This window comes from Streptomyces sp. NBC_01549 (genome assembly GCF_026339955.1).
Classification (GTDB): Bacteria; Actinomycetota; Actinomycetes; order Streptomycetales; family Streptomycetaceae; genus Streptomyces.
The window spans coordinates 398,776-454,216 of record NZ_JAPEPW010000004.1 but is presented as its reverse complement, the minus strand read 5'-3'; the positions used below and the strand labels follow the sequence as shown (position 1 = coordinate 454,216).

The 55,441-nt window shown below is 68.6% G+C and carries 58 protein-coding genes and 6 pseudogenes (1 of these 64 cut by a window edge); 31 read left to right on the top strand and 33 right to left on the bottom strand.

Features of this window, described 5'->3' with window-relative positions:
- Positions 1-205: 205 nt before the first annotated feature.
- From OG819_RS52745 to OG819_RS52730, 4 genes are all read right to left on the bottom strand, one after another.
- Entirely contained in the window at positions 206-802 is a 597-nt protein-coding gene (locus OG819_RS52745) for a TetR/AcrR family transcriptional regulator (protein ID WP_266636091.1), read from the bottom strand.
- Between the two features lie 50 nt (positions 803-852).
- Positions 853-2,208 carry an MFS transporter gene (locus OG819_RS52740; RefSeq protein WP_266657010.1) on the bottom strand — a complete coding sequence of 452 codons (1,356 nt, stop codon included), beginning with the start codon at positions 2,206-2,208 and terminating at the stop codon, positions 853-855.
- A gap of 332 nt (positions 2,209-2,540) precedes the next feature.
- The gene (locus OG819_RS52735) at positions 2,541-3,113 is read right to left on the bottom strand and encodes an FMN reductase (protein WP_266657008.1); all 573 of its coding nucleotides are present in this window, start codon (positions 3,111-3,113) and stop codon (positions 2,541-2,543) included.
- An 86-nt stretch (positions 3,114-3,199) separates the two neighbouring features.
- The gene (locus tag OG819_RS52730; RefSeq protein ID WP_266636095.1) at positions 3,200-3,667 is read right to left on the bottom strand and encodes a MarR family winged helix-turn-helix transcriptional regulator; all 468 of its coding nucleotides are present in this window, start codon (positions 3,665-3,667) and stop codon (positions 3,200-3,202) included.
- 251 nt (positions 3,668-3,918) lie between these two features.
- Between OG819_RS52730 and OG819_RS52725 the strand changes: the two genes are divergently transcribed.
- The 4 genes from OG819_RS52725 (at position 3,919) to OG819_RS52710 (ending at position 6,840) form a co-directional block, all read left to right on the top strand.
- On the top strand, positions 3,919-4,479 hold the full coding sequence (locus tag OG819_RS52725; RefSeq protein ID WP_266434755.1) for an NADPH-dependent FMN reductase: 561 nt from the start codon (positions 3,919-3,921) through the stop codon (positions 4,477-4,479).
- A 318-nt stretch (positions 4,480-4,797) separates the two neighbouring features.
- On the top strand, positions 4,798-5,166 hold the full coding sequence (locus OG819_RS52720) for a DoxX family protein (protein ID WP_266657006.1): 369 nt from the start codon (positions 4,798-4,800) through the stop codon (positions 5,164-5,166).
- A gap of 518 nt (positions 5,167-5,684) precedes the next feature.
- Positions 5,685-5,888: a hypothetical protein gene (locus tag OG819_RS52715; RefSeq protein ID WP_266657004.1), complete on the top strand. Its 204-nt coding sequence runs from the start codon at positions 5,685-5,687 to the stop codon at positions 5,886-5,888.
- 313 nt (positions 5,889-6,201) lie between these two features.
- Complete coding sequence (locus tag OG819_RS52710; RefSeq protein ID WP_266657449.1) at positions 6,202-6,840, top strand: isochorismatase family cysteine hydrolase; 639 nt, start codon at positions 6,202-6,204, stop codon at positions 6,838-6,840.
- A 157-nt stretch (positions 6,841-6,997) separates the two neighbouring features.
- Here the strand turns inward: OG819_RS52710 and OG819_RS52705 are convergent, their stop codons facing one another.
- Entirely contained in the window at positions 6,998-7,171 is a 174-nt protein-coding gene (locus tag OG819_RS52705; RefSeq protein ID WP_266657002.1) for a hypothetical protein, read from the bottom strand.
- A gap of 8 nt (positions 7,172-7,179) precedes the next feature.
- Here OG819_RS52705 and OG819_RS52700 point away from each other — a divergent pair, with 8 nt between their 5' ends.
- Positions 7,180-7,998, top strand: a complete 819-nt coding sequence (locus OG819_RS52700) for an ATP-binding SpoIIE family protein phosphatase (RefSeq protein WP_266657000.1) — start codon at positions 7,180-7,182, stop codon at positions 7,996-7,998.
- On the opposite strand, the gene OG819_RS52695 is transcribed toward OG819_RS52700, so the two are convergent.
- The 4 genes and pseudogenes from OG819_RS52695 to OG819_RS52680 form a co-directional block, all read right to left on the bottom strand.
- On the bottom strand, positions 7,986-8,420 hold the full coding sequence (locus OG819_RS52695) for a hypothetical protein (protein ID WP_266656998.1): 435 nt from the start codon (positions 8,418-8,420) through the stop codon (positions 7,986-7,988). The genes OG819_RS52700 and OG819_RS52695 overlap by 13 nt on opposite strands.
- Before the next feature lie 284 nt (positions 8,421-8,704).
- Complete coding sequence (locus OG819_RS52690; protein ID WP_266656996.1) at positions 8,705-10,447, bottom strand: phospholipid carrier-dependent glycosyltransferase; 1,743 nt, start codon at positions 10,445-10,447, stop codon at positions 8,705-8,707.
- Positions 10,419-11,240, bottom strand: coding sequence for a hypothetical protein (locus tag OG819_RS52685; protein ID WP_266656994.1), 822 nt, complete (start codon positions 11,238-11,240; stop codon positions 10,419-10,421). Before OG819_RS52685 ends, OG819_RS52690 begins: the two co-directional genes overlap by 29 nt.
- 32 nt (positions 11,241-11,272) lie before the next feature.
- A pseudogene (locus OG819_RS52680) lies at positions 11,273-11,533 on the bottom strand (MFS transporter); the annotation flags it as partial.
- A gap of 300 nt (positions 11,534-11,833) precedes the next feature.
- Between OG819_RS52680 and OG819_RS52675 the strand changes: the two are divergent.
- The gene (locus OG819_RS52675; protein WP_266656992.1) at positions 11,834-12,160 is read left to right on the top strand and encodes a hypothetical protein; all 327 of its coding nucleotides are present in this window, start codon (positions 11,834-11,836) and stop codon (positions 12,158-12,160) included.
- A gap of 167 nt (positions 12,161-12,327) precedes the next feature.
- On the opposite strand, the gene OG819_RS52670 is transcribed toward OG819_RS52675, so the two are convergent.
- On the bottom strand, positions 12,328-12,957 hold the full coding sequence (locus tag OG819_RS52670) for an HAD-IA family hydrolase (protein ID WP_266656990.1): 630 nt from the start codon (positions 12,955-12,957) through the stop codon (positions 12,328-12,330).
- 335 nt (positions 12,958-13,292) lie between these two features.
- Positions 13,293-13,679 carry a TetR/AcrR family transcriptional regulator gene (locus OG819_RS52665; protein ID WP_266656988.1) on the bottom strand — a complete coding sequence of 129 codons (387 nt, stop codon included), beginning with the start codon at positions 13,677-13,679 and terminating at the stop codon, positions 13,293-13,295.
- Between the two features lie 167 nt (positions 13,680-13,846).
- Between OG819_RS52665 and OG819_RS52660 the strand changes: the two genes are divergently transcribed.
- The 6 genes from OG819_RS52660 (at position 13,847) to OG819_RS52635 (ending at position 19,814) form a co-directional block, all read left to right on the top strand.
- Complete coding sequence (locus OG819_RS52660; RefSeq protein WP_266636113.1) at positions 13,847-14,476, top strand: cysteine hydrolase; 630 nt, start codon at positions 13,847-13,849, stop codon at positions 14,474-14,476.
- Positions 14,473-16,071, top strand: coding sequence for an aldehyde dehydrogenase (NADP(+)) (locus OG819_RS52655; protein ID WP_266656986.1), 1,599 nt, complete (start codon positions 14,473-14,475; stop codon positions 16,069-16,071). Before OG819_RS52660 ends, OG819_RS52655 begins: the two co-directional genes overlap by 4 nt.
- Positions 16,072-16,168: 97 nt before the next feature.
- The gene (locus OG819_RS52650) at positions 16,169-16,654 is read left to right on the top strand and encodes a lipocalin-like domain-containing protein (RefSeq protein WP_266656984.1); all 486 of its coding nucleotides are present in this window, start codon (positions 16,169-16,171) and stop codon (positions 16,652-16,654) included.
- Between the two features lie 204 nt (positions 16,655-16,858).
- A complete protein-coding gene (locus OG819_RS52645) occupies positions 16,859-18,142 on the top strand; it encodes an MFS transporter (protein WP_266656982.1) in 1,284 nt (427 codons plus the stop codon).
- A 29-nt stretch (positions 18,143-18,171) separates the two neighbouring features.
- The gene (locus OG819_RS52640) at positions 18,172-18,510 is read left to right on the top strand and encodes a transposase family protein (protein WP_323139485.1); all 339 of its coding nucleotides are present in this window, start codon (positions 18,172-18,174) and stop codon (positions 18,508-18,510) included.
- 767 nt (positions 18,511-19,277) lie between these two features.
- Positions 19,278-19,814, top strand: a complete 537-nt coding sequence (locus tag OG819_RS52635; protein WP_266656980.1) for a hypothetical protein — start codon at positions 19,278-19,280, stop codon at positions 19,812-19,814.
- Here OG819_RS52635 and OG819_RS52630 read toward each other — a convergent pair.
- On the bottom strand, positions 19,771-20,688 hold the full coding sequence (locus OG819_RS52630) for an IS5 family transposase (RefSeq protein ID WP_266656978.1): 918 nt from the start codon (positions 20,686-20,688) through the stop codon (positions 19,771-19,773). The genes OG819_RS52635 and OG819_RS52630 overlap by 44 nt on opposite strands.
- Positions 20,689-21,191: 503 nt before the next feature.
- Here OG819_RS52630 and OG819_RS52625 point away from each other — a divergent pair.
- Positions 21,192-21,352: pseudogene (locus tag OG819_RS52625) on the top strand (MFS transporter); the annotation flags it as partial.
- On the opposite strand, the gene OG819_RS58940 reads toward OG819_RS52625, so the two are convergent.
- The 5 genes from OG819_RS58940 to OG819_RS52600 all read right to left on the bottom strand — a co-directional run bounded on the left by OG819_RS58940 (position 21,337) and on the right by OG819_RS52600 (position 24,437).
- The gene (locus tag OG819_RS58940; RefSeq protein WP_323139489.1) at positions 21,337-21,609 is read right to left on the bottom strand and encodes a hypothetical protein; all 273 of its coding nucleotides are present in this window, start codon (positions 21,607-21,609) and stop codon (positions 21,337-21,339) included. The pseudogene OG819_RS52625 and the gene OG819_RS58940 overlap by 16 nt on opposite strands.
- A 65-nt stretch (positions 21,610-21,674) precedes the next feature.
- The gene (locus OG819_RS52615; protein ID WP_266656976.1) at positions 21,675-21,968 is read right to left on the bottom strand and encodes a muconolactone Delta-isomerase family protein; all 294 of its coding nucleotides are present in this window, start codon (positions 21,966-21,968) and stop codon (positions 21,675-21,677) included.
- A 347-nt stretch (positions 21,969-22,315) separates the two neighbouring features.
- A complete protein-coding gene (locus OG819_RS52610; protein WP_266656974.1) occupies positions 22,316-22,927 on the bottom strand; it encodes an NAD(P)H-dependent oxidoreductase in 612 nt (203 codons plus the stop codon).
- A gap of 265 nt (positions 22,928-23,192) precedes the next feature.
- A complete protein-coding gene (locus OG819_RS52605) occupies positions 23,193-23,648 on the bottom strand; it encodes a MarR family winged helix-turn-helix transcriptional regulator (protein WP_266636133.1) in 456 nt (151 codons plus the stop codon).
- A 237-nt stretch (positions 23,649-23,885) separates the two neighbouring features.
- Positions 23,886-24,437, bottom strand: a complete 552-nt coding sequence (locus tag OG819_RS52600; protein WP_266656972.1) for a hypothetical protein — start codon at positions 24,435-24,437, stop codon at positions 23,886-23,888.
- A gap of 369 nt (positions 24,438-24,806) precedes the next feature.
- Here OG819_RS52600 and OG819_RS52595 point away from each other — a divergent pair, with 369 nt between their 5' ends.
- The gene (locus tag OG819_RS52595; RefSeq protein WP_266636137.1) at positions 24,807-25,091 is read left to right on the top strand and encodes a hypothetical protein; all 285 of its coding nucleotides are present in this window, start codon (positions 24,807-24,809) and stop codon (positions 25,089-25,091) included.
- Positions 25,092-25,167: 76 nt separating this feature from the next.
- On the opposite strand, the gene OG819_RS52590 is transcribed toward OG819_RS52595, so the two are convergent.
- Together OG819_RS52590 and OG819_RS52585 are read right to left on the bottom strand one after the other, a co-directional pair.
- The gene (locus OG819_RS52590; protein WP_266636139.1) at positions 25,168-26,184 is read right to left on the bottom strand and encodes an alcohol dehydrogenase; all 1,017 of its coding nucleotides are present in this window, start codon (positions 26,182-26,184) and stop codon (positions 25,168-25,170) included.
- 164 nt (positions 26,185-26,348) lie between these two features.
- A pseudogene (locus OG819_RS52585) lies at positions 26,349-26,720 on the bottom strand (NAD(P)-dependent oxidoreductase); the annotation flags it as partial.
- A 198-nt stretch (positions 26,721-26,918) separates the two neighbouring features.
- Between OG819_RS52585 and OG819_RS52580 the strand changes: the two are divergent.
- Positions 26,919-27,497: a TetR/AcrR family transcriptional regulator gene (locus OG819_RS52580; protein WP_266656970.1), complete on the top strand. Its 579-nt coding sequence runs from the start codon at positions 26,919-26,921 to the stop codon at positions 27,495-27,497.
- 466 nt (positions 27,498-27,963) lie between these two features.
- Here OG819_RS52580 and OG819_RS52575 read toward each other — a convergent pair whose 3' ends face one another.
- Positions 27,964-28,782, bottom strand: a complete 819-nt coding sequence (locus OG819_RS52575) for a Bax inhibitor-1/YccA family protein (RefSeq protein ID WP_266636143.1) — start codon at positions 28,780-28,782, stop codon at positions 27,964-27,966.
- Between the two features lie 209 nt (positions 28,783-28,991).
- Between OG819_RS52575 and OG819_RS52570 the strand changes: the two genes are divergently transcribed.
- The gene (locus tag OG819_RS52570; RefSeq protein ID WP_266636145.1) at positions 28,992-29,309 is read left to right on the top strand and encodes a helix-turn-helix domain-containing protein; all 318 of its coding nucleotides are present in this window, start codon (positions 28,992-28,994) and stop codon (positions 29,307-29,309) included.
- Positions 29,310-29,475: 166 nt separating this feature from the next.
- Here OG819_RS52570 and OG819_RS52565 read toward each other — a convergent pair whose 3' ends face one another.
- Positions 29,476-29,664 (bottom strand): hypothetical protein, encoded by a 189-nt coding sequence (locus tag OG819_RS52565; RefSeq protein WP_266636148.1) that lies wholly within the window; start codon positions 29,662-29,664, stop codon positions 29,476-29,478.
- Positions 29,665-29,877: 213 nt separating this feature from the next.
- Between OG819_RS52565 and OG819_RS52560 the strand changes: the two genes are divergently transcribed.
- Positions 29,878-30,309, top strand: coding sequence for a winged helix-turn-helix domain-containing protein (locus OG819_RS52560; RefSeq protein ID WP_266636150.1), 432 nt, complete (start codon positions 29,878-29,880; stop codon positions 30,307-30,309).
- 20 nt (positions 30,310-30,329) lie between these two features.
- Complete coding sequence (locus OG819_RS52555; RefSeq protein ID WP_266636152.1) at positions 30,330-30,695, top strand: transposase; 366 nt, start codon at positions 30,330-30,332, stop codon at positions 30,693-30,695.
- 88 nt (positions 30,696-30,783) lie between these two features.
- Here OG819_RS52555 and OG819_RS52550 read toward each other — a convergent pair whose 3' ends face one another.
- Complete coding sequence (locus OG819_RS52550) at positions 30,784-32,106, bottom strand: epoxide hydrolase family protein (RefSeq protein ID WP_266636154.1); 1,323 nt, start codon at positions 32,104-32,106, stop codon at positions 30,784-30,786.
- 396 nt (positions 32,107-32,502) lie between these two features.
- Between OG819_RS52550 and OG819_RS52545 the strand changes: the two genes are divergently transcribed.
- Positions 32,503-32,679, top strand: coding sequence for a hypothetical protein (locus tag OG819_RS52545; protein WP_266636156.1), 177 nt, complete (start codon positions 32,503-32,505; stop codon positions 32,677-32,679).
- A 136-nt stretch (positions 32,680-32,815) separates the two neighbouring features.
- Here the strand turns inward: OG819_RS52545 and OG819_RS52540 are convergent, their stop codons facing one another.
- Entirely contained in the window at positions 32,816-33,550 is a 735-nt protein-coding gene (locus tag OG819_RS52540) for a lysophospholipid acyltransferase family protein (RefSeq protein ID WP_266656968.1), read from the bottom strand.
- A 314-nt stretch (positions 33,551-33,864) separates the two neighbouring features.
- Here OG819_RS52540 and OG819_RS52535 point away from each other — a divergent pair, with 314 nt between their 5' ends.
- Positions 33,865-34,845 carry a D-cysteine desulfhydrase family protein gene (locus OG819_RS52535; RefSeq protein ID WP_266656966.1) on the top strand — a complete coding sequence of 327 codons (981 nt, stop codon included), beginning with the start codon at positions 33,865-33,867 and terminating at the stop codon, positions 34,843-34,845.
- Positions 34,846-35,232: 387 nt separating this feature from the next.
- On the opposite strand, the gene OG819_RS52530 is transcribed toward OG819_RS52535, so the two are convergent.
- Both OG819_RS52530 and OG819_RS52525 read right to left on the bottom strand, forming a co-directional pair.
- Positions 35,233-36,486: an SGNH/GDSL hydrolase family protein gene (locus OG819_RS52530; protein WP_266636162.1), complete on the bottom strand. Its 1,254-nt coding sequence runs from the start codon at positions 36,484-36,486 to the stop codon at positions 35,233-35,235.
- 154 nt (positions 36,487-36,640) lie between these two features.
- A complete protein-coding gene (locus tag OG819_RS52525) occupies positions 36,641-39,256 on the bottom strand; it encodes a hypothetical protein (RefSeq protein WP_266656964.1) in 2,616 nt (871 codons plus the stop codon).
- Between the two features lie 1,180 nt (positions 39,257-40,436).
- Here OG819_RS52525 and OG819_RS52520 point away from each other — a divergent pair.
- Positions 40,437-40,724, top strand: coding sequence for a hypothetical protein (locus tag OG819_RS52520; protein WP_266636166.1), 288 nt, complete (start codon positions 40,437-40,439; stop codon positions 40,722-40,724).
- Between the two features lie 149 nt (positions 40,725-40,873).
- Here OG819_RS52520 and OG819_RS52515 read toward each other — a convergent pair whose 3' ends face one another.
- Positions 40,874-41,893 (bottom strand): aldo/keto reductase, encoded by a 1,020-nt coding sequence (locus OG819_RS52515; protein WP_266636167.1) that lies wholly within the window; start codon positions 41,891-41,893, stop codon positions 40,874-40,876.
- 36 nt (positions 41,894-41,929) lie between these two features.
- The gene (locus tag OG819_RS52510; RefSeq protein WP_266656962.1) at positions 41,930-42,859 is read right to left on the bottom strand and encodes a helix-turn-helix transcriptional regulator; all 930 of its coding nucleotides are present in this window, start codon (positions 42,857-42,859) and stop codon (positions 41,930-41,932) included.
- A 227-nt stretch (positions 42,860-43,086) separates the two neighbouring features.
- Between OG819_RS52510 and OG819_RS52505 the strand changes: the two genes are divergently transcribed.
- The 5 genes and pseudogenes from OG819_RS52505 to OG819_RS52485 form a co-directional block, all read left to right on the top strand.
- Entirely contained in the window at positions 43,087-44,583 is a 1,497-nt protein-coding gene (locus OG819_RS52505) for an MFS transporter (protein ID WP_266656960.1), read from the top strand.
- Positions 44,583-45,464, top strand: coding sequence for an aldo/keto reductase (locus OG819_RS52500; RefSeq protein WP_266656958.1), 882 nt, complete (start codon positions 44,583-44,585; stop codon positions 45,462-45,464). Before OG819_RS52505 ends, OG819_RS52500 begins: the two co-directional genes overlap by 1 nt.
- Positions 45,465-45,518: 54 nt before the next feature.
- A complete protein-coding gene (locus tag OG819_RS52495; protein ID WP_266656956.1) occupies positions 45,519-46,589 on the top strand; it encodes an NAD(P)-dependent alcohol dehydrogenase in 1,071 nt (356 codons plus the stop codon).
- 67 nt (positions 46,590-46,656) lie between these two features.
- Positions 46,657-47,445: an SDR family oxidoreductase gene (locus OG819_RS52490; protein ID WP_266656954.1), complete on the top strand. Its 789-nt coding sequence runs from the start codon at positions 46,657-46,659 to the stop codon at positions 47,443-47,445.
- A 191-nt stretch (positions 47,446-47,636) separates the two neighbouring features.
- Positions 47,637-48,131: pseudogene (locus tag OG819_RS52485) on the top strand (hypothetical protein); the annotation flags it as partial.
- Between the two features lie 55 nt (positions 48,132-48,186).
- Here the strand turns inward: OG819_RS52485 and OG819_RS52480 are convergent.
- From OG819_RS52480 to OG819_RS52470, 3 genes and pseudogenes are all read right to left on the bottom strand, one after another.
- Positions 48,187-48,522: a hypothetical protein gene (locus OG819_RS52480; RefSeq protein ID WP_266656952.1), complete on the bottom strand. Its 336-nt coding sequence runs from the start codon at positions 48,520-48,522 to the stop codon at positions 48,187-48,189.
- Positions 48,480-48,965 (bottom strand): annotated as a pseudogene (locus tag OG819_RS52475) (transposase); the annotation flags it as partial. The gene OG819_RS52480 and the pseudogene OG819_RS52475, both read right to left, overlap by 43 nt.
- A gap of 197 nt (positions 48,966-49,162) precedes the next feature.
- Entirely contained in the window at positions 49,163-49,996 is an 834-nt protein-coding gene (locus tag OG819_RS52470) for a hypothetical protein (RefSeq protein WP_266636181.1), read from the bottom strand.
- Positions 49,997-50,151: 155 nt separating this feature from the next.
- On the opposite strand from OG819_RS52470, the gene OG819_RS52465 reads away from it, so the two are divergent.
- Positions 50,152-50,295 (top strand): hypothetical protein, encoded by a 144-nt coding sequence (locus OG819_RS52465; RefSeq protein ID WP_266636182.1) that lies wholly within the window; start codon positions 50,152-50,154, stop codon positions 50,293-50,295.
- Here OG819_RS52465 and OG819_RS52460 read toward each other — a convergent pair.
- Together OG819_RS52460 and OG819_RS52455 are read right to left on the bottom strand one after the other, a co-directional pair.
- Positions 50,269-50,577 (bottom strand): hypothetical protein, encoded by a 309-nt coding sequence (locus OG819_RS52460; protein WP_266636183.1) that lies wholly within the window; start codon positions 50,575-50,577, stop codon positions 50,269-50,271. The two genes, OG819_RS52465 and OG819_RS52460, sit on opposite strands and share 27 nt — an antisense overlap.
- 241 nt (positions 50,578-50,818) lie before the next feature.
- Positions 50,819-51,069: pseudogene (locus OG819_RS52455) on the bottom strand (site-specific integrase); the annotation flags it as partial.
- Between the two features lie 339 nt (positions 51,070-51,408).
- On the opposite strand from OG819_RS52455, the gene OG819_RS52450 reads away from it, so the two are divergent.
- From OG819_RS52450 to OG819_RS52435, 4 genes are all read left to right on the top strand, one after another.
- On the top strand, positions 51,409-52,101 hold the full coding sequence (locus OG819_RS52450) for a DUF4232 domain-containing protein (protein ID WP_266656950.1): 693 nt from the start codon (positions 51,409-51,411) through the stop codon (positions 52,099-52,101).
- 214 nt (positions 52,102-52,315) lie between these two features.
- Positions 52,316-52,708 carry a hypothetical protein gene (locus OG819_RS52445; protein ID WP_266656948.1) on the top strand — a complete coding sequence of 131 codons (393 nt, stop codon included), beginning with the start codon at positions 52,316-52,318 and terminating at the stop codon, positions 52,706-52,708.
- 140 nt (positions 52,709-52,848) lie between these two features.
- Positions 52,849-53,145 (top strand): hypothetical protein, encoded by a 297-nt coding sequence (locus tag OG819_RS52440; protein WP_266636191.1) that lies wholly within the window; start codon positions 52,849-52,851, stop codon positions 53,143-53,145.
- Positions 53,146-53,707: 562 nt separating this feature from the next.
- Positions 53,708-54,049, top strand: a complete 342-nt coding sequence (locus tag OG819_RS52435) for an FAD-binding oxidoreductase (RefSeq protein ID WP_266636193.1) — start codon at positions 53,708-53,710, stop codon at positions 54,047-54,049.
- 729 nt (positions 54,050-54,778) lie between these two features.
- On the opposite strand, the gene OG819_RS52430 is transcribed toward OG819_RS52435, so the two are convergent.
- A protein-coding gene (locus OG819_RS52430) for a TetR/AcrR family transcriptional regulator (protein WP_266656946.1) crosses the window boundary here: on the bottom strand, positions 54,779-55,441 show its 3' portion. 33 nt of this gene lie beyond the right edge of the window; the window shows 663 of its 696 coding nt (coding positions 34-696); its start codon lies off the right edge, out of view; its stop codon occupies positions 54,779-54,781.

Here is a 55,441-nt window from a genome sequence, read left to right as displayed (position 1 = left end):
CTCATCCGCCGCAGCCGCCGAGTTCGAGCTCGCGGTCCTCGACCTCGGTGAGGGCACGTACGTGCACGGTCGGCGCGCAGCTGAAGTCGGCGATGCGCAAGTACGCAGTGAGCTCCCGGACAGCGCCGGCCGTGATCGTCAGTCAGGCGGACGGCGACTGAGGCGCCCTTGCCCCCCGGCGTGTTTTCGGCCGGGGGAGGAGCTCTTATGGAGTGCTCGTGCCTGCCGTCAGGGGTGCCGCGTCGAGCAGGACGGCCGCGGCGGCCCGGGCGGTCGTGGCGGCAGAAGGGTCACGGTCCATCCGCGCCGACTGCCCCGCACCGTCGTACAGCAGGTGGAGCTGTCGGGCCAGCGCCTCGGGGGCGGCGTAGCCGGACGCCGTGGCCAGTTCTGTGAACAGGCCGCGGAGCCAGAGACGGTAGGTGTCGGCGACCTGGCGGATTGAGCTGTCCTCGGCCGTCTCGGCGGTGGCCCGCACGAAGGCACAGCCGTTGTACCTGGGGTCGGTGATCGCCTCGCCCAGGGCGTCGAAGACGCCGAGCAACTGCTCGCGCGGGGTGCGGAAGCGGGTCAGGGCCGTGGTGATCCGGTCCCTCATCCGCACGTAGCGCAGCTCCAGGTAGGCGCAGACGAGGCCTTCCTTGCTTCCGAAGGTGTTGTACAGGGACGCCTTGGCCACTCCCGCGTGCTCGATCACACGGTCGATGCCGACGGTCTGCACGCCTTCACCGTAGAAGAGCTCGTTGGCCGCTTCGAGCAGCCGTTCGCGTGCGGACGGCTTGGTCGCGGTTCTGGTCGCCATGGCCACATCCTTTCAGACAGACCTGTTCATTCTAATGCCGGAGAGCTCCGTCACGCCTCTGAGACCTGAGCCACAGGGGCTGCCTCGGAGGGGACATTCTCCGCGCGCACCACCGACATCCGCCGCACGGGTTCGACCCGGCGGCCGCGGAGCAGCAGCCCGGTCAGGGCCGCGAGAGCCAGCACGATGACGGCGATGCCGTACTCCCTGGACGTCTGGATCAGTCCGCCGCCGTGCACGACCAGGACGCCGGCGATCACGGCCGGCACGCCCAGGCCCATGTAGCACACGACATACAGCAGGGAGAGGACTCCGGCCCGCTCCTGCGGCTCCACCTGCGGAATGACCAGCCGAATGCCGCCCTGGAACCCGCTTCCGAAACCGACGCCGGAGATCGCGCCGCCCACGAAGAAGCCGATCACGGAGAGCGTGCCGCCGGTGCCCGAGCCGATGGACACCAGGGTGATCGTCACGCCGACGACCAGTGTGCCGACGCTGATGAGCATCATGGTCCGGGTCCCGGCGCTGCGCAGGACCACGACGGCGAGACCGGCGCAGCCCGCGATGACGAACAGGGGCAGCCCACCCCACACCACGGAGGTGGAGTGCACCAGGGTCCGGGTGATGGCCGGGCCGAGTGCGCCGTACAGGCCGGCCAGCGACCACACCGCGAAGATCACAGGGGCGGCGATGGCCACCGACGCACGGGCCGACCTGGGCAGCTTGAACTCGGGAACCATGCTGGCCAGCGCGCCCGGCTTGCGGGTCACCGTTTCGTTCAGGGCGAGCACGCCCAGCGCCTGCACCACGAAGACACCGAGGAGCACGGCATAGACGAGATGCGTGGGGGCCGGCAGGTACTGCACGATCAGTCCGGAGGCGAAGGCGCCGCTCGCGGTTCCCAGCGTGGGGGCGAAGGAGTTCAGGAAGCTGCCCTTGCGCGCGTCGATGTCGAGCATTCCGGCGCCGAGAGCACCGACCGCCGCGCCGGTGCTCAGCCCTTGCAGGACGCGGCCGACCAGCAACGTGCCCACGTCACCGGCGGTGATGAACACGACCATCGCCAGTACCTGCACGAGCAGGGCCATCAGGAGCACGGGGCGTCGGCCCACCTGGTCGGAGATCCTGCCGAAGACCAGGAGTGCGGCCAGTACGGCCACCGCGTAGGTGCCGAAGACGATGGTGATGGTGATGGGGGAGAAGCCCCAGTGCTGCTGGTAGATCGCGTAAAGGGGGGTCGGAGCGCTGGACGACGCCAGCAGCGATATGAGGATCGATGCCAGCAGGCCTATGGAGGCCTTGGGCCCCAGGCTCAGGGCCCGGCGCCGCGGCGCCGCGTGCGCGGGAGACGACTTGACCGGGGCACCCGGTGAGGCGGGCTGACGCGAGGTGGATGCGCGGCTCATGGGTCACTTTCCGAATAGGGCGAAGCGGGACCCTCATACTAGACAGACCTGTCTGACTAGTATGAGATCGGAGAGCGTGAGGTGTGTCGCATCAGCCCCATGTGTGCGGACTGTCGCTGTGTGTGCCGCGGGAGCGGAGCAGGGTTCGGCCGAGCCGTCACGGCGGGGCCCGCCGCGGGCACGGCACTCGGCACAGTCGGCGCACCGCTCACGCCGCGCACCGCTCACGCCGGATCCACGCCTGCGGGCCCCTCCGGCCGGTAGTCCGCGTCCGCCGGCCCGATCGCCGGTCTCGCGACGGTCGGGCCGGCCGCGTCCGGCGCCGAACCGGCTCACTTGCCGCCCAACAGTTGCTCGAACGGCACATGGTCGCGGTAGGGATCCGCAGGCCCGGACGGCTCACTGCGGGATGTCGCGACGGCGAGTTCCCGGGCCGCTCGCGCCACGCGCTTCAGGAGCGCTCCCTGGGAGTCGCTTCCACTGCCCCAGTCCTCCGTCGCGGCGTAGACCGCGGTGGGCACGGTCATCGCGTGCAGGTAGGTGAACATCGGCCGCAGCGCGTGTTCCAGTACGAGCGAATGCCGCCCGGTACCGTCGGTGGCCGCGATCAGCACGGGCTTGTCCGCCAGGGCGGTGTCGTCGAGGCAGTCGAAGAACAGCTTGAACAGACCGCTGTAGGACGCGTTGAAGGTCGGAGTCACGGCGATCAGGCCGTCGGCCTTCGCGACGGAGTCGAGCACACCTTGCAGTTCCGGTGACGGGTAGCCCGCCATCAGATGGTTCACCAGATCGTGAGCATGGTCTCGCGCCTCTACGACGACGATCTCGACCTGCGAGCCGAGTCGCTCGAACTCGAAGCGGGCGGCGTCCGTGAGCCGGTCGGCGATCGGATTCGGGAGCGGCACACGTATTAAGGCCCTGTACTGTGGCTCACACCTCGGAAGGGGAAGCGGATACGGGTCGGCATGACTCCGGCGGCCGTGTGCGGCGGTCAGGTGGCGACGTTGCGCAGGGCCGCCGCGAGCTTCTTGAGGTCCAGTTCCTTGAGGTGGTCGAGGAAGTGCCGTCGGATCGCGTCCAGATTGGTGGGCCAGGCCTCTTCCAGGCGGGCCAGGCCGGCGTCGGTCAGTGAGGCGTGCCAGCTGCGGCCGTCCGTCTCGCACCGCAGCCGCTCGATGAAGCCCTCGTTTTCCAGTCGTTGCACGATGCGGGTCGTACCGCTGAGCGACATCTCGATGGCGCCGGCGAGCTCGTGCATGCGCAGCTGCCGGTCGGGTGCCTCCGACAGGTACATCAGGGTCAGGTACTCCGTGTTGGACAACTGCTGCTCTCGCTGCATCTGGGCGTCGATGGCGCGCGGCAGGGCGTAGAGGAGGGAGGGGAGGGCGCGTACAACGGCCTCTTCTTCGGCGGTAAGCGGTTGTAGCGCGTCCGCGGGCGGGGTGGACTTCGGTGTCATGGGGGCATACCTCACGTGTGTGCGGTGGAAAGCACCTCTGCCGACCGAGTGCTCCGGCTCCCTGGACTGCTGCAGTTCTCGTTCGAGCCCTGTGCTTTCCTCACCTGCGGACCGGCCGTCGGCCGAGTGTTTATTTGACGAAACAACCTCTTGTGCTATGTTGCTTGTCGAGTCAAGTATATCGCGAACCGGTTGCCAGGGCCACATCTACGCCCGGAACGGACGCGGCTCATTTCCACGAAGGGTTCAACGTGACCAAGATCGGAATCATCCTCGGCAGCACCCGTCCGGGACGCAATGGGGAGGCTGTCGCCCGTTGGGTGTTCGACATCGCCTCGAAGCGGACCGACGCGGAGTTCGAGCTGGTCGACCTCCTCGACTACAAGCTTCCGCACCTCGACGAGGCGCTGCCGCCGTCGCTCGGCCAGTACTCCCAGCCGCACACGCAGGAGTGGGCGAGCAAGATCGCCTCGTTCGACGGCTTCGTCATGGTGACGCCCGAGTACAACCACTCGACGTCCGGCGCGCTGAAGAACGCCATCGACTACCTGTACGCGGAGTGGAACAACAAGGCAGTCGCCTTCGTCGGCTACGGCGGCTTGGGCGGCGCCCGCGCGGTGGAGCACCTGCGCCTGATCGCGGGTGAACTGCAGATGGCGGACGTGCGTTCGCAGGTCTCGCTGTCGCTCTTCCACGACTTCGAGAACTTCAGCGTGTTCAAGCCCGGCGACTTCCAGCTGGAGGCGCTGAACACCACGCTGGACCAGGTGCTCGCCTGGAGCAAGGCGCTCGCCCCGCTGCGTGCCGCGTAACGGACACATCTGCTCGTAAGGAAACGGCGGCGGCCCGGCGGAGAGGTCTGGCCGCCGCCGTTCTCACGTGACGAAACCGACTATCACGGCGAGTTCCGTGGCCGGTGAGTCGCGTCATCTGGCGGGGCTGGACCTTGGCAGACTCGCGGCAGCCCTGCGTGGCATCGGCACCTGACCAAGCGGTCCAGGATCCCGACGGCTGATCCGGCCTCCGGTCCCGGCCCATGCGCCACACGTGCCGACGCACTCTCGTCCGAACGGGCGGAGCGTGCGGTGCGCCCCTTCACCTTCATCCCACTTCCTCATCCAAGGACCTTCGTGTACATCGCCGCTGTCATCCTCACTGTTCTCCTCGCCCTGGTCACCCTTGCCGCGGGCGCGCCGAAAGCGCGGTTCAAGGGTGACGTCGTGGACGGGCTCGTCGCGAAAGGGCTCAGCTCCGCGCTGGTCCGCTTCATCGGCCTCGTCGAGGTGGCCGCGGCGGCGGGGCTGGTGGCCGGCATCTGGTGGCAGCCGCTGGGCATCGCGGCCGCCGTCGGGATGGCCGTCCTGCTCCTCGTGGCGATCGGCTACCACGTGAAGTGGGGCGACTACCGGGACAGCGCCGCTCGTGGCGCTGCCACGGTTCCGGTTCTCCTTCTCCTCGTGGCGGTCGCGGCGGCCATCACGCTGGCCGCGTCGCAGTGACCGTCATCATCTCCTCGGCGTGCCGTTCGCCCAAGCAAGATCCACAAATACGTTGATCGTGAACGGCCGTACGTTCGTGCGGCCGGGTCGTCGTATCAAGAGGGATCCGCAGGTGAGGCATGAACGTATCAACATCTCCGGTCAGGACATCACCTACACGGCATCGGAGGGCACCGGCCGCACCGTTGTCCTGATCCATGGGAACTCCTCGTCCGCAAGGGTGTGGCGCCCGCTGATGGAGAGCTCCTTCGGGGAACGGGTTTCGCTGCCTGGCACTCGATCTGCCCGGTCACGGCTTTTCGGCGCCGGGCCGAAACCCGGACGTCTACTCGCTTCCCGGGTACGCCTCCCTTCTCGCCGGCTTCGTCAGGGAGTCGGACGCCGCGAGTTTCCTGGCGCCCGGATCGGCCCTGCCCACGGAGGATCTCGTCGCCGACATACTCGCCACCGACGGCGCGGCACGCACCGGCATCCTGGCGAGCATCGAAGCGGGTACGTTCGCCGACGAGATCCGCGTGGTGGCCGAGCTGACGCGGCCCGTCGCGGTACTGCACGGCGAGGGCGAGCAGCTGATCAGCCTCGACTATGTGGAGGGACTCACCATGCCGACGCTCTGGCGCGGCGCCGTGCAGATCCTGCCGGGGGTGGGGCACGCACCGCACCTGGAGGCGCCGAAGGCCTTCGCGGAGATGCACACCCGGTTCGTCGCCGACCTGGGCTGACGCACCCGTACCGCTGTCTGGGGACGGTACTGCCCCGGGGAGAACGAGATCACGACCGAGATGCAATCGCATCGGGAGCGTGAGAGCTTGGTGGTGACAACTGTGGAACCCGTCCCCATCCTCCGGCGGCCGGGCTGTGGGCCGGGCGACGAGGGCGGTGTCGGCCGCCGACACCGAGTGATGCGGAGACGGTGGAGCGGCGCTTCCCTGAAGCGAGCACGCCTCGCGGGCGGTGATCGCCGAGAGGCGGCGGGGTGTTCCGGTGAGGGCATGCCGATACGCCGGGAGTTCGCAAGTGAAGAACCGAGGTGCGATGAACGCCCAGGATGTGACATATTCGCCCGAAAGTACCGCCCTGCTGATCATCGATCCGTACAACGACTTCCTGTCGGAGGGCGGAAAGATATGGCCGCAGGTCAAAGAGGTCGCAGAGGAGATCGAACTTCTCGACCACATGCGGGCGGTGCTCGCAGCCGCCCGCGAACAGGGTTTCCACGTGTTCATCGTGCCTCACCACCAGACGGCGCCGGGAGACTACGAGACGTGGGATCACCTGTCCCCGACCCAGCAGCACGTCGTCGAGCGACAGACCTTCGCGGTCGGCAGCTGGGGCGCCGAGTGGCATCCGGACTTCATGCCGCGGGAGAACGAGCTGGTCATGCGCCAGCACTGGGCGTCGAGTGGCTTCGCCAACACGGACCTGGACATGATGCTGAAGCAGCACGGTGTCCAGAAGGTCGTGATCATCGGCATGAAGGCCAACACGTGCGTCGACACCACCGCCCGTTTCGGGCAGGAGCTGGGGTACCACGTGACGCTCATCCGCGATGCCATCGGCGCCTTCTCGTGGGACGAGATGAGGGCGACGTTCGACATCAACGGCCCCGCGTACGCCCACGCGATCTTCACCACGGATGAGTTTCTGAAAGCCCTTCAGAAGACTGCCGCATAGGCCGACGGAGCCGGACGACAAGGCGCTGACCGCCGCGGCGACCACGGCGCTCGCCGCGACGGGCCGCTGGTCCCGGCGAGCGAGGGCTCCCGCCGGTGGCGGGAGCCCTCGGTGATTCGTCGGTGTGGTCCGGCCCTCATGCCGCCGGCGTCCGCACCTACTTCGTCAGATAGGCGTTGACGATCGTCTCGCTGACCGTGTTGCCCTGCCGGTCGGCGGCCGCCGTCTTGAAGGAGACACTGCCGCCTGCCCTGGGATTGGTGACCTGCACCCGTCCGTCGCGCACCCTCACCGTCTCCCAGTGGCCGCCCTCGTCGTAGGAGACCCACACCTGCAGGAATGGAGCAGCTGGTGACCTGCTGCGTCATCGCGTTGGACACGGCCGACGGCATGGCGGAGGTGGCCCTGGCCGGGCATCCCGCGCCGCTGGTGCAGCGGCCCGACGGGACCATCGGCACGCTCGAGGCGCCCGCCAACCTGCCTCTGGGTGTCACGCTCAGCCATGCGTACGAGGGACGTGAGCATGTTGTCGAGCCCGGGAGTGTGCTGATGCTGTACTCCGACGGCCTGATCGGCTGCGACGGAACCGACCCCGAGGTGTGCGCGAGAGCCCTGTTCGGTTCCAGCAGTCGGGAGACCGGGGGCGATCTCGAGCAGTTGGCCGACGGCCTCATCGCCGACGTACTCGGCCCCCACCAGCGCCGCGACGACGCGGTGCTGCTGCTGGCCTGCTACGAGGACGCCGGTGGCGAGGGTTCGCAGCGGGTGGGAAGCCTGCACATCCAGCAGCGTGACCTGCACGGGGTCAAGGCCGCGCGTGCCTTTGTGGACGACCGGTTGAACTCCTGGGGGCTGGCGGAGATCTCGGACACCCTCCGTCTCATCGTCTCCGAGATCGTGACCAACGCGCTCATCCACGCGGGCAGCGACGTCGATGTGCGCCTGCGGGCCTTCGCGGACCATGTTCGGCTGGAGGTACGGGACTCCGACAGCAACCCGCCCGTCCCCTCTCCCCTGGCGCTCTCCGAAGAGGAGAACGCACGGGCGGAGCACGGCCGCGGTCTCCTCATCGTGGAGGCCCTGTCCGGGCAGTGGAACACCTCCCCGAACGGCCGCGGCAAAACGGTATGGCTGGATGTGGCTGTTCAGGATGCCTGAGCCACTCGGTGCTCAGCCTCCCCGGGACCTGACGCCGGTACTGTGACGACGCCTGTTACCAGTTCTCGATGGTCAAGTCGCCCGAGGCGCGAAAGACGCACTTCCCGTGGTGGTTGGGCCATGGGCGGGTCGACGAGCTTCCCGAGAAGCTGTTCGCCGGCTGGGTCCGCGCGATCATCGACTGGGATGTCGACATCGTTGAGCCAGTGGGGGTCGACATCCGTGGTGGACAGTTCCGTACCGGTGTCGGCCGGCAGGAAGCGGGCCGTGGGGTACAGGTCGGTGTCGGCGGCCGCGGACAGGGTCAGCCGCCAGGTCAGGGTCTGTCCTTCGGTGACGTGGTCCGCCACCGGTGTCACGCTGACCATCGGCCTCGGGTCGTCGTCGTGCACGGTCAGGCCGCCGGCAGAGGCGCCGACCACCGCATCGCCTTGGCAGACACGCCGTACGACGCCGTACCGTCACCACACGGGAGGTGCTCTTCCCGGTGGCGGTGTCGGTGGTGAAGAGCCGGATCTGACCGCTGCCATGGCCGGAGACCCGTACCGGCACCACCCGATAGGTCTTGCCCCCGGAGTCGCCCACTTGCTGCGGGGGGGTCAGTTCCAGGCTCTTCACCTGCTTCAGGCCAGCGGGAGTTCGAGCCAGTTGCCGCTGATCTTCCCGTTCGGGCAGGTGACGGTGCGGCGGTCGAAGTCGATGGCGGCTAAACCCAAGTGTCCAGCCACATACGCGACCGCCAGTCGTCGATCGGGATCGTCGTGCCGGTGTAGAGGGGCCAGAAGTAGATGAAGTTCCAGGCGATGAGCAGCACAAGCACGCCCGCCGCCACCGCGCCCCGTGTGCGGCGTTTGCCGTCCGCCTCCGGCGGCCCCAGCAGCGCGCCCAGCATCATCGCCACGGCCAGGCACAGGTACGGCACGAAGGCGACCGCGTAGAAGGAGAAGATCGTGCGGTCCTGGTACAGGAACCAGGGCAGATAACCGGCAGCTACCGCGCACAGGACGGCGCCGGCGCGCCAGTCGCGGCGCAGTGCCCACCGGTAGAGCAGATAGACAAGTGCGCAGCATGCCGTCCACCACAGGAGCGGTGTGCCCAGTGCGAGGATCGCCTGCGAGCAGTCGGCCGTCGCGTGGCACCCGTCCTGCCCGGGTTTCGGCGACTGGTAGTGGAACAGCACAGGGCGGCCGAGGACCAGCCAGCTCCACGGGTTGGACTCGTAGCGGTGCCAAGTGTGGAGCCCCACATTGAACTGGTACACCCCGTACTCGTAGTGCCACAGGCTGCGGAGCGGAGCCGGGATCCACGACCAGGTGCCACCGCGGCCGTCTGCCCAGTGCCGTCCGTAGCCGTTGTCGGACAGGAACCAGCCTGTCCACGTCGTCAGATAGGTCGCCACGGCGACCGGGACGACGGACAGCAGCGACCAGCCGAGGTCCTTGCGCAGCACTGCCCGGTACGGGCGGCGGGCCCCCGCCACGCGGCGAGAGCCGACGTCCCACAGCAGGGTGAGGACCAGGTAGAAGACGAGGAAGTACAGGCCGTTCCACTTGGTCGAGGCCGCCAGTCCGAGGAAGAGGCCGGCTGCGAGCCGCCATGGACGCAATCCCATCCCGGCGCGGTCGCCTGTGACTTGATCCGGGCGCGTGTGGCCGTCCTCGCGCACCGGGAGGGCTGCCGCTAGCCGGGCCCGTGCGTTGTCCCGGTCGAGCAGCAGGCATCCGAACGCCGCCAGTACGAAGAACATGACGATGATGTCCAGGAGAGCGGAGCGGCTCATCGCCATGTGCAGACCGTCCACCGCCATCAGCGCGCCGGCCAGGCAGCCCAGTGCCGTCGACCGGAACAGGCGGCGGCCTATTCGGCACAGCATCAGCACCGACAGCGTGCCCAGGACCGCAGTCATGAAGCGCCAGCCGAACGGGTTGAGGCCGAACATCCCCTCGCCGAGGGCGATCACCCACTTGCCCGTCGGCGGGTGGGCGAGGAAGGACCCGGTGTCGGAGAGCGGGATCACCTGAGGGTGCGCCAGGACCTGTGGGTCGGCGATCTTGCGGTCCGGCCAGGTGCCCTCGTAGCCGAGCTGCAGCAGCGACCAGGCGTCCTTGGCGTAGTAGGTCTCGTCGAAGACGAGGTCCCGCGGTTGCCCGAGGTGCCAGAAGCGGATCGCTCCGGCTAAGACGGCGATGAGTACCGGCCCCAGCCAGTCCATCGCCCTCGCGACGCGGTACGCCAGTGCCGGATTGATGCGTGTGAGCTCCCAGAGGCGGGTTGACGGCTCGGGAAAGGACGGAACCAGGCGCTCGAGGATGTCGGGACGGGGGCGTCCGACGTATCCGAACAGGCGTAGCCGGTCCTGCCAGTTACCGGGCGCCGCAGTCGGACGACTGCTGTCGAGGACATGGGAACGCTGCGCGCTGCTACTCGTCACCGGGTGATCTTTGCGCATGGCGGCCGAGTTCTGGCAGCGGGGGGCGGCGCAGGACAGTCCTGTACTGCCGGGCGTCGCGCTGTGTGACCCCCGCCCGGACGGTCCGCTCGCGTTGAGCGTCGTTGCCGCGGTAAGCGAACCTGGGTAGCAAGAACTGGGTGATGGCGCCGACGGTGAGTGCGTACAGCACGGTGCCGATACCCACGCTTCCTCCCAGTAGCCAGCCCGCCGCGAGCACGATGATCTCGATCAGCGTGCGGATGAGCCGTATGGAGCGCGTGGTTATGCCGGACACTCCGGTCATCAGTCCGTCGCGGGGGCCGGGTCCGAAGCGCGCGCCGACGTACACAGCGATGGAAAATCCATTGAGGAGGACACCCCCGACCAACAGGCCGGCCCGGGCCGGGAGTCCGAGGTGCTCGGGGATGAGCGAGAGGCCGAGATCCGATGAGTATGCCAGGACGATGATGTTGGCGACGGTGCCGAGTTTCGGTCTCTGTTTGAGGGGGATCCACAGCAGGAGCACGAGAACTCCGACGACGGCGCTGATAGTGCCGAAGCTGAGGGACGTGTGCTTCTGCAGCCCCTCGTAGAGAACGCTCCAGGGGTTGACGCCCAGCGAGGCCCGGACCATGACCGAGAGGCTGAATCCGTACAGGGCGAGGCCGATGAGCAGTTGGGGAAGGCGTCTCAGCGGCTGCTCACGGAGGGGGACGTAGGCGAGGAGTGGCGCAGGAAGGCGCGGTGCCGGAGCAGCTTCGGTGGGATGTTCCAGAGCGCGGTCATGGGGGAGCGGAGCGTCAGCGCTCACGGACGGACCTCCAGCGCGGCGCCGACGGCCTGCAGGGCGAACAGCGCCAGTCCGCCCGTCGTGCCCGACACCGTCCAACTGTTCGCGCTCGTCACCCCGAAGTCACGGGAGACGAGCGGTAGCAGGGCCTGCGTGGAGTAGAGGAGCGCGAAGGTGGCGACTCCGGCGAGGAAGAAGGCGGGGCTCATCCGGCGGTCGCCGGCGCCGCCCGGGGGCAGACGGGAATCGGCGGCGAGAAGCGCGGTGGCATTGGCGCCCGTGGTGGTGGACGCCCCGGTATCGACAGCTGGCATGCCTCGAACGTATGGACCCCTAAACCCATCCGTCCAATGAACAAAGACTCCCTGATCGTTCCTGTGGTGCATCAGCAGAGCTCAGAGGGGCTCGGTCACCTTTCGATGACACGAGTGATGCGGCGGACATCGACACGCTGCTCGGGCCCCGTCATCTGGACGACGGGGCGCCGGCCTACTGAGGTCTTCGGATTGTTATCGGCCGATGGGTGGGGTGAGTCCGGTGCTAGTGAGGCATCCGTCGATGAGGTCGGGACGGAGCCGGATGTGACGCAGGTCCCGGCGGAAGGTACGTTCGGGATGTTCGTCGTCGATGAAGGCGACGTTGGCCAGCGGGCCAAGTCGTCACAACGACCAGATGCCGTCCTCCGGATTCAAGTCCAATGCATACGACGGCAGTTGCACTCTGGTGATCCGGTTGTGTTCGGCGGCGTACTTGCGCGTCCCGGCGGGCGGCACACTGCCATGACCAGCCGTGCCGGTCCATCAGCCGCCACCTTGGATCGCCTGACGGGCGCCGAGGTAGTCGATGTGGCTGAACGCCGCGATCTTGAGCCGGCGGTTCTCGTCACGATGGTGGGCGCGGTCGCGGGTGCGGTGCCCGAGTGGGATCTCTGCCCAAGGTAGCTTCCTGACCTGGGCATACAGAAGCCACCCAGCACACCAGTGACCTTCGGATTGCGCTGACCGTCAGAGGCGCTCTAACGTGGTCGGGAACCAGTCGGGCAAGTGGGCCCATGACGAGGGAACCGGATCCGCGACCACGCCGCTACCCGTAATGCGATGGTTGCCGTCTAGACCTCTTCGGTCAGGGACACCCCGAGCAGGTCCTCAAGCTGGGAAATCGTCTGCCGGGGTGCCTTCGCGTGGAGCGTCGCGAAGCCCAGATCGGCAGCTGCCGGGAGGTAATCAGCGGTGTCGTCGACGAAGACACACTGCTCGGCGGGCAGTTCCAGAAGCTTCAGCGCGGCCTGGAAAATCTGCGGGTCAGGCTTGCGCATTCCATGGTGCTCGGAGATCACCACGGCGTCATACAGCGCGTCGAGGTCGTATCCGTCGTAGAGGTTCCAGGGCGCGAGTCCGACGGAGTTGGACAGGATGCCGACCTTGATCCCTGCTCGTCGTGCCGCGGCAGCCGCGTTGATCATCAGCGGTTCGGGGCGCAGGTCGGCGAAGATCCTGCCCATCAGGTTGTCCGGAGCGACCCCGAGTCGCGCCGCCGCGGCCTCGTTCCACTGGTTTTGGGTGATCGCGCCGCGCTCCAGCCCCTGGGTGCGCCGGGTCCCTTCCTCGTCCAGGTACAGCGCTGTGATGCATGCGCCCTCGGCCAGTCCCTCGCGCTGTTCGAAATTGAGCACGGCGGGCAGCAGTGGTGTGGTGAGCACCCCGCCGAAGTCGAGGACGAGGCCTGCGCGCTGGGACATGCGGAAACTCCAACAGTGATGAGGCTGATGTGTCGATCTGGGAGAGCAGGCCGAGCCGCGGCACGAACCGTGCCCGGTGTCGGCGAGGCGAAAGCACGGATACGGCCAGCGGCGTCGAGCGGTTTCCCCAAGGGGAAATCCACGGCCTGTGACCGTCATCCGTGCCGTTCGTCGTGCGGTCTCCGACGCCGGGCGTGGGCGGCTATGCCTGGGCGGGTTCTCCGCCTCCGAGGAGGCCGGCCTCGGTGAACGTCTTCACGAGGTGGTGGTGGTCGGCGACCCGGGTGAGCTGAAGCAGTTCGGTCTCGGCGGTCATGTAGGGCCGGCGGCCGGGCTTAATGGACGCCCGCGCCGAGGCCGCCGGGGTCGCGCCGACGTCCTGCGGAGGCGCCGAGGGAGACGACCCCGCAGCCGGTGGCCGGCGCGTCCCGGTGCCGTTTGGTGAGGTAGGCGTCGATGAGACCGGCGCGCGCGTCCTGCTCGTTCTTGTTCGCGGCGCGTTCCATCTTTGCTGTGCCCTCGGCCAGTGCGACGGCTGCGGCCTGGGCGATCAGGTCGTCGCGTGAGGCGAAGTGCTTGTAGAAGCCGCCGTGGGTGAGTCCGGCCTCGTTCATCAGCTCCGCGACACCGGGGCGGGTGACGCCTTCGGCGCGCACCTTGCGGGCCGCCATCCGCAGCACCCTCTCGCGGGATGCCTCCTTTTCGGCCTGCGAGTGCCCCACGATGACCTCCCTCTGAGGGGCGGCGTCGGCCGCCGATAAATGGATGATATGCATCATACACAAGGACTGCAAAAGGTGATGTGACGTGCATCTGTTTGACTTTCAGGATGATGGTCGTAATCCTCATTTCTAGATGTCATCCATCATCCAGTTCTGAGGGAGAACCCGTGGCCGAGAACTACGACCCACGCCGCACGGCGATTCTGCTGGTCGACCCCTACAACGACTTCCTGTCCGAGGGCGGCAAGATCTGGCCGCGTCTGGAGCCCATGGCGGAGGAGGTCGGTCTGCTGGACAACCTGCGTTCCGTGGTCGCCGCGGCGCGCCGGGCCGACGCTCGCGTGATCTTCGTCCCGCATCGGCGCTGGGAGCAGGGCGACTATGAGAGCTGGGATCATCCCAATCCGACCCAGCGGGCCATCATGGAGCGGCACAGTTTCGCCCGTGGCACCTGGGGCGGGGAGTTCCACCCCGACTTTCAGCCGCAGCCTGGCGACGTCGTCGTCCGGGAGCACTGGGCGCAGAGCGGGTTCGCCAACACTGACCTGGACTTCCAGCTCAAGCAGCACGGTGTCACGCATGTGGTGGTCGTCGGTCTACTGGCGAACACCTGCATCGAGTCCACCGGCCGGTTCGCCATGGAGCTCGGGTATCACGTGACGCTGGTCCGCGACGCGACCGCGGCCTTCCTTCCCGAGATGATGCACGCCGCTCACGAGCTGAACGGCCCCACCTACGCCCACGCCATCGTCACCACGAACGAGCTCACCGCCGCGATCGAAGGAGCACACGCATGAGCAGGGAACCGACCGGAGAGCTGCTGACCGGAGAGCTGCTGATCGGAGCGGCCCCTGTGCCCGCCACCGCGGGAACGATGAGGGCGCTCGATCCGGCGACCGGAGAGCTCATCGGGCCCGAGTTCGCCTTCGGCGGCGCCGCCGAGGTCGAGCGTGCGCTGCGCCTCGCCGACGAGGCCTTCGACAGCTACAGCCACACCGGCCTGGCCGAGCGGGCCGCGTTCCTGGACCTCATCGCGGACAGGCTCGAGGCGGTCAGGGACGAGCTCGCCGCACGCACCGCCCTGGAGACCGGCCTGCCCCTCGCGCAGTTCGAGGGCGAGGCAGTGCGCAGTGCCGCCGTGTTCCGCAAGTTCGCCACCGTCGTCCGTCAGGGCCGCTTCCTCCAGGCGGCCATCGACCCCGCCCAGCCGGACCGCCGGCCCGCGCCGCGCATGGATCACCGGCTGCAGAAGGTGGCCCTGGGCCCCGTGGTGATCTTCGGCGCCAGCAACTTCCCGATCTCCTACTCCGTGGCGGGCGGCGACATCGCCTCGGCCCTGGCGGCCGGCTGCCCCGTCGTCGTCAAGGCCCACAACGCACACCCCGGCGCGTCCGAGATCCAGGGCCGTGTCATCCAGCAGGCCGTCGCCGAGGCGGGACTGCACGAAGGCGTCTTCTCCCTCGTCCGGGGCGCCGGCAACGAGATTGGTGAGGCGCTGGTGGACCATCCCCTGGTCCGGGCGGTCACCTTCACCGGCTCCGAGGCCGGCGGCATGGCCCTCTACCGCCGGGCTCAGCAGCGCCCCGACCCCATCCCGGTGTTCACCGAGATGACCAGCGTCAATCCGACCTTCGTCCTGCCCGCCGCCCTGGCGGCCCGCGGCGCCGAGATCGGCGAAGGCCTCATCCAGCGCGCCATGTACAACGTCGGACAGGCCTGCCTGAAGCCCGCCGTCCTCCTCGCCGTCGAGGGACCCGGCTTTCAGGAACTGCGTGACGCGGCGACGGCCGAGGTGGAAAAGGCGGCCGCACGCACCATGCTCACCCCCGCCATCCACGACTCCTACACCCGCAACGCACAGCGGCTGGACGACAACGGCGCCGGCCTGATCGGCGCAGGCCCGGCCCCGGCCGGCGCAGGGGACGGCCAGTCCCTGCTGTACGAGGTCACCGGTGAGCGACTGCTGGCCGAACCCGCCCTGCGCGAGGAAGTCTTCGGCCCCGCCGTCCTGCTGGTCAGACTGACCAGCCCAAACCAGCTGCTCGAGGCGGCCCGCGCCTTCCGCGGACAGCTCTCGGCCACCCTGCACGCCGAGGCCGCCGACCGCGCCGCCGCCGAACAGCTCCTGCCGATCCTGGAACGCCGCACCGGCCGCATCGTGTTCAACGCCTTCTCGATCCCCCAGGAGGTCTCCTACGCCTCCACCCACGGCGGCCCGTTCCCGGCGACCTCCGACAGCCGCTTCACCTCCGTGGGCATGGGCGCCATCGAACGGTTCCTACGTCCGGTCACCTACCAGAACTTCCCCGACGAACTCCTGCCACAGCCACTGCGCGCAGCGAACCCGCTGCACCTGTGGCGCCTCGTCGACGGCGAACTCACCCAGCGCTGACCGCTGCCACCGGCCCCGTTCGCCCTCCCGGAACGGGGCCGGTTCGCTCTCCCGAACGGGGCCGGTTCGCTCTCCCGCAACGAAAGGAGTCCCTTCCATGACCGTCACAGACCACACCGCCGCAGGGAATGAACGCGAGGCCCGCGAAGAGATCCGCAGAAGGCTGCTCGGCGCATGGCACCTCGTGTCCTACACCGCCACGAGCACCGACGGGAAGGTCATCCACCCCCTCGGCCCCGCCCCGCACGGCCTGATCGTCTACACCCCGCAGGGATACATGTCCGCCCAGCTGGGACGCGGCGACCGCCCACCCATGAGTTCGGCACGCCTCGAGGACGCGACGGCCGATGAACTGGCCCAGGCAGCGGCCGGCTACGTCGCCTACGGCGGACCGTTCGAAGTCGTCGACCCCACAACCGTCGAACACCACGTCACCACCAGCCTCTTCCCGAACTGGATCGGACGCTCCCAGGTCCGGACGGTGAACTTCGAAGGCCCACTCCTCAAACTCGGCCTCGTCACCCCCACCCGACTATGGGGCGCGGAACGCACAGCCGAACTCACCTGGAACAGGCCGACCTGACCGCAGCCCGCGTCGCGGCCTCTTCTCGCGCAGTGCCCTGCCTGCACGCAGGGCGTATCCAACGGGGAGCAGAGGGACCGGCCTGCTCATTGTCGTCGGATCGCCACGGCGTGCCGGAACCATCGTGACAGCCGTTGTCGCGTCCTGTCGACGCGATCGCGTCTCCGCCCATCACAACCCGTGCTTCACGCACATAAGGACCCCATGACCAGCGCAGCCACCCGCCCGGACGTCAAGCGGGGAACCATCCCCGTCTTCGCCACCGCGACTGCGATCACCGTCTCCAACATCTATTTCACCCAGCCGCTCCTCGACGAGATCGCCCGGGGCTTCGGGATAGCACCTTCCGCTGCCGGGCTGGTGGCCACGACAGGACAGATCGGCTATGCACTGGGCATCATCGCCATCGTCCCGCTTGCTGACACCGTTCGGCTTCGCCGGTTGTCCATCCTTCTGCTGGCCGTCACTGCCACCGTCCTCCTCGCGGGCGCTTTCGCCCCCTCGGTCGCTCTGCTGAGCATGGCCACCCTCATACTCTCTGCCAGCACCGTGCTGCCGCAGGTCATCATGCCGACCGTCGTCTCCATGGCGACTCCCGGCAATGCCGGTCGCGTCCTGGGAGCGGTGGGGACGGGGCTGACCATGGGCGCCCTGCTCTCGCGCACCGTCGCCGGCCTCATTGCCGAGGCCACAGGTACCTGGCGGGCAGGATTCGTCATCGCTGCCCTGGTCACCGGAGCCCTGCTCCTGGTCCTTCCGCGCTACATGCCGGACGACCGGCCGACCTCGACCGGAGCTTCGGAAAGCTACCTCCATCTGCTGGCGTCGCTCCCCAAGTTGATCGCCGAACACGCTCCCTTGCGTCTGTCAGCCGCGCTGGGAGCGACGGTCTTCGCGGCCTTCTCCGCCTTCTGGTCGGCACTCGCCTTCCACCTCACCGCGGCCCCGATCTCACTGGGCCCCGCGGTGATCGGACTGTTCGGCCTGTTCGGCGTGCCCGGCGCCCTGGCCGCCCGTTACTCGGGGCGCCTTACTGACCGATGGGGCACGCGCAACGTCAACGTCCTGTCCCTCACGTCGATGCTGCTCGCCTTCGCACTGTTCGGGTTCGCCAGCCAGTCACTCATCGCCCTCGCTGTGGGCTGCAACCTTCTCGGCTACGGAACGACCAGCGGTCAGATAGCCAACCAGGCGCGTATCTTCGCCGCACCCCCCACGATCAGAGCTCGGCTCAACACCGTATACATCTTCGCGGTCTTCGCCGGAGGCGCCGTCGGATCCGCGGTCGCCGGGGTGCTGTTCTCTGCCTTCGGGTGGACCGGTGTGGTGCTCAGCGGACTCGGCTTCCTGCTGCTCGCAGGCGTCGTCCTGGTGGGCTACGCCCTGCGCGCCCCCCGCGCAGCCGGCCGGACGACCGTAGCCGCCGACACTCTTGAGAAGCATGCGGAGGACGACGGTCGCGTCGGCGACATCAGCAGCCGACGGTAGCCGCGTAGGTCCGACGGCCGGGAACCGGCATCATCGACGGCACCGAGATCCGGGTCCGTCGCCCGGCCCAAGGACGCAACGACGGGGACAAGTTCATCTCCGGCAAGAACAAGCAGAACGCCGTCAAATCCGTGGTGGTCACGGACGGCGAAGGACGCGTGCTGTGGTGCAGCCCGGCCCAGCCCGCACGCTGCGCGGATATCACCCACGCACGCCAGTCGGGGCTGGTCAGGCTCCTGGCCGGCGGGCCCGCGGTCGAGATCCTCGCCGATGCCGGCTACCAGGGGCTGGGCGTACAGACCGGCGGACGCGTCGTGACACCGCCGCACCGCAAGTTCAAGAAGAACGCCCCTGCCTGGTACGAGTAAATATACGAGCGACAGCGCAAGGCACATTCCGCACGCCGTAACCGCGTCGAGCACGCCATCGCGCATCTCAAGCACGGGCGAGCCCTGGCCCGCCACCTTGGCCGCCGCAACCATATGAGCCATACAGTGCAGGCCATTGCCGACCTGCTGTCCCATCAGCAGAACGCGGACCTGACATCGGCTCAGCAGATGTGAACCCGGAGCCCAAGCGAACTCCTCGACGCCTCACCGCCAACCATGCACGAGCCTCGATTACCGATCCGCATCCGGGAGGCTCAGCACCACACGGGGGGTCTCTCAGGAATGATTCCTGAGAGACCCCGATTGGCTGTCCGAATCAGCTGTGGTTGGCATTCTCAGTGAGCAGGCGGAGCAGCTCTTTGGCTGTGGTGTGCTGCTGGGGTGTGAGGCCCATGGCGTCGCCGATGGCGAGGTGGACGGTGTGGGCCTTTTCTCGCAGGTCCGCGCCTTGGCTGAGCGCATGGAGCCAAACGGCCTCACAGACAGTCGCAGCCTGTGGCGTAGAGCAGCAGGAAGAGGGCCGTCATGGCGGCCACAGTGAAGCCGACAGCGGTCAGGGCGGCGAGGCCCCGACGGCGACCCTTCATGGGAGTGCGGAAGGTCTGCCAGGCACCGTGGGCGAGGAAGAAGCTGAGAAGCTGTTGTCTTTCCGGATGTGATCGCCGCGTTTGCGCTGGTCGGGCGTATGAGTGGTGGTTCCGTGGGAGTTGTGGCCTGTCGAGTCATCGCTCCCCGGGAGGTCGCGAATGCCGTCAGTCGTCGGACTGCTGGAACAGCACGAACTCGCCGCTCGCCGTCGAGTCGACGGGCTGCGGGAGGAGGCCGACCGCATCCAGGCCGAACTGGCCGCGGCCGAGCAGGAATGGCAGGAGTGGGCGATCGCCCGCAAGCGGGTCGACACGGTGCTGGCTGCAGACGGCGGCAGCACCGCCGACACGGAGGTCACCGAGGATCCGAGGGATGCAGACGCGCAGTCGGCGCCCCGGGATGCGGCGAAGCCGAAGTCGCAGGTGCCGGTATGGCGAGAGGGGCTGGCCTGGCCGGCACTGTCGGTGGACTACCAGCGCATCCTGCAGTTGGGGGCGGACCGGGTCCGGCTCGGGCAGGGGCCGGTAACCTGCCAGGAGATGGCCGCAGCGTTCGGCATGGACGTGGTGCCGGCACGGGTGGAGGCACTGCGGTCGAAGGCGAAACGTCTGGTCGCGCGTGGCTGGCTGGCTGAACCGGCGCCGGGCCGGTTCACGCCCGCCCGCGGTGTGGCCCAGCCAGACGGCGGCTCATGACCATGGTCATCGACCACAGGATCATCGCCTCGGCACTGGCGGTGCGCCGCTCGTAGTCGCGTGCCAGGCGGCGGCTGCGCATCAGGTGGGCGAAGAGACGCTCGACGATCCATCGTTTGGGCAGGACTACGAACCCCTTGACGTCGTCGCTGCGCTTGACGATCGCCAGCACCAGCGCGAACGCGGCCAGGCAGTGCTCGACGAGGCTGCCGGTATAGCCGCCGTCAGCCCAGACGAGGGCGAGGCGGTGGTGCGCGTTGGCCACCCGGGCGAGCAGGACCTGCGCGGCCGAACGGTCGCCGACATCCGCAGCGGTGACCATCACGCCCAGCAGCAGGCCGAGGGTGTCGACCACGACATGCCGCTTGCGCCCGTTGATCTGTTTGCCGCCGTCGTAGCCGCGGCTGTCTGAGCCCACCACGGCGTCCGCCTTGACCGACTGTGAGTCGATCACACCGGCCGTGGGCTCTGTGTCCTTGCCCAGCATCCCGCGGACCCGCTCACGCAGCCGGTCGTGGAACTCCCTGACCAGGTCATGGTCGCGCCAGCGGCGGAAGAACGCGTACACCCGGTCCCACGGCGGGAAGTCCACCGGCATGGCGCGCCACTTGATTCCGTTGTCAACGAGGTAGCGGATCGCGTCCAATATCGCCCGGTGGCAGTACGCCTCCGGCTGCCCGCCGCGACCGCGCATCCAGCCCGGCACCGGCAGCAGCGGCCGGACCTTGGCCCACTCCCCGTCGGTCATGTCGGTCGGGTAACGGCGCTCGCGCATCCCGTTGTCGGTGGCGTTTCCGAACCGGTGAGCCAGACAGTCACACGCGAGGGTGACCGGGGTGGACTCCGTCTCGGCGGTCGCGTAGAACTGCGACAACAGGGCCTCCTGGATCGCTCGTTGGCATAGACACCCTCTGAGCTACCAAGAGGCCCTGCTCTCATGCCCGGCGCCGACCGCAATCACCCGATCGAGACTCCCGTTCGAAGCGCATCTCTCAAGATCGAAAAGACAACAGCTTCTGAGCAGCCCCGCCCCCGCGATGGTGAAGCGTGGGCTGAAGGACCAGCTCAGGTGGGCGATCAGAGCCAGGCAGCCGAGCAGGGCGCAGGCGAGGAGGCTGAGGATCACCTCGGCGACGGCTTCTCCCACCATCTCGATCAGGAAGTCGCCAACGCCTTTCGCTGCCCTTCGGACCCCCACGGCGCTCCTCCACCCTCGCGTCCGATGGCCCCGAGCGGGGCCTGGTAGGGAGGACCCCCGTCGAGCCGAATTGGTTGCCGAGGTGCTCAGGAGCTGCCAGCCACGGCACACAGTCACACCTTGACGAAGGACATAGAGGCACCCCCCCAGCACGGCGACCGGCTCGGTCCTCGGCCACAGCGGGGCTGACCCTCTCGGCGTTCGCCATGTACGCGGTCGTCGTCGCCGTGGTCCCGCGCCTTCTCGAACGCGGCTACCCCGCCACCCAGGCAGCCTGGACCCTCGGCCTCGGCGGAGCCGGACAGACCTTGTGGGGCGTACTCTTTACTCGGCGCTCGCCCCGGCACCCGACCCACCGCCCGAACGCTGCGTCTGGGGACGGGACAACGGGGCACCGAAGCAGTAGTCGATACCGCCGCCGCAGCCGAGGTGCTCGTTGTGCTCGCGACCGGGATCGAAGCGGTCGGGGTCCGGGACGAAGTCGGGGTCGCGGCTGCCGGCGGCGCCCACGCGTTCCCCGCCGGGGTGGCCGTCCAGGAACGCGAAAAAGGGGTGCCGAGGTGGATGCCCGACCTCGTGGACCTCACACCAGCTCAATTCCGCCGTCTGGCGGTCGTGATCGGCGCACCGTGCCGTGGCAGTGAGGTGCCGTGCCAGAAGACTCAGTCGGTCCGGCCCGGATCGTTGGGGTGCGACTGCAGGGCAGTGATCACCGCGGTCATCCAAGGCCACAGGGGCAGGCTTCCCAGGACCTTCGTACGCAGCTCCGCCTCGTCGTCGGCGCACCATACGCCGATGCTGCGAAGCTCCCCGACCGGGCGCCATAGCCGGAACAAGTGGCCTTCGGCGGCGAGCTCCTTGGCCCGCACGGCTTCGGCGGCGCGGCGCCGGTCGACCTCTCCTTGGTCGGTTCCCTCGGGCACGCTGGTGGTCAGCTCGACCAGGAACTCCTTCATGGTCTCTTCCTCTCTCGTTCCTTCGGGGGCGCAGGGCTTCGCGACCGTCTGTGAGGGTCCCCTGCGATGCCGGAAGAGTCGGTCTCTGTCTCGGCTCAATGCAAACAGGTCGGCGCGTCATCGCCAGACGGCGAGTTGGGGCCGCATGCCCGGCGCGATCAAGATGAAGCTCGCACGCGCCGGGCCCCGAGTGGTGCCGCCGGTTCAGGGCTCAGAGACCCGTCCCCACTGATGCTTCAGGGAAGGCGCGGGAACCATTGGCCGGCGGATCCATGTATGTGTCGGACGCTGCAGTTGGTGCGGTCTGTCGGCGACCGCCGGGGTGGCGCCGACAGGTTTGCGTGTGGTCAGGCAGCAGCCTTGAGCGCAGTGGCTATCTTGATGACGCGCTGAGCCTGGATGCCGGCAGCGGTGCGCGTGACGTCGTCCACGGGGTTGCCACCCTGGGCGTCGACGTGGGAGGTGCCGTACGGGTTGCCGTCGACGAACTTGTGCGGGTCGGTGAAGCCAGGGGTAACGGTGATGCCGCCGAAGTGGTGCACCGAGTTGTAGAGTGCGAGGAGTGTCGACTCCTGGCCGGCATGGGCCGTGGCGGTGGAGACGAACCCGCTGTAGACCTTGTCGGCGAGCTTGCCCTCCGCCCACAGGCCGCCGAGGGTGTCGATGAACTGCTTGAGCTGGGCGGAGACGTTACCGAAGCGGGTCGGTGTGCCGAAGACGACGGCGTCGGCCCACTCGATGTCCTCGGGGGTGGACTCGGGGATCCCGGCGGTGGCCGCGTGGTTGGCGGCCCAGGCCGGGTTGGAGTCGATGGCGGCCTGAGGGGCGAGCTCAGCGACCTTGAGAAGACGGACCTCGGCGCCGGCCTTGACGCCTGCGTCGTGGAGCTCCTTGGCGATCTCCGTGATCGTGCCGGTGGACGAGTAGTAGACGATGGCGAGCTTGACGGGAGTGGCCATGGGGGCGCTCATTTCATGAGGGGCTTCGGATGAAGGCGATATAGTAGACCGGTCGTCTACCATCGATTACTCGTCGATAAGGCTGACGGCCGGACTCCTGTGGATGCTACATAGCATCCAGGTAGATGACAACCAGCATCCTGGCGTGCGGAGCTGTCCGGCGGTGGGCGGGCGGCTTCACCGCCGCGGCGTCGCGCGTCTGTGACGAGACAGCCGTCATGCCGACGGCGGCACAGGTTGCCCAGTGGCTCGGGGCGGCCCGGCGTCAGCAGGGCGCTATGCGCTCCAGCACCTTCGCGGCAGCGGCGATGTCACAGCCGTCCAGGTGCGAGAAGACGTGGCGCCGGACACTCGCGAGGTTGGTGGGCCAGACCTGCTTCAGCTGGGTCCATCCGGCGCTGGTGAGTACGGCGAGCCACGCCCGCCCGTCGTCGGGCGCCTTCTCCCGCAGGACCAGCGACTGCGACTCGAGCCGGTTGACCACTCGGGTCATGCCGCTCAGCGACAGCCCGCACATATTTGCGAGCTCACTCATTCGCATCTGGTGGTACCGCGCCTCGGAGAGGTGCACCAATACCATGTACTCAGCACTGGAAATCGAGTGTTCTTCCAGCATGTCCGCGTCGACGACCCGCGGCAAAAGCGTCATTACTCTGCCCAGCGCCCGCAGGAAGGCCTCCTCGTCGGGATCGAGGGGCTCGATATTCTTCACGTCTGCCATGCGGCACAGTGTAAGTGGCGGTCCACTGCCGAAGGCGACGACCGTACGGGCCGTTGGTCGGCTCCCTTTCATGCGAGATATCCGGGACCCGAATGGATATACGTTTCTCGGATCATCGAATACGTATCACGTCACGCATACGGACACGAGTACCTGCATCGGAAAGCCGCCGAGGCCCGTACCCGTGTGCCCCGCCCAGCAGGCATCCAGCCCGGCAGGGCACATCGGCCGGCCGGGCTACTGAGGCTGATCCGCCGGCGCCTTCGCCAGGGTGTACGTCACGGAGTGGTGCTGCCGGTGCCGCTCGACGCGCCCCTTGGCGACCAGCGACTCGAGGGTGTTCCGCACGACTTGGGGTGTCGGAGTCCGGTCCGGATGTTTCTGTAGGAGCTCCTTGCGCACTTCCTTGGCCAGGCGCGGCTCGTCGTGGCCGGCGAGCAGGGCCAGCAACATGTCTCCCAGCAGAGGCCGACGCGACTTCCCCTTCGCGCCGGACTTCGCCGTGTCACTGGTCGTGCGGGTGGCCCTGCGTGCGGAGGCGGCGTCGGACACCTGCCGTACCCGTTGCGGCACGGGTCCTTCCTGGGCCTGCTCGGGCAGCCGCGGCGGGTCGGACAGACCCTCGTAGCGCTCGGTGAGCGTCAGGATCTCCTGAAGGAGAGCTTCCTCTTCTTTCAGCATCCTGATCTGTTCGGCGAGTTGAAGCTGTCGATGGCGATTTCGCTCAAGATCCGACACGGCCTGTTCCACGTACCGTGATCGGAGCGTGGCGGCTGGTTGGCTGGTCACAACCGTTCACTCCTTTACCCAATGGCGCTGCGCCGTGCATGGTATCGAGGTACTCACGATTGTGCAGATGTGCGGCATTACCCGAGGCGGCCGACCGTCGACGTGTCGGCCGAAAGAGGCATCTAGCCCCCGCCGGAAGCACAGGAAAATGCGAGGTCGGAATTCGGGCTCGTAACCTGTGTGCCGGGTGTGATCGGAGTGAGACATGCCAGGCGGCGCGCGGTCCGGAGCGGCGTGACGTGCGACGCACGTGTACCTCTTCCGGCGCTCGTCCACCGCGCCGGCCCGGCGTCACACGTGCGGCAGCTTTCGGGCACTTGTCTCTGTCTACAGTGCGCGGGCGGAGGCTGTTTCAGGCCTCTGTTTGCTGTGACGGAGAACCAGGACGACTCAGACGATGGTTACGCCCCCATGGAGGCGGTCTGTTCCGAGTTTCTCGGGTCGGTGAAGGCACGGCTCTTCACGGTGACGCACACGGTGACGCGGAACCTGATCGTGGACTGGGTGCGTAATCCCCACAGCCGTAGGGAGGTGGTGGGAGGTACCTACAACGATCCGTTCTCGGAGGCCGACCCGATCGAGGCGGTACACCATGCGATGGTGGTGAAGCCGCGCAAGCTCCGCGCGGGGTTCCCGACGGAGACGGCCGCCTGACCGGCGTGGCTCGCGCACTCGATGGTCAGGGCCGGTGCCGGGGCGGGGGTGTTCCGCCCCGGCACCACCGGGTGGCTCAGGCCGCCGCGTCGAGCACGACGCGGAAGCGGGCCTCGCCGGAGAGCATGCGCTCGTAGGCTTCCGGCGCCTTGGTGAAGGGCATGACCTCGACGCTGGGGCGGATGCCGTGGGCCAGGCTGAAGGCGAGGTTGTCCTCGTTCTCGATGGAGGAACCGGTCAGGCTGCCGACGATGGAGTGCGTGCCGAAGATCAGGTCGGGAGTGGCGACGGTCAGCGGGTCGGGCGCGGCACCGACGACGACGAGCCTGCCGTTCGGTGCGAGGCCGCGGACCAGCGGGTCCATCGACGCGCCGCTGGACGCCGTGGCGACGATGACGGAGGCACCGCCCAGGGCGCTGAGCGCGGCTCCGGGGTCGGTGCTGGTGCTGTCGATGTACTCGTGGGCGCCCAGCTGCCGTGCGTACGCCTCCTTCTCCTCCCCCCGGGCTATGGCCGCGACCCGGTAGCCGAGGCTGCGCGCGTATTGGAGGGCGAGGTGTCCCAGACCGCCGATGCCCTGCACGGCGACCAGCGCGCCGGCTCGGGTCGGCCCCTGTTGGAGGGCGATGAAGGTGGTCAGTCCGGCGCACAGCAGCGGAGCGGCGTCGATCGCCGATATGCCGTCGGGAACCCGCACCAGCCCGCTGGCCCGGGCGTAGACCACCTCCGCGTATCCGCCGTCGATGGTGGTTCCGGTCTGCTCCTGGTTGACGCAGTTCACGAAGTCACCGCGGCGGCACGGCTCGCACTCCCAGCACTGGCCGTTCAGGAAGCCGACGCCGACGCGGTCACCGGGCTGCCAGGCGGTGACGCCGGCCCCGACGGCGTCAATGACGCCGACGATCTCATGCCCCGGAACGAGGGGGCGCGAGGGGTCGCTGCGCAGGCCTTCCACGGCCAGCACGTCGGTGTGGCAGACGCCGCAGGCCTCCACGCGCAGGCGCACCTGGCCGGGTGCGGGATCAAGCAGCTCGCGCTCGACCAGCTGGAGGTTGTGGGCGCCGGTGGCCTCGAAGGCCCGGTATGTGGACATGACTGCTCCTGAGTGTGGTGCTGCCCGGGAGGGCAGGGCTGGGTGCCGACCGGCGGTTCCGTGGCACACCGCGGTAGCGCGGTGCAGTTTCAAAATGACCGGTCGTCTTAAAACACTAACCCATCTCCCGTCCTCTGGTGCACCTCGTGCGTGGCGAAGCCGCCTCAGCCTGCGGCGGGGGCGGCCAGTACGGCGTTGTGCGGCGCCTGTCCGCGGGCGACGCGGTTCAGTTGCACGGCGAGTATGCGCTTGACCTGCGGCAGGAACGCGGTGCTGAACGCGCCGGCATGGGGGCTGATGAGCACGCCCGGCGTGGCCCGCAGCGGATGTTCCCTGGGCAGGGGCTCGGGGTCGGTCACGTCCAGGGCCGCGTGGGCCGCGTGAAGCCGGCCGCTTTCCACTTCCGCGAGCAGTGCCTCGGTGTTCACCACCGCACCACGTGCCACATTGACCAACAAGGCGCCGTCCTTCATGGTCTTCAAGAAGTCCGCGTCCACCAGATGGCGCGTCCTCTCGGTGAGCGGCACCGAGAGGACCTTCGCGGCGCCGGGTGAGGAGAAGGACCTCAGGACCCTTGTGCGACTTCCCGACTATAATATGGTCGGTCATCTTGATTGAGCGGCCCCCAGCCTCCATGACTCACACGTCGCAGACCCACTGGCCGCGCACGTATCTGCGGAGCCGTGCCCGGGCGTCTCGTCAGGCCCGGAGATGTTCGACAGAAGGTGGGAATGATGGGACGAGCCTCCAAGCGGGAGGAGATCGCGCAGGCGGCCTTCCGGCAGTTCCACGCGCAGGGCTTCAATGCCACCGGCATCAGCGACATCGTCAAGGCCGCGGGTGTTCCCAAGGGCTCGTTCTACAACCACTTCTCCAGCAAGGAGGAGAGCGCCCTGGAGGCACTGGACCGGTACGGGGCCTCTCTGCGCTTCGAGATGTTCACGGCACCGGGCCGTCCCCCGTTGGAGAGGCTCCGGGCGCACTTCGAGTTCCTGAGCAAGGACACGGTGGAGAACGGGTTCGTCCGTGGATGTCTGGTGGGCAACTTCGGCGCGGAGGTCGCCGACCACAACGAAGAGATCCGGGCCGCGGTCAAGCAGGGGTTCGACCGGTGGGCGGTGCAGATCCGGCAGGTGCTCGCCGAGGCCCAGGAGGCGGGTGACGTGGACGGGGATCTCGACATCGAGGCCACCGCGCTGTTCATCCTCAGCGCGTGGGAGGGGACGCTGATCGCGGCACGCGCCGACAAGTCGGCTGCGGCCGTGGACGCGTTCTTCCGTACCGTCTTCGACGTGGTGCTGCGCCCGAAGTGACCGTCCCGCCCGATGGCCGTCCTCCGGTGGCGGCACCCGCCACCGTTGCCGCGCAACCGGGCTTCATTTACGAGTGGTTGACCCGGTACGTCCCACCCTGGTGGCGCACTGGGTCCGCTTCTTCGCATGTGCGACCGCGACCTCTGCTATGCGGTATTTACTCTTATGCGGACGGTTGCCTGGGTGGTTGTCTGTACCCTGCATCGGTCTTCCGATCTACTTAATTGCGTCGGCAAGTGCGCGTGGCGCTTCAAGCCGGACCGGTCCGTCGACCAGGACCTCACTCGCCCCGTGTTCGGCCGCGACCTCGATGAACAACCGGGGGAGGGGCTCCACGCATCACAACTCCGTAAGCATCGACAACAGCGGCGTGATGGGTTTCGGTCGGTCGAAGAGCCTCGGTCCCGAGTGCCGTTGCCCGGGACCTCTTGCGTGGGAACCGACCGGTGCGGCACGCGCGGGCGGATCAGGTGTCGTCCCGCAGAATGGTGAGTACGCGAAGGGCCTCCAGGTAGATCCACACCAGGGTCGCGGTGAGGCCGAAGGCCGCCAGCCAGGACTCCTCGCGCGCCGCGCCGTAGGCGATCGCGTCCTCGACCTGCTTGAAGTCCAGGGCGAGGAAGCACGCGCCGAGAAGGACACCGGCGACTCCGAAGACGACCCCGAGTCCGCCGCTGCCGAGTCCGAGGCCGTTGCCCGCGCCGAAGGCGGAGAACAGGAGATCCACGGCCGTCAGCAGGAGGAAGCCAGTGGCGGAGGCGAGCACGAAGCCGAAGAACCTTCGGGTGACACGTATCCAGCGCATCCGGTACGCGATCAGCACGCCCGCGAACACGGCGAAGGTGCCGAGGACCGCCTGGACGATGACACCGGGTGCGACGTATGTCGACGTCGTGTCGGAGATGACGCCGAGGAAGACACCTTCGAACGCCGCGTAACCGAGGATCAGGGCCGGGGACGGTGTGCGCTTGAACGTCTGGACGAGCGAGAGGACGAAGGCGGTGACGGCGGCGGTGACGGCGATCCCGTAGGAGCGGCCGAGCGCGTCCTGGTCGACGGGCAGCAGCACCCATGACAGTGCCGCTGTCAGGACCACGGTCCCGAGCGTTGCCGCGGTGCGGACGATCACGTCGTCCATCGTCATCGTCATTCGGACGGTCGGAGATTCCTTGAGGCTCGAACCACCGACTCCGGCGTACGGGTTGACGAGGTGATCGCCCGCGGAACCGGCGCCGGCCGGACGGTCGAAGCCCCGGCGGGAGAAGATCGGATTGCTGCTCTTCACGTGATTCGTTCCTCTCAGTCCGCCGCGGGTCACAGGCGGAACCGTCTCGGAAGGTCGTAACCATTCTGGCCGGTGACGACTGGGAGGGCAAGCATAGATCACCCCTCGGAGAGGTGACGGCAATCTCGCGGCGCTAGGGAGTGATCGCGCGCCTGCGCTAGAGATCTCTAACGGTGCGGGTTACGTCGGGTCGTGACGGCTCCCGTGGGATGCGCTATGCCGGGAAGGTGAGGTATCCCGATGGCGGTGGGCTGACGGCCGAGGAGCGGGCTCGGCGTGAGCAAGTGCGGTTCGAAGCCGCCGATCTGATCGAGGCCGGGGCCAGTGACCGGGAGGTGGCCCGGCGGTTCAGGGTGACCCGGATGTCGGCGAACCTGTGGCGGCGTGCGTTGGCTTCGGGCGGTCGGCAGGCTTTGGCCTCCAAGGGTCCCGGCGGGGCGCGCGGGTGGGCGACTTGGATCAGGCGCTCGTCATGGGCGAGCGCGCCCTCGAAGGCGAGCGCCAGTCCGTCCCTTCGCTCATCATGACGAGCCGCGAGCTGGCAGCCGAGATGAGGAGTTCCCACCCGCGACGTGCTTCCGGGCCGACTCGGACCCAGCGTGCCCGACGGGTCGGCACGGTCCCTGCGACTCTCCCGGCTACGCTCGCGCGGGAGCGCCCCGCAGCGCGTGGCTGCGGGGCGCCTAGTGGGGTTTAGTCGACCATCTGCCCGTCGTACATACCGCCCCTGCAGGTGTTGTTCGCCCAATTGACTGTTCCGCCGCCCTGCTCGCACTCACCCGGGGTGAGGCTGGCGGCGGTGGCGGTGGCGGCGCCTGTGATGCCGAGTCCGGCGAGGGCTGCCGTGGCGATGACGGCGGCGAGGATTCGTCGAATGCGCATTTGGTTCCCCTTTCACGGATTGCCTCAATTGGGGCACTAGTCAGCTTGACCTTCACCCATTTGGGTGGCACGCCATATTGCGCCATTCGGGTGACATTGCTGTCGGGTGCGGGGTCGGGTGACGCGACCCGTCAGACAGGCCCTAGGAGATCTCTAACGGTGCGGGTTACGTCGGGTCGTGACGGCTCCCGTGGGATGCGCTATGCCGGGAAGGTGAGGTATCCCGATGGCGGTGGGCTGACGGCCGAGGAGCGGGCTCGGCGTGAGCAAGTGCGGTTCGAAGCCGCTGATCTGGTCGAGGCCGGGGCCAGTGACCGGGAGGTGGCCCGGCGGTTCAGGGTGACCCGGATGTCGGCGAACCGGCGGCGGCGTGCGTTGGCTTCGGGCGGTCGGCAGGCTTTGGCCTCCAAGGGTCCCAGCGGGGCCCGCTGCAAGCTGGACGCCGGTCCTGCCGCCTCCGGCTGGAGTGACCAGTGCTGGACGCTGGCCCGGATCGCCGAGATCGTGCGCCGCCGGATCGGCGCCGAGTACACCTTGGCCGGGCTGGACCTAGTGCTGCACCGCATCGGCTGGAGCGTGCAGGTGCCCTCCCGCAAGGCCGCCGAGCGCAACAAGGCGAAGATCGCCGCCTGGAAGGACGAGTAGTGGCCCGTCATAAAAAGAGGGTGGCGGACTTGGGCGCCTGGCTCTGCTTCGAGGACGAAGCCGGCCAGGGCCTGAGGCCGCCCAAAGGCCGCACCTGGGGCCACCGGGGCCACACACCGGTCGTGCGGGTCACCGCCCAGGGCACCAAACGCGTCTCCATGGCGGCGCTGATCTGCACCAGGTCCGGCCGGCGGCCCCGGCTGATCTACCGCATCCACCTCGACCGCGGCCCTGCCAAGGGCCGCCGCAAGGGCTTCACCGAGACCGACTACGCCCGCCTGCTGGATGCCGCCCACCAGCAGCTAGGCGGCCCTGTCGTGCTGGTCTGGGACTGTGGGAATGGCGGGGTCTCGTTCGGACCACGGCCTGGCTCGGTCTGGGACTGACCTTGCTGTCCAGAGAGTTGATCTGCCGACCGTGGTGCGAACGGGCGTGCCGACCCGGCGAACGGACGTGTCTCCATAGGCGGGTCGCTTACTTTCCTGCGGTCTTCCGCGGACGCAGTGTCGAGAACGCGGCCCGGAGTTCCTCCGTGAAGATGCCCGGGACTTCCCAGGCCGCGAAGTGGCCGCCGCTGCGGGCCTTGTGGTAGTAGAAGAGGTTGTGGTATGCGCGTGACGCCCAGCTCCGCGGGGCCTGGTAGATCTCGCCCGGGAACACCGAGATGGCGGCCGGGAGGGACACCGAGACGGCGTTGAAGTTGTTGGCGTTGTTCTCCCAGTAGAGACGCGACGAGGAGACCGCGGTGTTCGTCACCCAGTAAAGGGTGATGTCGTTGAGCATCTCGTCCTTGGTCAGTACGCGCTGGGGGTGGCCGCCGCTGTACGTCCACGCCGCGAACTTGTCGTACATCCAGGCGGCCAGGCCGGCGGGCGAGTCCGTGAGCCCGTATCCCTCGGTCTGCGGCCGGGTGACCATCATCGCCGAGTAGCCGGAGCCGGTCTTGTAGAAGGTGGCGAGCTTGTTGTACGCGGCCCTCTCGTCGGGGTCGAGACCGGCCGGCGCCGGATAGCCGCAGGCGAGTTTCTGCGCGATGTCCGGGGGGACGGTGGCCGGGAAGTTGACGTGGATTCCGAGCAGTCCCGGGGGCTTCTGTACGGCCATCTTGTCCGAGATCACGGCGCCCCAGTCGCCGCCCTGGGAGACGTAGTGGTCGTATCCCAGGCGATCCATCAATACCGCCCAGGCGCGCGCGATGCGGTCGGGGTTCCACCCGGTGGTCGTCGGCCGCTCCGAGAAGCCGTAGCCGGGCATCGACGGGATGACGAGGTGGAAGGCGTCCTCGGCGCGGCCTCCGTGGGCCGTGGGGTCGCTGAGCGGTCCGATGACCTTCAGGAACTCCAGGATGGAGCCGGGCCAGCCGTGGGTCAGGATGATCGGCAGGGCGTTCGCGTGGCGGGAGCGGACGTGGATGAAATGTATGTCCAGTCCGTCGATCTCGGTTATGTACTGCGGCAGGGAGTTGAGTGTCTCCTCGATGTTCCGCCAGTTGTACTTCGTTCCCCAGTACTGGGTGAGTTCCTTCATCGTGGCGAGTTGGACGCCCTGGGACTGGTCGTTGACCGTCTCACGGTCGGGCCAGCGTGTCGCCATGATCCGGCGGCGTAGATCCGTCAGGTCCCGCTCCGGAATATTCACGCGGAAGGGGCGGATGCTCTGCCTCTCACTCGCCGCGGCCGGCTTGGCCGAGTCGTCCCAGGCGCGCAGTCCAAGAGCCCCGGTGGCCGCTACGGACACCGTGGCGGCCGACGTGGAGAGGAACTTCCGACGGGAGTACGAGCGGAGCAATTCGGGCATGACGGATCTCCCTGCAGTCATTCCTGGGGCCGGAGTCGCGGAGGGTGGGGAGGGAGCGCTTCCTTGATGAGCTTTCTACTCATGGGCGCGAACTGGATTCCGCGCACACCGAGTCGCTGCACTGCAGGTGAACCGTGCCAAGCTCGGCGTTCCGCTGGGAATCGCGTGGCACCGAGGCGCTCGTGCGACACAACAGACTCATTACTATCTGTAACGGTAACTTTCTCTCTGTGAGCACGCAACTCGGGCGGCTCCGGACCCGGGTCATGCGGCGGCCGTCGGGCAACCCCTGGCGACGGGCGCGGGTCGGCAGAAGCGCGCGGGCGACCCGCCTCGCTGGAGCCGGAGCGAGTCGCCCGCGCATCCCGCCACTCCACCCAAGAGCAACGGGAGTCTTTGACGTGGAACTTCCTGCCGCTCGGCGTGGCCGTCCTCGCGGCGGTGCACACCTGGAACGCCGCCCAGCCGAGCGCGGCCGGACCCCGCTCGAGATACGCGGCGAGTTTCTCCAGACAGCGCGGGGACAACCTGCAACGCCGGGCTGCGCCCCGGGCAGGGCACCTCCCCGCGTGATCGGCAACCTTGGGGACGTGATGGGAACGGTGAACCCGCCGCCACAAGCGAGGGCCGCCACCGGTGGACCGCGAGCTGTATCTGCCCAGGTCCAGGACGGACGGCCGTGAGCTGCGCGGGTGTCGCGTCCCGCCGGTCAGGCGGTCGGCGCCTGGACGTTGTCCGGGTTCGCCGGTGTCCGTCGTGCAACCGGGACCGCCGGAGCGGGGAGCCCTCGTATCTCGCTCAGCAGGGACGTTATCGCGGCCATGATCTCCTCCGTGGCTTCCCGCCACACCTCCGGAGTCGGCTCCCTGCCTTCGAAGCGGGACAGGTCCACGGGTGGTCCCACCAGTAGCTGATGCGTCTTGCGGGGGAAGACCCTGCCCATCTTTCCGTACGGCGGCAACAGAAGGTTGGCGCCCCACTGGGCAACGGGGATCACCGGGCACCCGGTCTCCAGCGCAACCCGTGCGATGCCGGTCCTGCCGCCCATGGGCCACATCTCCGGATCGCGAGTGAGCGTGCCCTCCGGATAGAAGACCACGCCCTCGCCCGCCCGGACGGCGGTGGCCGCTGCTGCCAGAGCCGCCAGCGCTCCCGCCCCTCCACGGGCGACAGGTATGTGCTTCATGGCATGCATGAGCCGCCCGAACGCACCCTTGAACAGAGCCTGCTTCGCGAAGAAGCGCGGCGGGCGTCCGGCGGTGTACTGGAAATACCCGTAGGCCACCGGATCGACGTAGGAATTGTGGTTGACTGCCGCGATGAACCCGCCGTTTGCGGGGATGTGCTGTGTACCTGCCCAGTCCCGTCTGAACAGCAGCCACATGATGGCGCGCGCGATCGCGGCCAGCGTCCGGTAGGTGATTCCTATCTTGCGGCGCGGCATACGTTTCCTAACGTGGGACATGTACTGGGGGAGGGTATCTCTGTATGTCACCCGGCGATGAAGCGAAACTGATACATGTGCCTTTGGTGTGAGGTGACGTATATCCACCGCGACCTGGCCTCCATCCCATGTCACCGGGAGGCCGTCGCGCGCGGAGGGGCACCCTACGACGAGCTTCGTGCGGGTGTACGTCGGCTGCCCCTGCCCGGGAAGTAGAGTGACGGCCGTGTTCGTCCTGTAATCGTCCAGCACGTCATGTCCCTTTCCGTATCTCTTGCGCCGCATTGCGTATGAGTGTCTTCGTTGGAGAATTCATGAGCGCCAAGCATTCCCTCTCGACGTGGCTCACACCGATGGAGCCCATGCCTCGCCTGGCGGTCGCGCTCGGCCTGAACGGTGACGAACTCTGGGTCAAGCGGGACGACCTGATCGGGCTCGGCGGAGGGGGAAACAAGGTACGCAAGCTGGAATGGACGGTCGGAGACGCTCTCGCCACCGGGGCGGACACGCTGGTCACGACAGGTGCGGCGCAGAGCAATCATGCCCGTCTGACGGCGGCTGCCGGTGCCCGCCTGGGCATGAACGTGGTCCTGGTGTTTCCCGGGACGGCCGACAGCGCGGCGGGCGGCTCCGGAAACCTTGTGCTCGACAGCCTTTTCGGGGCCAGTGTCTTCTGGTCGGGTGAGACGGACCCCGGCACCATGGGCGCTGTCGCCGAGGACGTGTGCGATCAGCTCCGTAAGCGCGGTGCGCGTCCCTACTTGATTCCTTTCGGCGGATCGAGTCCTCTGGGCGCGCGAGGATACGTTGAAGCCGGTGATGAAATCCGCATGCAGGTGCCCGATGTGGAGCACGTTGTCGTGGCGCTGGGTTCCGGTGGGACCATGGCAGGGCTCATCGGCGCCCTCGGGGAGGAACGCGTGCTCGGTGTCGACTGCGGGGCGGTGACGGAACCGGCCGATGTTGTCGCCGCGCTGTCCACCCAGGTGGCCGGTCGCGACGTCACGGCCGCATCGCTACGCATCCGTCTCGACCAGGTCGGCCCCGGATACGGAGTGCTGCACGAGCCGGTCATGGAAGCCCTGAATACGACTGCACGAGCGGAGGGCATCGTCCTGGACCCCACTTACAGCGGGCGGGCCATGGCGGGCCTGATGGCCGCCGTACGCGAGGGCGAGATCCGTCCGAATCAACGCACCGTGTTCCTCCACACGGGCGGCCTTCCTGGTCTCTTCGGGCATGCACAGACGGTGCAGCGCAGTGTGGCCGCGTTGAACTCGATCATCTTCCGCTGACCTTCACGAGCAGTGGCCTCCAGCTCCGCGGCACTTGGGCCGGCCGCCGCCGACGCGGCAGGACTGGTCGGCTCCCGCTGCGGCAGTAGCTCCGGTTCCGCCCGATCGGCTGGGTGCACGACCCCGCGTCGAGTACACGGGAAGGGGTGCCTCGGCGAGCAATTGGGGGATGCGGCATGCTTCAGCGCCCGGGGCCGAGCTCGGAGGTGGGAACCTGTACCAGTCCGGCGCAGCGTCAGCGCGACACGGATGTCGGGAATTCCCGTCCGCGTCCACCGGCCTTGCGCCGGCCGGTGGACGTTGCTGCGTCGGCCCGGGCCGGCGGCTGCCGACGCGGCGGGTCGGCCCGGGCCGACAATGCGAGACGGCTGCCTACTTCAGCGCTGCCTACTTCAGCAGGGACAGGTCGACGGCGTTCGCCAGCGCCTGCATGCCGGCTTCGTTCGGGTGGAGGTGATCTCCGGAATCGAAGGCCGGGCTGAGGGCCCCGGGTTCGGCCGGGTCGGCGACGGCCTTCTCGAAGTCGACGACACCGTCGAAGGCCCCGCTGGTCCGGATCCAGGTGTTGACCGCCTGGCGTATGGCTTCGGCAGAGTCGCTGTAGTAGCCGGCGCCCTTGTCGGGAAGGAGGGTGCCGCCGATGATCCGGACGCCGGCGGCATGGGCCTGCTGAATCAGATTTCGGTAGCCGTTGATCAGATCCTGCGGGGTCAGCGGGGCACCACCGGGGCCCGCGTTGTTGCCGATGTCGTTGATGCCCTCCAGCAGGATCACGTCCCGCACCCCGGGCTGACCCAGTGCGTCGTGGGCGAAACGCCGGGTGGCGCTGATGCCCTGCCAGATGTTGGGCACGTCGGTCAGGACCCGGTTGCCGCCGATACCGGCGTCCACCACACCCATCGGGTGGGTTCCGGCCAGTCGGCGGCCCAGGTCGTCGGGCCAGCGGTGGTACGCCCCTGCCGGGGTGTTGTAGCCGTCGGTGATGGAGTCGCCGAAGGCCACGACGGTGCCGCGGGCGTCGGGCGAGACCACGTCGAGCCCGGAGAGGTAGTACCAGGAGGTGGTCGCCGCGATGTAGTTGCCGTCCGCCGCGTCGGCGGTGTGGTCGCCCGGAACGGACAGGTAACTGGTGTCGAAGGCGTCGGAGTGCCAGGTGGCGGAGCTGGTCGCGTGCGGCAGGTAGATGCTGACCAGGACGTTCTGGCCGGCCTTGACGGACATCGGTACGGGATCGCTGACCAGTTCCGCCCCGGCCGGGATGGTCACGGACCTCTTGTGGGAGAAGGTGGCCGCGCGCTGCGATCCAGCGACCGCCGTGGCCCGGTCGGCCTGTGCGGCGATGCTGACCGCTCCGACGGTCAGCGGGATGGTGCTGCGCAGATTGGACAGGTGGATACGGAGTGCGGTTCCCGCAACGCTGGAGTGCGCGACCATCCGGATGGTCTGGTCGTGGAAGTTCGGTCCGCCAATCGTCATGCTGGGCGCCCATGCCGTCACCCGCCGCGCATCGGGCGACTGAGTCCTGGCCGGACGGGAGTTGTCGGAGTGCCCTTCGGCGAAAGGCGCGCCTCCCATGAGTCCGGCGGCGGCGACGGTCGCCGCCAGCAGGGCCCGGAGCGTTCTTCTCTTCGTGACAAGCATGGTTCACCTTTTCTCCCGGTCGGTGATCGGGTGCCCTGACGCAGGCGTCAGGGCACCCGGAGTCAGCCGGGCTGATGGCTTGTGCGTTCGGGTCCGGGGCGGATCCCGCGGTGGTCAGTGGTGATCGGCTGCGACGGGTGACGCTGAAGGGCGATCAGCTCAGCGTGAAACCGTCCACCAGGAGATAGCTGCCGCTGAGTTTGGTCACCGTCAAGGTGTGCCGGCCGGCGGTCAGTCCGGATATCGCGTACAGGCTCTGCTGAGCGTGCCTCTGCTCGGTGTGCGCGCCGACCGTTTTCTTCGAGACGCCGTCCAGGGTGATGCCGATGTCGCCTTCGTCGGAGTTGGTCTCGGTCAGGAAGCTGATCCCGGTGCCGGTGAAGGTGATCGTGGCGGCGGCACCGTCGTGTTGGGTGTAGTGGACGCCGTTGTCGAGGTCGCCGGCGTCGCGGGACCCGCTCGACGACCAACTGCCGGTGTACGAGACGCGCAGGTCGTCGTCATCGACTGTTTTGCCCGGCATGGTGCCGGGACCCGCAGCGTCCACGATCGTCTGCGCCGCCGACGGCCAGTTCCCGTCGGTCACCACGGTGGCCTGCTCGAAGGAGATGTTGGTGCCGTTGTTGTTGTAGGCGGCGGTGTCGCTGTAGTTGTCGTGGATCGAGTCGTCGTGGATGCTCGGCGTCCACAGGTTTGTCCACAGCGACCCGTTGCTGAAGCGCACCACGTTGTCGTGGGTGTTCCAGAGCGAGCTTCCTTCGTCGTGGTAGACCATGTTGCAACCGTCGATGCACTCCGACAGGACGTTTCCGGCGAACTGCGAGGCTGCGGACTGGCCGCCGAGAGTGTAGATCGGGCCGCCGTCGAACAGCGCGCCCATCACGCTGTGCACGTGGTTGCCGATGATCTTGTTTCCCCCGGCGTAGGTGGTGCCGTGCAGGCACGGGTTGGGCAGTCCCTGTGCGGCCTGCAGTGTGCAGTTCGACGCCCATCCCCAGCCCCAGCCTATGGACATGCCGGAGTACGGCGTGTAGCCGACATCGTTGTGCGAGATGACGGTTGACCTGCTGTGCCCGACCCAGATGCCGACCGCGTCCTGGTACTCCTGGCCGGGGAACTGCACGACGCTGCCGGACACGGTGTTGCCGCTCGTCATCAGCGCGGGCTCGGTCTGGTAGTAGTCGTCCACCTCGCCGATCGCCACCCCGATGCCGGACGTGTCGGTGACGGAACTGGCCTTCACCGTGGAGTCCTGCGTCTGGTCGGCCAAGGCGATCCCGCTGGTTCCGGTGTGCTGGACGACGTCGTCGGAGAAGGCGATCCGGGCACCCCGGTGCACCTGGACCGCGGCGGGGATACGCGCCGGCGTGCGCGTCGTCGGATCCCAGATGACCCCCGCCTGGTTGTCCACGTAGCCCTCGGCCGTAGGGGCGTTCCACGTGGTGTGGGCGAAGGTCAGTCCGGAGAAGACGAGGTCGTGTACGGGCGCGACCACATCGGGGATCACGGTGAAACCGTCGACGAGCAGATACGCTCCGCTCGTCTTGACCAGGCGCAGCGTGTGCGTGCCCTTGGGCAGTCCGGTGACGGAGACCATGGCCTGCTGGGCGAGACGCTCGGGACCCTTGCCGGAGACCGTCGACACCTTCTTGCCGTCCATGTAGACGTCCGCGTCGCCTTCGTCCGAGTTGGTCTCTGACAGGACCTGGATCCCGGTACCGTCGAAGGTGTAGCTGACGGCGTCGCCGTCAGCGGAGGTGTAGTGCACGTCGGCGCCCAGGTCACCGAGGTGCCGGCCGCTGGAGTGGCCCCAGCTTCCGGTGTAGACCGCTCGCCAGTCGGTGTCGTTCACCGGTGCCAGGTGCCCCGGGGTGCCTGAGACGTCGAGCAGTTCGGGGGCCACGGGTAGTTCGACGTCCGCCGTTGCCAGGTCCTCGCCGGCCCTGGGCACGTAATAGAGGTAGCCTGCGCTGTCGTCGAGGTAGAACTGGCCAGGGGTGCCGAGCAGCTGGTGCGCGTTCTCCAGCCACGTGATGCCGTCCATGCTGGGCAGTCCCGCACCGTTGAACGGAAAACTCGGGTTGGGCACCGCGGTGTGGTTGTTGTTCCAGCAGGCCGGGTCGACGGTGAGGTCGGAACCGCCGGAGGCGGAGCGGGTGATGGACGCCAGCGGGCACCGCATCTGCTTCCAGGCGTTGTTCTCGACCACCTCGACCTGCGCGGGGTTGGTCCATGAGGTGTACGACGGGTCGCTGGTGGTGAACCCGGTGGCGGTCACCGAGAACCCGGATGGACTCCTCGGCCCCCGCGCACGGTCGGCGCGTACCCCGTTCACGAACAGTTCCCGGCCGTCCGTACCCGCTGGGACCTTGGCGCGGTAGATGTTCTTGGCGGCATCCACCCGGGAGAACCCGGTGATCCGGGCGGCGCCGCTGAGCACCGGTGTCTGTCCGGCGGCCGCCCGATATACCACCGGATGGCCGGGCCGGCCGGAGTCCTGGCGCCCCAGCCGGAACGGACCGGTGAGCCGGTACGTCCCGCCCTGCAGTTCGACCACGACATCCCCGGTGGCATCCGGGACCAGGGCTCTCGCGCGGTCGCGGGCGGTGGTCAGGGCGCAGGGTTGGTGCGTACTGCAGGCCGAACCACGCCCGTCGGGCGCGACGTGCAAGGTGTCCGGTAGCGGGACGGCGGCTCCGGGTGGGCCACCGGTGAAGCCGAAACAGGCAGCGGCGGCGGCAACAAGGCCTGCGGCTACGGCGTTGCGCATCGTGAATCTCCAGCAGTAAGGGGCGAGTTCAAGACATCCAATGAATGTACGGAACCTCGTCCTCATCTCCTAGATGTAGGAGCGATCTCTCGTGAGAAGATCCGATGTCTGACATCCTGACAGCGTGAGCGAAGTATCTGATTCTTCGCAGACTCATCGCGCCGACGGCTGTCAGGAGAGCATCGTCGTCATGGACATCGAGGTTGGGATCGCGAAAGCCGGTACCGTCTGAAGCGGATCTGGTCCTGCGAGGAAGCCGGCCGCCACGAGGGGCCTGCCGCGCCGGAATCGGGGCACGCGGTGGTCGGACCGACTCCGGATCAGTCGCCGCAGGCACGACTACGGGCATCATCGCCCGACCGCCACCTGCGCCACCGCCCGAGGACGGCCCTTCGCCCTTCCCGCCCGTGGCCTCTGGCGGCGCCACCGCTGCCACCTTGGCTATCCGTGGCCTCGGGGCCTGCCCGGCGCCGGCCTCCGCCCGCCGATACCCGGTACGGCCTACTGCGGGATCTCATCCGAGAGACGTGACCATGCATCAGCAATCCCATCAGGAACCCCCACGGCACCGGCGGTCGCGCGCCGCGGTCCGCCGGACCACCGCCTCGCAGTGGGGACGCACGCGCCGAGTGCCCCGCCCAGCGCGCGTCACCCGCGTAGTCACGCCGCCATCAACCAGGCCGTCGCCGCTCTGCTCCCGTAATCGGTGGTGGCGAAGCGTGACCGGGATCGTCGGCATCGCATGAGTGACGTCAACTCCCTTGTGGGGAGCGTGCTTTCTGGGTTGTCGGCACTGGTCGTTGAGGACATGACGGACCAGGGTGAGGTGATCCGCCTGTCGGCGCGAACCCGGCACGAGGTGGTGCCGTGTCCGAAGGGCGGGACGCCGACCGCGAGAGTGCACGGCGCCATCGCCGGACACCCCGTCGCATCAACCGATCCGGTCGCAGGCCCCTCCATAGGGCTTCCGGTCGAGCCTCACTCGCCCGGCCTCACCCAACGAATCTTGGTGGGGCTCCGCTACGCGGGCAAGCGCCGTCTGGACCGCCGAGCAGGGCATGAACCTCATGAGCAGCACACTGCTGTCCGAGGACACCGGAACACCCTTCGACGAGCTCCAGCGCGAGCAGATCGACACCTACCGCGAGACGTGGCGCTCGGCGGGCCACACACACCGCGCGTGTCTGTCAGCCGTAGTGTCCTGCCGATCACCAGCGACCGCCTGTACTTCGGGGACGGGAACACAGCCAGCAGCCGCGACCAGGTTGGAATCCTCGACGGAGCGGTCTCCCGGTTCGGCCGCAGCTACATCGGCGAGCCGGACGTCATCGCGAAGGAACTCGCCGCCGACGCGGCCGTCGCCGCTGCGGACACCCTCTTGCTCACCATCCCGAACCAACTCCGCGTCGACTACAACGCGCGACTCCTCCAGACGATCGCCGATCACGTCGCCCCGCACCTGCGGTAGTGGAACCAGCGGACCCGGCTGGGCCCGGGCCCGGTACGGAATCCTGTGTCCGCGGGCGGTCTTCTTCAGCCGGCACCTCTGCGAAGCGGTCAGTGTGATCGTGCGCGCGACGGCGACAGGCAAGCCGGGCAGCCAAAGTCCGGGACACGTCAGCGGCGTCGCTGGTCGGCGCGCAGTTCGAAGTCGCCGTAGCTGTTGTCGACCGGGTTGACCGTGACGCCGGGCGCGATGATCTCGTCGATGGCGTCGAGCACGTCGGACGACAGCGTGATGTCGGCGGCGGGCAGGAACGCCTCCAACTGGTCCATGGTCCGCGGTCCGATGATCGCCGCCGTGACGCCGGGGTGGTGGATGACGAAGGCGACGGCCAGCTCGATCAATGTGAGACCCGCCTTCTCCGCCAGGAGCGCGAGCTGTTCGACGGCGTCGAGCTTGCGCTGGTTGGCGGGGGTGCTCATGTCGAAGCGGGCCTGGGGGCGTGCCGCGGAGGCGGGGCCCTCGGTGGCGTTCTTGCGGTAGCGGCCCGACAGCCAGCCGCCGGAGAGCGGGCTGTAGGTGAGGGTGCCCATGCCGTGGCGGCGCACGGTGGGCAGCACGTCCTCCTCTACGCCGCGGACCAGGATCGAGTACGGCGGCTGCTCGGTCACGAACCGCTCCAGGCGGCGCTCCCGCGAGACCCACTGGGCCTCGACGATCTGGGAGCCGGAGTAGGACGAGGAGCCGATGTAGCGGATCTTGCCCTGGTGCACGAGGTCGGAGAGGGCGCCGAGGGTCTCGGCGACGTCCGTGTCGGGGCTGGGGCGGTGGACCTGGTAGAGGTCGATGTAGTCGGTGTCGAGCCGGCGCAGGGAGTTCTCGACCTCGCGAATGATCCAGCGCCGTGAGCCGCCCCGCTGGTTGGGGTCGTCCTGGTCCATCGGCATGAAGAACTTGGTCGCCAGGAACACGTCCTCGCGGCGGCCCTTGAGGGCCTTGCCGACGATCTCCTCCGAGACGCCGGCGGAGTACACGTCCGCGGTGTCGACGAAGTTGATGCCCGCGTCCAGGGCACGGTGGATGATCCGGATCGAGTCGGCCTCGTCCTCGTTGCCCCAGGGGCCGAACATCATCGCGCCCAGGCAGAGCGGGCTGACCTGGACGCCGGTGCGGCCGAGCGGTCGGTACTGCATGAAGTGGTTCTCCTTGGATGTGCTCAGCGGATGTGCTCAGCGGATGTGCTCAGCCGTCATCAGTTGGCATCGGTCGTTCGCGGTCGGGACGACGGTCCCGGCGCTCGCCCAACTGGCGAGGAGGCCCAGAGCCTCCCCCGCCGGGGAGTCCGGTTCGGGCGTGTAGAAGTTGAGGCGAAGGCCGGGATCGGCCGGCAACTCCATCGCCTCGTAGGGCAGTGCGAGATCGCCGACCACCGGGTGGTGCAGGTTCTTCACTCCGGAGCGGTGGAACTTCACGTCGTGGTGCGCCCACCGGCGGGCGAAGTCGCCGCTCTTGGTCGTCAGCTCCCCGATTAGATCGGTCAGCGCCTTGTCGTGGGGCGCCCGGCCGGTCTCGATGCGCAGGAACGCGACCGCGTCGTCGGCCCCCTTGTCCCAGTCGACCCAGAAATCCTTGCTCGCGGGGTCCAGGAACAGGAAGCGGGCGCTGTTGACCGGGCCGCGCTGGGCGAACAGCGGCGAGTCGAAGAGGGGTGCGTACAGTGCACGGCCCAGCGTGTTCGCGGCCAGGATGTCGAAGCGCGCGTTGCGCACGTACGCCGGAATGTCGGTCATCGAGTCGAGCAGGCGCAGGATCGTGGGCCGCACCCGGGACGCGGTCGCCGCGGGGCGCCGGCCCGAGGGTGTCGCCGCCCGGGCCAGGTCGTAGAGGTGGGTGCGTTCGGCCTCGTCCAGTTGCAGTGCGTGCGCGAGGGAGTCCAGTACCGAATCCGAGGCGCCGGAGAGGTTCCCGCGCTCGAGGCGGACGTAGTAGTCGACGCTCATACCCGCGAGCAGCGCGACCTCCTCCCGGCGCAGGCCCGCAACGCGGCGGTTGCCGCCGTAGACCGGCAGTCCGGCCTGCTCGGGGGTGATCCGCGCACGCCGGGTGCTCAGGAACTCGCGGACCTCGGCGGCTACGCTCTTCTTGTCTCTGTCTGCCATCGTCCCGATCCCTGAAATCGCTCCGCCGCCGGTGACCGCATCCCGGGCGGACGGTCCGCCTCGAACTTCACCGTAGGCCGGTCCGCGCGGACCTGCGAGGTACTGGCAGTACCTGGAAGACCAGTGACTCCCACCCATGCGACCACGCGGGGTTGTCTTGAAGGGAACCGAGGGGCCGGGGTCAAAAACCGGTCCCTCGCCCTGAAGCGACAGCGAAGGACACCACCGTGGGCGCAGCACTCGAGTACGACGGGACCGGCGACGTCCGTGTCGGGCACGTCGCCGACCCGGTCCGCAAGGAATCCGCGGCGCCCACCGCGGCGCGTGCGCCTGAGGCCCCGGTCCGGGCGATGCTGATCCTCGCGATCATCTGCGTGAGCTACTTCATGGTCATCCTGGACAACTCGATCGTGTTCACCGGGCTGCCGCAGATCCGGGCCGACATGGGCTTCTCCGAGACCGGCCTGTCCTGGATCACCAACGCCTACGTCCTCGTCTTCGGCGGACTGCTGCTGCTGGGCGCCCGGGCCGGTGACCTGTTCGGACACCGCCGGGTGTTCCTGTTCTCCCTGGTCGTCTTCTCGCTGACGTCGCTCCTGGTCGGGGCCGCACAGACTCAGTGGTGGCTGATCGGTGCCCGGGCGCTGCAGGGCGTGGGAGCCGCGGTCCTGGCTCCCTCCGCTCTGTCGCTGCTGACGCGCAGCTTCGCCGAAGGCCGGGCCCGTAACCGGGCGATGGCCGCTTACAGTGCGGTGGCCGGTCTCGGAGCCGCGTTCGGCCTGGTCGTGGGCGGACTGGTCGCCGACCTGGTCTCGTGGCGGGCCGGGTTCTTCCTGAACGTGCCGGTCGGTATCGCGATGGTGGTGCTGGCCGTGCGGTTCCTGCCGGAGACCGCGCGCCGACGTGGCCGCTTCGACGTCGCCGGGGCGCTCCTTGCGACGCTGGGCTCCACCGCGCTGGTCTTCGGCATCGTGGACGCGTCCGACATCGGCTGGACCGCCCCGGCCACCTTGATACCGCTGGTGGCGGGCGTGGTGATGCTGGCGCTGTTCGTCCGGGTGGAGCGGCGGGCCGCGCAGCCGATCGTGCCTCTGCGGCTGTTCGCGAGCCGGGAGCGCGGCGGCGCCTACGTCACCCGGATGCTCTACATGGGCGCGATGATGGGCTTCTTCTTTTTCACCGCGCAGTTCCTGCAGAGCGTCTACCACTGGACGCCGCTGCAGGCCGGCCTCGCCTTCCTGCCGATGACGCTGGTCAACTTCGTCTTCGCCGTCCAGGTGCCGCGCCTGCTGGAGCGGGCGAGCAGGCCGCTGGTACTCACCACCGGGGTCGCCCTGACCATGGTGGGCATGGTGTGGCTCAGCCGCCTCGACCTGCACACCCCCTACCTGACCGGAGTGGCGCTGCCGATGGTGCTCATCGGTGCCGGCCAGGGTCTGGCCCTGGCCCCGCTGACCTCCAGCGGCGTCGACGGCGTCGCACCCGTGGACGCGGGCGCCGCCTCGGGCCTGGTCAACACCGTGCACCAGATCGGCAGCGCACTGAGTCTGAGCATTCTGACCGCCGTGGCCGCCACCGTCTCCACGGGCCACGGGGCCACCGACATCGCGGCCCGCTCCGGCGCCGCCCTGACCGGCTCCGCCGTCCTGCTCGCGCTGGCGGTCGTGGCCGTCCTCATCCTCATCGTGCCCGCACGGGCCACCCACACCGAAAGGTCCCTGTGATGCAGACCCTCACCCTCAACAACGGCGTCGAGATGCCCGCCCTCGGACTCGGCGTCTTCCAGACCCCGCCGGACGAGACCCGGGCCGCCGTCACGGCCGCGCTCGACCTCGGCTACCGGCACATCGACACCGCCGCCTACGGCAACGAACGCGAGGTCGGCCAGGCCATCCGCGACTCCGGGGTACCCCGGGAGCAGATCTTCATCGAGACGAAGATCTGGATCAGCGACTACGGCTACGACGAGACCCTGCACGGCTTCGACAAGAGCGCCGCCAAACTGGGCGTGGACCGGATCGACCTGCTCATCCTCCACCAGGCCCTCCCGTCGGACTTCGACAAGACCCTCGCCGCCTACCGCGCCCTGGAGAAGCTCCTGGCCGACGGCAGGGTCCGGGCGATCGGCGTCAGCAACTTCATGGTCGACCACCTGACCGCACTGCTCGACGCCACCACCGTCGTCCCCGCCGTCAACCAGCTGGAGATCCACCCCTACTTCCAGCAGCGCGCCGTCCTCGACTTCGACGACCAGCACCACATCCTCAACCAGGCGTGGTCGCCCATCGGCGGCATCACCTTCTACCCGGGATACGGCGAGCACCGCCGCAGCGTCCTGGAAGACCCGGTCGTCACCGCGATCGCCGAGACGCACGGCAAGAGCCCCGCCCAGGTGCTGCTGCGCTGGGGCATCCAGCACGGCCGTTCGGTGATCCCCAAGTCGACCAAGCGCCACCGCATCGCCGAGAACATCGACGTCTTCGACTTCGCCCTCACCGCGGACGAGCTGAAGGTCCTCGACGCCCTGGAGACCGGCCGGCGAGGCGGCCCCGAGCCTACGAGCGTCACCCTCGCCGCCTACGGGCGCGCCATCCCCGAAGCCTGAAACCCCCTCCAGACACCTGCCTGAAACCCCCTCCAAACACCTGAAGGAACCTCCGTGCCCACCACCGTCAACGCGTTCGGCGCCCACGAAGCCGGCGAGCCGCTCGCTCCCGGCACCATCGAGTGCCGTGACGTCGGGCCGCACGACGTCAAGCTCGACATCCTGTTCTGCGGCATCTGCCACTCCGACATCAACTTCGTCGGCGGCGCGTTCGGCCCGCTGCCCATCAGCCCGCTCATTCCCGGCCACGAGATAGTCGGCCGGGTCACCGAGATCGGCCCCGAGGTCACCCGCCACCAGGTCGGCGACCTGGTCGGCATCGGCTGCATGGTCAACTCCTGCCGCGAGTGCGAGAACTGCCAGGCAGGCCAGGAGCAGTACTGCGTCAACGGCCACACCCTGGTCTTCGGCAACCCCGACCCCGCCGAGCCCGGCGCCCACACCCAGGGCGGCTACTCCGAGGCGATCGTCGCCCCCGAGGACTTCGTACTCCGCGTACCGAAGAGCCTCGACCCGGCCGCCGCCGCTCCGCTGCTGTGCGCCGGCATCACCGTCTACTCCCCGCTCAAGCGGTTCGGTGCCGGGCCGGGCACCAGGGTCGCGGTCGTCGGCCTCGGCGGCCTGGGCCACCTCGGCGTGAAGATGGCCAAGGCCATGGGCGCCGACGTGACCGTCCTGTCCCAGTCCGGCAGCAAGCGCGAGGCCGCCACGGTCCTCGGCGCCGACCACTACGCCGTGACCGGCGACGGCTCGGCGTTCACCGAGCTGGCCGGCACCTTCGACATCATCCTCAACACTGTCAGCGCACCCGTATCCCTTGCCGACTACCTCGGGATGTTGCGTCTGCACGGCACCATGGTGAACGTCGGCGTGACGACCGAGCCGATGCCGATGGACGTCTTCACCCTGTGCCAGAACGGCCGGTCCTACGTGGGATCGCTGTTCGGCGGCATCGCCGAGACCCAGGAGATGCTCGACTTCGCGGCCGAGCACGGCGTGAGCGCCGACATCGAACTGATCGGCGCGCAGGACATCAACACCGCCTACAAGCGGATCCTCGCCTCCGACGGCCGCTACCGGTTCGTGGTCGACGGCGCGACCTTCGCCGAACCGAGGCGGGCATGACGCGCCGCCCACATGGGACCGACGGCAGGGGCGCCCGTCACGCCCACCCCCTTACAAGGAAATGAGCATGGCAACACAACCCCTGACCGTGCTGGTGGTCGGCGCCACCGGCAGCATCGGACGGCTCGTCGTAGCCGAGGCGATCGCTCGCGGGCACACCGTCCGGGCCCTCGTGCGTGACCACGTGAAGGGCACCCAGATGCTTCCCGCCGACGCCGAACTCGTCGTCGGCGACGTCACACGACCCGAAACCCTGCCCGAGGCGGTGGCCGGGACCGACGCGATCGTGCTGGCCCTCGGCTCCTTCGGCACAGGCGACTCCTCACCGGAGACGGTCGACTACGCGGGCGTACGCAACGTCCTGACCGCCCTGGGCGGACAGCGGCCCCGCGTGGCGCTGATGACCTCCATCGGCGTCACCGGCCGCGGCGGCCCGTACGGCCACTTGCTGGAGTGGAAGCGCCGCTCGGAACGGCTCGTACGGGCCAGCGGCCTCACGTACACCATCGTGCGGCCGGGCTGGTTCGACATGAACGGACCCGACGAGCAGCGCCTGGTGTTCCGCCAGGGCGACCGCCGCCGTTCCGGCGGCCCCGCCGACGGCGTGGTCGCCCGTGCCCAGATCGCACGGGTGCTGGTGGCGGCCCTCACCGCTCCCGAGGCGGCCGGCCGGACCTTCGAGTTGGTGGCCCAGCAGGGCGGTGCGCCCGGCGACCTGGCACCGCTGTTCGCGGCGCTGGCCCCGGACATCCCCGGCGACCTGGACGCGGTCCGGGACGAGGCCAACATGCCGCTCGACGCCGAGCCGCAGCGGGTCCGCGACGACCTCGACGCCCGGACCCGCACCGCATCCTGACGACGGCCCGAGGCCGCCACATACCCGGCGGGCCGACCGCGCGGCCGGCCCGCCGCCCACTGTTCGGTACCGGTGGCGGGATGAGTACGAGGGTGATCCGGAGGACCAGCGGATCCTGGCGAGGATGGAGACGCCGTGGTGGAAGCGGCCGATGGTACTGATCGGAGGCGTCATCGCTGTCGTTGTTCCAGGCGCTCGCCCACCTACTGGCGGCCTCCAAAGGGCAGCCGGTGAAGGTCCCGGGCGGTCTGACCGCGGACGTGTTCCAACGCGCGCTCGACGCCCTGCTGCCCGCGGGCCCGCCAACGCGGCGCGCCGTCCTGGCTGGACCTGGACGGCCCGCTCCCGACGCGGGCGTCGACATCCTCCTGGTACCGGTTCATCCGCAGACAGGTCAGACCTGGACCCCGGTCGGCCCGGCTGCATCGGCATACCCGGTGCCGCTGCCGCTGGGGGTGTGGCTGTGGTTGGCCTCTCCCCAGCCGTACTTGCCGGTTCCCGCGTCGGGCGGCATACCCCAGGACGTCCTCCGCGACGACCCGCTCCCGCCGCACCCCAACTACCTGTTCCGGGCCGACCGGGGAACGTTCCAGCACACGTTGGTCCGGATACCAGCCGTTCGCAGCCCGTGGATGCGCACGATCCTCGAGAGCCTCACGCAGGACAGGTCGGCCGACCTCTTCTAGGTCTCTTCTAGGTCTCTTCTAGGTCCTGTTTCAACAGCGCGCTTCGAGTGAGTGGTCAGTCGGCAGCAAGGATGTGGGGAAGACTCACAGCGGGGCATCCGAGTAGCGTTGTCAGCGCGTGGCGCTGGCGCTCGGTCAAAGAGGCAACGAAGATCACTGCGTCGGCGTTGGCCTGCTCGCAGGCCTGAGCCACCTCACGGACCTTTCCGTAGCTCAGCAGCGTCCGCGAGGAATAGGGCAGGCCCATCTTTTGGACCCCGCCGTCCGAGACACCCCGTCGTTGCACGATCTGCCCGACGACCCGAGCGCCGCGCGCTGCCAGTTCTGCGGCTGCCGACGCCATGAGCGTTACGGAGTCCTTCTCTTTCGCGGAGAAGTAGCCAACCACCACGACATCAGCCCCCGCGACAGTGAGCTGTGAAGTCTGACGCCGGGCCGGCTCCGGCGGCACACGGCGAGCCAGGCGCCGGTCACGCCTTCGGGGCTGATGCATGCGCCACAGGCTAGATGCCCGGTGAGCCGCAGCGATACGCGCTTTCCCAACTCGACCGCGTGGCGCTCGCGGTAGTCGGCCTTGGCGAACTTCGGCGGACGGCCGCCACGCGCGCCCAGCTTCTTCCGGTTGCGGATCTGGTCCGCCTTCTCCGGAATCGTGCAGCGGATTTCCCGTCTGCGCAGGCAGTCCCGGTTCGCTCGGGAACTGTATGCCCTGTCGGCCCGCACCCGGTCCGGCCGGCAGCGTGGCCTGCCGACGCTCGCGCGCGGTACTCGGATGCGTTGCAGCACCGACTGGAACTGGGGACTGTCGTGCCGCTGGCCGACGGTGACGTGGATCACGGCAGACCTTGATCCACTTTGAAACAGACCCTAAGGGCTGTCGCGTAATCCCCGGCGGGCGCACGACGACAGCTACGGCACCTCGCCGCGTTGTCGGATCGCCCGAATACGCCCAGTATGAGGACGACCCTCCGCCTTGCGATGCACCGCATCTGACGCCGCGCGCTGATCCACCGGGGATTACGGGACAGCCCTTAGCCGAGTTTCCGCAGCACCTCGGCGATGGTGGCCCGGTACGTCCGTAGTGCCTGCAGCCCGGCGGCGTAGCGGTCGCGGTGCCGTGTGATGTCCACGGCTTGCTTCTGCGCCCGTGCCGCGTGCCAGAGTTCGGCCGTATGGTGGCGGCGCTTGCAGGTGACGTCCGCGACGGCGGTGGCCCGCTCCCGCTGCGTATGCCGGGTGTTGCCGTCACCGCCCCGCTGCCAGGCGGTGTCCGTGTACGCCGCGACGGGGTCGGGATAGCGCGTGAATCCTTGTTCTGCCACACAGCGGGACCACACATCCCACGCCGCGCGGAGGCGTGGGTCGCGCTTGACCGCCTTGTCGACCTCCATCGCCCTTGTGCTTGCGTAGAGCCAGTCCCGCTTGAGGTCGATGCCGCGCATCAGCCGCCGGCTCGCCTCGGCGCTGCAGGCGGGGAAGTCCGCATACTCGGCGTTGGTCATCCGTCGGCCCTTCGGCCGGAGGGCCAGGGGCTTTTCCGGGTCCCAGCCGTAACCCCAGCGGCGGGCGGCGGCGAGATCCAGGACGCCGTAGTCGGTGCTGACTGCGGTGGCGACGACGGTACTGCCGGGGTAGCGGGGGTCGAGCGGGAAGTCCGGGTGGCCGCGCTCCGCCATGCACTGCCGGATCAGCAACGCCGATGCCCGCTGCGATCGCTGGTAGTCCTGCGGCGTGTAGTCGTAGCGGTCGGCCGGGAGGGGGCCGAGGTCCGACGCCGTGCGGATGACCTCCGGGCGTTCCGGACCGGCGGCACAGATCGCCGCCAGCACCACCACGGTACCCAGCCGCCACCCCCGACTCGTCATGCGAAGGGATGGTAGCGGGCGGCGTGCAGCGGTCGGCCGTGGCCCCCAGCGACTCGTCCCCGCACGCCAAGGCTCCGAGCGACAGAGAGCTCCATCAGGCGACACCTATCGAGCAGCTCTCCAGACCGACGTATGACCGACGTACCGCGATCTCGATGGCGTACGACATCAGGTACGAGTTCTGCGACAAGAACGGCAAGGCCGTCGGCTCGGTGGTGGGCGTCTTCTCCGCCCGCCCTTCGACCGCCTGGACGGAATTCGCGGCGTACGCGTCAGCCGGCCAGCATCACGCCCAGTAGCAGCAGGAGCGTCACCGGCAGAAGTGTGATCATCAGTGCCGCTCCACTCGCCAGGACGCGGAAGGTTCTGAACGAGCGGCGGTGGGGCAGGGCCCAGGCCACGGCGAACAGTGCGAGGGTCCAGTAGAGAACCGCCCCGTATTGGCCCATGCCTGCGTGCGCCCGGATCGCGCTGTACTCCAGGGCGAGGACCGGCAGGCCGAGCGCGGATGCCACCAGGGGGACCCTCCACCAGGTCGGGTGGTCTGCTCGGCGCTGAGGCGCGGCGTTCTGCGTCGTCATGAGAGCCACTTCATCAGCGCCGCCCGCCACGGGCATCGGGGCGCGTACTTATGTGCGAGGCGCGTTCCGTCTGAGTAGGGAGCGCACTACGGGCGGATCGCCAAGTCCCTGCACATCCTGCGCCTGGCCGACGAACCCGGCTACCGCCGTCTGCACGCGGTACACCGACGCCGCGGTACGCGGTACACGGACGCCGCGGTGAACCAGCTGCGTGCGGACGGCTTCGACGTCCACGACGAGGACGGGCGAGGCCGGTGTCCGGCCCCACGTCCCGGGGACTGACGACGTTGCCGGAGCCAGGCCGCCGGTGAGTCACGAACACCGGCCCCGCGTACGGCCGTTGAGGAGGCGGGGCAGTAGACGGGCGGTGCCGGCGTCCCAGTAGACCGTTTCCAGTACGAAGTCCTCGCGGGCCTGGCCCCTACGGCGGGCCTTGGTCCGGGCGCCCTTGGCCTTGACCTGGCAGGGGCGCCCGGCGAAGTCCAGGTCTTGCGGCCCGGCTGCTCCCGTGAGCGAGCGGAGCGGGATGAGGAGGGCAGGCGATCGGTTGTGGTCCGTCGGGTTACGGGTCTGTCCCAACGGGCGGCGGCTGCGAACAGGTGCGCGACGGTGGCGGGAACCGCCGTCCCGGCTGGCCGGCGGCGCGTTCCGGCGCGGTCTGCCCGGTGATGGCGTGCGTTGTGCCTGGCTGTGCGTGTAACAGGGATGTCTTATGAGGTGACCGTATGGAACGGTCCACCGGGCCGGGCCGGTCCTGTTGGTCGGAAACGCTCGCTCGTACCGACCCGTATCGAGCGGCCGACACTGCCAACCGATCCTGAGGAAGAAACGATGCGCGTTCACAAGCTCACCTTCGCCGCCCTGGCCGTCGCCGCCGGTCTCTCGCTCACGGCCTGCCAGAACGACGACGCCGGCACGGGACAGAGCGATCCGTCGTCCACGTCCACCGGGTCGTCCGGGGCCACGGCGTCGCCCTCGGGCGGCGGTTCGGACTCGGGCAGTTCGGACCGGGGCGGCGCGCAGGACTCCGCCGGGACGAGCTCCGCAACGAGCTCCGGCGGGACGGGTACGGCTGCCGGGACCGGCTCCAACGCGAACGCCAAGGTCGGTAAGTGCCGCACCGACGACCTGAAGATCACGGCGCAGGACGGCACCATCGACGGCGACCCCGACGGCACCGTCGTGGTCACCCTGACGAACCACAGCGGCCGGGACTGCACGATCTCCGGCTACGCGGGCGTCGACCTGAAGACCAGCGCGGGATCGCTGTCCGCGAAGCGCACCGGCCAGCAGGCCGGCTCGGCCGTCCTCAAGAACGGGAAGTCGACGTACTTCCCCGTCAACTACCCGTTCAACAAGTCGGGCGGCTCCGGCGTCCGCGTCACCGGGCTGGTGGTGACCCCGCCGGACGAGACGAAGTCGGTCACCCTCAACTGGCCGGGCGCCGCCACGCTGCCCGTCACGGACGGCTCCGGCTCCCCGGTGAAGGTCGGCCCGGTCGGAAGCGCCGGTCAGGGCGGCTGACCCGCACGCCGCCAGGGGCGTTCAGCGCTCTGTGTCGTGCCTGGCAGGCGCATCAATCGAGTCGTTCCTCAAGACATGGACGACTGGGCAGGCGGCGCCGTGCAGGCCGCCGTCGACGCCCCCGAAGGGATCGGCACCATCAGCTCCTGTGCCACCGAGGTCGCGCTCCTGGTGAAGGGCACTGGTCCCACCCGAGCGGGAGGGACACGAGCGTGTGCACCCGCCGGTTCTGCTCGTCTTCCACCAGGTCGGCAAGTATTCCGCCAAGAGCCAGACGGCGAAGGTCGCCGATCTCACCCGCTGGCACGGGCAAGGCAGCCGACAGCACTTGGAGAGCTTCCGCTCCTACGACGGCCGCATCCCGATCGTGGCGACCACGCCGGAGCTGCTGCGCGAGCACGGCCCGGCCGGGCCCGCGTTCCGGCGTTTCGGCCGCGACCACCGCGAGCGGCTGCTGGACGCGATCGGCAACTCCCGCCGGGACGTCACCCTCGCCCGCCGCCGCGCGGAAGCCCGCGAAGCGCAACGGCAGGAGGCGCGGGAAGAAGCGGAAGCCGAGTGGGCCGCGCGGAAGGCCGGCGGCTGGCTCGGACGCTGGCCTACCTGACCGGGCAAGCCTTGCCGCCGGCAACGCGGGCAGCGCCACGGTGGTCCCGGGCAGAACCGCGTTGTCAGTAAGTGGCCGAGCCACGACCGCCGGAACCGCCTACGAGTATCAATGTCAGTGGCGGCTGGAAGGCTGGTCGGATGAACGGAGACGAGCAGCTGCTGCGCGGCCGGGTCTACGGCCACGACCACGACGACCCCGACCCTGGACCCCTCCCGCACCAGACCTACGCCGCGCTCGTAGGCGGGCCGTTGGACGGACTGTTGCTGGACATCACCGGCTGGCGGCCGGAGGAAGTCGACGAGGGCGCCGCCCTGCCCACCGAGTTGTCGCGATGGCCCGGTGGCCGCGCCCTGTACGACCCGTACCGAGATGAACCGCGCACGCCCGGCCCGGGTGTGATGTGCCGCTTCTACTACTCCGGCGACACGCCCTGACCGCCGCCCCGACCACGACCCCGACCACGGCAGGTCAGCGCGCTGGCGTACCTGTCCGGCCGCCCGCGCGCCCGGCGTTCCTCGAGGAGGCCCTCCGGGAGGGCGTCTTCTTCGCGGGCTTGGCCGGCACCGCGGGCGCATCCGTGTCCAGCTGGACGGGAGGCGGGAGGACTTCCCGGGTCACCGACATCGCTGTTCGTTCACGCATTCCAGCTACATCAGTTGGCTCCAGGGGAGCCGCTTCCGCGCGAGGGGGAACCGTATCCCGACGACGAGTTGCACCGTCGTCGGCGAGGCCCGGAGGCACCTGAGGACCGGCACTCGGCTGGCAAGGACGTTGCCCTCATCCTGAACACGCACTTCGCGAGGGCCTCTGCCCTGCCCAGCGAATTGGCCGATGCCTTCCATGACGTCTACGTCCCCATTCACCAGAACGAGCACATCGCCGCCGCGGCTGAGCGGGCGGGCAGAGAACGCGTTCGCCAAACGGGCCGCTGGTTGGTCCGATACGGGACCGATCGATGCTCGGTCACCGTTGGACTTCCTGCGTGCCGCCGGGACCATGGAATTCGGCAGCGCGCGCCGCCCGATCAGCCACACCCGGGCCTGGGGCATCGTCGCCTCGACACGCCACTACCTCCCGACCTTCGCGCCCGCTCCGGGCGCACGGCCATGGTCGGGGATGCGCCCGATGACGCCTGACGGCCTCCCGGTCATCGGGCCGGCCTCTGAACGGTCGAACCTGGCCGTGGCCACCGGCCACGCCATGCTCGGCATCACCCTCGCACCGGTCACCGGCCGGGCCGTGGCCGAGCTGACCGCCGGCCCCCTGGGCGCGCCGGTCTCGCCGCTGAGGTCTGGGGCGAATAGCACCGTCCGGGCGCGCCCTCGGCTCTACCGCTGAGCGGGGAGGAAAGCGCGGAGCAGGTCGGTGACTTCGCGCCGGAGGTGAGCATCGGTCTCAGGGATCATGAAGCGGCGGGCCACGGCGCCGAGCATGAACGTCCGCATCGTGTGCCGGATGCCGACGACCCGGTCGCAGTTGGGGCCACTTGCCCCCCTGACCAGCGCATCCAGAGTTCGGACGGACCGTATTCCGCTGTCCCGCTCGCAGATCGAGGCAGCGTCCCAGCGCCTACGCGTCGTCTTCGACGGGGGCCTGGACACGGAGACGGGAATTCTTCTCCGTCCACTGCCAGGCCGCAGGCCGGGAAAGCGCGACGCGTACTTCCTCGCCCCCCTCCTCACCGAACTGGCGCAACGCGACCACGACCTCCTCGCCGACGGCCCCTGGCAATCTGTGCCCCCACTGCCCAGGCTCAAGGCCACCCCTGCTGCCGTACGGAGTGCACTTGCCAGCGCGGAGCCGGCCCATATTGCGGCCCACGGCTACGCCGACCCCGCCGACCTTCTGGACTCAGCCCTCCTGCTCTCCGACGGCCGCACACGCCCCAGCAGTACACGGGAGGCCCACAACCTGCCTGCCCACGCCCGCTATCTGCCGCGCGTCCAGGACGTCACCGCGGACAGCATGGCGCCGAGCCGCCTGGTGCGGCGCGCCTGCTCGGCAGGCTGGAGGGCGCCGGTCCGGTGTGATGCGCAGCTGTTGTCCGCGGCCTCGTCTCTGGTGTGGTCAGGACTGCTCGCGGCAGTCCTCTTCGGTGCACTCGAGAGTGACGAGGGTCTGGTCGACCTGCCGGCTGGTCAGAGGAGGCTCGGGCAGTTCGTGGGCGCACTCGGTGCGGAAGGCGCTGAGCATCAGGTGGAGGTGGCGGCGCCAGGCTCGGGGGGCGATGGTGCGTGTGGCCTGGATGATCCCGGCCTGGGACCAGATCACGAAGGCGATGTCCTGCGCGGTGACGTCGCCGCGCAGGACACCCTGTTCCTGGGCGTTGCGCAAGATCTGGATGCAGAGTTCCTTGGTGCGTGCGTACATCTCGCGGCCGGCCACGTGAAGGGGCAGCCGTGCCGAGACCAGGTCGTTGAAGGCGCGGTCGCAGGCCTGCAGCTTGCAGAGTTTCTCCAGGTAGCGGCAGAACCCCTCCCAGGCGTCGTCCATGGCCGCGGCTTCTTCCGCGGCGGTGAGCAGTTCCGCGTACTTCGCGGTGAAGAGTGTTTCGACCAGGTCGAGCCGGGTGGGGAAGTGGCGGTAGAGCGTGCCGATCGCGACGCCGGCCTCGCGGGCGACGCCCTCCAGGGACGCCCCGAGACCCTGCTCGGAGAAGGCCGTGCGGGCGGCGGCCACGATCGCGTCCCGGTTGCGCTGTGCGTCACGGCGCAGGGGTTTCGCCGGTGT

Coding starts and splice junctions, on each gene's coding strand:
- OG819_RS52745 (WP_266636091.1), bottom strand. CDS start 802: ATGGCGACCAGAACCGCGACCAAGCCGTCCGCACGCGAACGGCTGCTC.
- OG819_RS52740 (WP_266657010.1), bottom strand. CDS start 2,208: ATGAGCCGCGCATCCACCTCGCGTCAGCCCGCCTCACCGGGTGCCCCG.
- OG819_RS52730 (WP_266636095.1), bottom strand. CDS start 3,667: ATGACACCGAAGTCCACCCCGCCCGCGGACGCGCTACAACCGCTTACC.
- OG819_RS52710 (WP_266657449.1), top strand. CDS start 6,202: ATGAACGCCCAGGATGTGACATATTCGCCCGAAAGTACCGCCCTGCTG.
- OG819_RS52700 (WP_266657000.1), top strand. CDS start 7,180: ATGGAGCAGCTGGTGACCTGCTGCGTCATCGCGTTGGACACGGCCGAC.
- OG819_RS52690 (WP_266656996.1), bottom strand. CDS start 10,447: ATGCGCAAAGATCACCCGGTGACGAGTAGCAGCGCGCAGCGTTCCCAT.
- OG819_RS52675 (WP_266656992.1), top strand. CDS start 11,834: ATGTTCGTCGTCGATGAAGGCGACGTTGGCCAGCGGGCCAAGTCGTCA.
- OG819_RS52670 (WP_266656990.1), bottom strand. CDS start 12,957: ATGTCCCAGCGCGCAGGCCTCGTCCTCGACTTCGGCGGGGTGCTCACC.
- OG819_RS52655 (WP_266656986.1), top strand. CDS start 14,473: ATGAGCAGGGAACCGACCGGAGAGCTGCTGACCGGAGAGCTGCTGATC.
- OG819_RS52650 (WP_266656984.1), top strand. CDS start 16,169: ATGACCGTCACAGACCACACCGCCGCAGGGAATGAACGCGAGGCCCGC.
- OG819_RS52645 (WP_266656982.1), top strand. CDS start 16,859: ATGACCAGCGCAGCCACCCGCCCGGACGTCAAGCGGGGAACCATCCCC.
- OG819_RS52635 (WP_266656980.1), top strand. CDS start 19,278: ATGCCGTCAGTCGTCGGACTGCTGGAACAGCACGAACTCGCCGCTCGC.
- OG819_RS52615 (WP_266656976.1), bottom strand. CDS start 21,968: ATGAAGGAGTTCCTGGTCGAGCTGACCACCAGCGTGCCCGAGGGAACC.
- OG819_RS52610 (WP_266656974.1), bottom strand. CDS start 22,927: ATGGCCACTCCCGTCAAGCTCGCCATCGTCTACTACTCGTCCACCGGC.
- OG819_RS52605 (WP_266636133.1), bottom strand. CDS start 23,648: ATGGCAGACGTGAAGAATATCGAGCCCCTCGATCCCGACGAGGAGGCC.
- OG819_RS52590 (WP_266636139.1), bottom strand. CDS start 26,184: ATGTCCACATACCGGGCCTTCGAGGCCACCGGCGCCCACAACCTCCAG.
- OG819_RS52580 (WP_266656970.1), top strand. CDS start 26,919: ATGGGACGAGCCTCCAAGCGGGAGGAGATCGCGCAGGCGGCCTTCCGG.
- OG819_RS52570 (WP_266636145.1), top strand. CDS start 28,992: ATGCGCTATGCCGGGAAGGTGAGGTATCCCGATGGCGGTGGGCTGACG.
- OG819_RS52565 (WP_266636148.1), bottom strand. CDS start 29,664: ATGCGCATTCGACGAATCCTCGCCGCCGTCATCGCCACGGCAGCCCTC.
- OG819_RS52550 (WP_266636154.1), bottom strand. CDS start 32,106: ATGCCCGAATTGCTCCGCTCGTACTCCCGTCGGAAGTTCCTCTCCACG.
- OG819_RS52540 (WP_266656968.1), bottom strand. CDS start 33,550: ATGCCGCGCCGCAAGATAGGAATCACCTACCGGACGCTGGCCGCGATC.
- OG819_RS52535 (WP_266656966.1), top strand. CDS start 33,865: ATGAGCGCCAAGCATTCCCTCTCGACGTGGCTCACACCGATGGAGCCC.
- OG819_RS52530 (WP_266636162.1), bottom strand. CDS start 36,486: ATGCTTGTCACGAAGAGAAGAACGCTCCGGGCCCTGCTGGCGGCGACC.
- OG819_RS52525 (WP_266656964.1), bottom strand. CDS start 39,256: ATGCGCAACGCCGTAGCCGCAGGCCTTGTTGCCGCCGCCGCTGCCTGT.
- OG819_RS52515 (WP_266636167.1), bottom strand. CDS start 41,893: ATGCAGTACCGACCGCTCGGCCGCACCGGCGTCCAGGTCAGCCCGCTC.
- OG819_RS52510 (WP_266656962.1), bottom strand. CDS start 42,859: ATGGCAGACAGAGACAAGAAGAGCGTAGCCGCCGAGGTCCGCGAGTTC.
- OG819_RS52500 (WP_266656958.1), top strand. CDS start 44,583: ATGCAGACCCTCACCCTCAACAACGGCGTCGAGATGCCCGCCCTCGGA.
- OG819_RS52490 (WP_266656954.1), top strand. CDS start 46,657: ATGGCAACACAACCCCTGACCGTGCTGGTGGTCGGCGCCACCGGCAGC.
- OG819_RS52470 (WP_266636181.1), bottom strand. CDS start 49,996: ATGACGAGTCGGGGGTGGCGGCTGGGTACCGTGGTGGTGCTGGCGGCG.
- OG819_RS52465 (WP_266636182.1), top strand. CDS start 50,152: ATGGCGTACGACATCAGGTACGAGTTCTGCGACAAGAACGGCAAGGCC.
- OG819_RS52460 (WP_266636183.1), bottom strand. CDS start 50,577: ATGACGACGCAGAACGCCGCGCCTCAGCGCCGAGCAGACCACCCGACC.
- OG819_RS52450 (WP_266656950.1), top strand. CDS start 51,409: ATGCGCGTTCACAAGCTCACCTTCGCCGCCCTGGCCGTCGCCGCCGGT.
- OG819_RS52440 (WP_266636191.1), top strand. CDS start 52,849: ATGAACGGAGACGAGCAGCTGCTGCGCGGCCGGGTCTACGGCCACGAC.
- OG819_RS52435 (WP_266636193.1), top strand. CDS start 53,708: ATGGAATTCGGCAGCGCGCGCCGCCCGATCAGCCACACCCGGGCCTGG.